Annotated in this window: 49 protein-coding genes (2 of these 49 only partly in view); 31 read left to right on the top strand and 18 right to left on the bottom strand. The window is 63.3% G+C overall.

Features of this window, described 5'->3' with window-relative positions; translation table 11 throughout:
- A protein-coding gene (locus tag CFE28_06555; protein ID OYU69690.1) for a TonB-dependent siderophore receptor crosses the window boundary here: on the bottom strand, window positions 1–554 show its start. 1,603 nt of this gene lie to the left of the window's left edge; only the first 554 of its 2,157 coding nucleotides appear in the window; its start codon is at window positions 552–554; its stop codon lies beyond the left edge, outside the window.
- Between the two features lie 101 nt (window positions 555–655).
- A complete protein-coding gene (locus CFE28_06560) occupies window positions 656–1,675 on the bottom strand; it encodes a hypothetical protein (protein OYU69691.1) in 1,020 nt (339 codons plus the stop codon).
- A 98-nt stretch (window positions 1,676–1,773) separates the two neighbouring features.
- Between CFE28_06560 and CFE28_06565 the strand changes: the two genes are divergently transcribed.
- From CFE28_06565 to CFE28_06585, 5 genes are all read left to right on the top strand, one after another.
- Window positions 1,774–3,684, top strand: coding sequence for a hypothetical protein (locus CFE28_06565; GenBank protein ID OYU69692.1), 1,911 nt, complete (start codon window positions 1,774–1,776; stop codon window positions 3,682–3,684).
- Complete coding sequence (locus CFE28_06570; protein ID OYU69693.1) at window positions 3,668–4,504, top strand: hypothetical protein; 837 nt, start codon at window positions 3,668–3,670, stop codon at window positions 4,502–4,504. The genes CFE28_06565 and CFE28_06570 overlap by 17 nt, the downstream gene beginning before the upstream one ends.
- An 85-nt stretch (window positions 4,505–4,589) precedes the next feature.
- Complete coding sequence (locus CFE28_06575) at window positions 4,590–6,344, top strand: hypothetical protein (protein ID OYU69694.1); 1,755 nt, start codon at window positions 4,590–4,592, stop codon at window positions 6,342–6,344.
- A gap of 85 nt (window positions 6,345–6,429) precedes the next feature.
- Complete coding sequence (locus CFE28_06580) at window positions 6,430–8,538, top strand: hypothetical protein (GenBank protein OYU69695.1); 2,109 nt, start codon at window positions 6,430–6,432, stop codon at window positions 8,536–8,538.
- 125 nt (window positions 8,539–8,663) lie between these two features.
- Window positions 8,664–10,046, top strand: a complete 1,383-nt coding sequence (locus CFE28_06585) for a cytochrome-c peroxidase (GenBank protein ID OYU69696.1) — start codon at window positions 8,664–8,666, stop codon at window positions 10,044–10,046.
- 21 nt (window positions 10,047–10,067) lie between these two features.
- Here CFE28_06585 and CFE28_06590 read toward each other — a convergent pair whose 3' ends face one another.
- The gene (locus tag CFE28_06590) at window positions 10,068–10,445 is read right to left on the bottom strand and encodes a lactoylglutathione lyase (GenBank protein OYU69697.1); all 378 of its coding nucleotides are present in this window, start codon (window positions 10,443–10,445) and stop codon (window positions 10,068–10,070) included.
- Between the two features lie 244 nt (window positions 10,446–10,689).
- On the opposite strand from CFE28_06590, the gene recA reads away from it, so the two are divergent.
- The 4 genes from recA to CFE28_06610 all read left to right on the top strand — a co-directional run bounded on the left by recA (window position 10,690) and on the right by CFE28_06610 (window position 16,238).
- Window positions 10,690–11,760: a recombinase RecA gene (gene recA, locus CFE28_06595; GenBank protein ID OYU69698.1), complete on the top strand. Its 1,071-nt coding sequence runs from the start codon at window positions 10,690–10,692 to the stop codon at window positions 11,758–11,760.
- Window positions 11,761–11,962: 202 nt separating this feature from the next.
- Complete coding sequence (locus CFE28_06600) at window positions 11,963–14,605, top strand: alanine--tRNA ligase (protein ID OYU69699.1); 2,643 nt, start codon at window positions 11,963–11,965, stop codon at window positions 14,603–14,605.
- A gap of 61 nt (window positions 14,606–14,666) precedes the next feature.
- Entirely contained in the window at window positions 14,667–15,326 is a 660-nt protein-coding gene (locus CFE28_06605; GenBank protein OYU69700.1) for a glutathione S-transferase, read from the top strand.
- Between the two features lie 93 nt (window positions 15,327–15,419).
- Window positions 15,420–16,238, top strand: coding sequence for a short-chain dehydrogenase (locus CFE28_06610; GenBank protein ID OYU69701.1), 819 nt, complete (start codon window positions 15,420–15,422; stop codon window positions 16,236–16,238).
- A 1-nt stretch (window position 16,239) separates the two neighbouring features.
- On the opposite strand, the gene CFE28_06615 is transcribed toward CFE28_06610, so the two are convergent.
- Window positions 16,240–17,256, bottom strand: coding sequence for a sterol desaturase (locus CFE28_06615; protein ID OYU69702.1), 1,017 nt, complete (start codon window positions 17,254–17,256; stop codon window positions 16,240–16,242).
- Window positions 17,257–17,358: 102 nt separating this feature from the next.
- Here CFE28_06615 and CFE28_06620 point away from each other — a divergent pair, with 102 nt between their 5' ends.
- Together CFE28_06620 and CFE28_06625 are read left to right on the top strand one after the other, a co-directional pair.
- Window positions 17,359–18,105, top strand: a complete 747-nt coding sequence (locus CFE28_06620; protein ID OYU69703.1) for a Rossman fold protein, TIGR00730 family — start codon at window positions 17,359–17,361, stop codon at window positions 18,103–18,105.
- A gap of 9 nt (window positions 18,106–18,114) precedes the next feature.
- Window positions 18,115–18,576 (top strand): hypothetical protein, encoded by a 462-nt coding sequence (locus CFE28_06625; protein ID OYU69704.1) that lies wholly within the window; start codon window positions 18,115–18,117, stop codon window positions 18,574–18,576.
- Here CFE28_06625 and CFE28_06630 read toward each other — a convergent pair.
- From CFE28_06630 to CFE28_06640, 3 genes are read right to left on the bottom strand one after another with little or no spacing between them, the layout of a single operon-like run.
- Window positions 18,573–20,015, bottom strand: coding sequence for a hypothetical protein (locus CFE28_06630; GenBank protein OYU69705.1), 1,443 nt, complete (start codon window positions 20,013–20,015; stop codon window positions 18,573–18,575). The genes CFE28_06625 and CFE28_06630 overlap by 4 nt on opposite strands.
- Window positions 20,008–21,399 (bottom strand): hypothetical protein, encoded by a 1,392-nt coding sequence (locus CFE28_06635; GenBank protein OYU69706.1) that lies wholly within the window; start codon window positions 21,397–21,399, stop codon window positions 20,008–20,010. Before CFE28_06635 ends, CFE28_06630 begins: the two co-directional genes overlap by 8 nt.
- Before the next feature lies 1 nt (window position 21,400).
- Window positions 21,401–22,996 carry a glycerol-3-phosphate dehydrogenase gene (locus tag CFE28_06640; GenBank protein ID OYU69707.1) on the bottom strand — a complete coding sequence of 532 codons (1,596 nt, stop codon included), beginning with the start codon at window positions 22,994–22,996 and terminating at the stop codon, window positions 21,401–21,403.
- Between the two features lie 219 nt (window positions 22,997–23,215).
- On the opposite strand from CFE28_06640, the gene CFE28_06645 reads away from it, so the two are divergent.
- From CFE28_06645 to CFE28_06665, 5 genes are all read left to right on the top strand, one after another.
- On the top strand, window positions 23,216–24,688 hold the full coding sequence (locus tag CFE28_06645; protein OYU69708.1) for an NAD(P)(+) transhydrogenase (Si-specific): 1,473 nt from the start codon (window positions 23,216–23,218) through the stop codon (window positions 24,686–24,688).
- A gap of 93 nt (window positions 24,689–24,781) precedes the next feature.
- Window positions 24,782–27,106 (top strand): TonB-dependent receptor, encoded by a 2,325-nt coding sequence (locus tag CFE28_06650; GenBank protein OYU69709.1) that lies wholly within the window; start codon window positions 24,782–24,784, stop codon window positions 27,104–27,106.
- Between the two features lie 25 nt (window positions 27,107–27,131).
- A complete protein-coding gene (locus CFE28_06655) occupies window positions 27,132–27,938 on the top strand; it encodes a molybdenum-dependent transcriptional regulator (protein OYU69710.1) in 807 nt (268 codons plus the stop codon).
- 59 nt (window positions 27,939–27,997) lie between these two features.
- Complete coding sequence (locus tag CFE28_06660; protein ID OYU71591.1) at window positions 27,998–30,220, top strand: peptidase S9; 2,223 nt, start codon at window positions 27,998–28,000, stop codon at window positions 30,218–30,220.
- A gap of 112 nt (window positions 30,221–30,332) precedes the next feature.
- On the top strand, window positions 30,333–32,510 hold the full coding sequence (locus tag CFE28_06665) for a folate hydrolase (protein ID OYU71592.1): 2,178 nt from the start codon (window positions 30,333–30,335) through the stop codon (window positions 32,508–32,510).
- Window positions 32,511–32,576: 66 nt separating this feature from the next.
- On the opposite strand, the gene CFE28_06670 is transcribed toward CFE28_06665, so the two are convergent.
- Window positions 32,577–33,794 carry an isocitrate dehydrogenase (NADP(+)) gene (locus CFE28_06670; protein OYU69711.1) on the bottom strand — a complete coding sequence of 406 codons (1,218 nt, stop codon included), beginning with the start codon at window positions 33,792–33,794 and terminating at the stop codon, window positions 32,577–32,579.
- A gap of 123 nt (window positions 33,795–33,917) precedes the next feature.
- Between CFE28_06670 and CFE28_06675 the strand changes: the two genes are divergently transcribed.
- From CFE28_06675 to CFE28_06690, 4 genes are all read left to right on the top strand, one after another.
- The gene (locus CFE28_06675; protein ID OYU69712.1) at window positions 33,918–34,694 is read left to right on the top strand and encodes an rRNA methyltransferase; all 777 of its coding nucleotides are present in this window, start codon (window positions 33,918–33,920) and stop codon (window positions 34,692–34,694) included.
- Window positions 34,691–35,944 (top strand): phosphatidylserine decarboxylase, encoded by a 1,254-nt coding sequence (locus CFE28_06680; protein OYU69713.1) that lies wholly within the window; start codon window positions 34,691–34,693, stop codon window positions 35,942–35,944. The genes CFE28_06675 and CFE28_06680 overlap by 4 nt, the downstream gene beginning before the upstream one ends.
- A gap of 168 nt (window positions 35,945–36,112) precedes the next feature.
- Complete coding sequence (locus tag CFE28_06685) at window positions 36,113–36,730, top strand: 30S ribosomal protein S4 (protein ID OYU69714.1); 618 nt, start codon at window positions 36,113–36,115, stop codon at window positions 36,728–36,730.
- 101 nt (window positions 36,731–36,831) lie between these two features.
- On the top strand, window positions 36,832–37,203 hold the full coding sequence (locus CFE28_06690) for a hypothetical protein (protein ID OYU69715.1): 372 nt from the start codon (window positions 36,832–36,834) through the stop codon (window positions 37,201–37,203).
- Here the strand turns inward: CFE28_06690 and CFE28_06695 are convergent.
- The 4 genes from CFE28_06695 to CFE28_06710 all read right to left on the bottom strand — a co-directional run bounded on the left by CFE28_06695 (window position 37,196) and on the right by CFE28_06710 (window position 39,180).
- Window positions 37,196–37,615 (bottom strand): thioesterase, encoded by a 420-nt coding sequence (locus tag CFE28_06695; GenBank protein ID OYU69716.1) that lies wholly within the window; start codon window positions 37,613–37,615, stop codon window positions 37,196–37,198. The genes CFE28_06690 and CFE28_06695 overlap by 8 nt on opposite strands.
- Before the next feature lie 22 nt (window positions 37,616–37,637).
- Window positions 37,638–37,973, bottom strand: coding sequence for a monothiol glutaredoxin, Grx4 family (grxD, locus tag CFE28_06700; protein ID OYU69717.1), 336 nt, complete (start codon window positions 37,971–37,973; stop codon window positions 37,638–37,640).
- Between the two features lie 71 nt (window positions 37,974–38,044).
- A complete protein-coding gene (locus tag CFE28_06705) occupies window positions 38,045–38,944 on the bottom strand; it encodes a hypothetical protein (protein OYU69718.1) in 900 nt (299 codons plus the stop codon).
- Window positions 38,945–38,946: 2 nt separating this feature from the next.
- Window positions 38,947–39,180: a BolA family transcriptional regulator gene (locus tag CFE28_06710; GenBank protein ID OYU69719.1), complete on the bottom strand. Its 234-nt coding sequence runs from the start codon at window positions 39,178–39,180 to the stop codon at window positions 38,947–38,949.
- Between the two features lie 125 nt (window positions 39,181–39,305).
- Between CFE28_06710 and CFE28_06715 the strand changes: the two genes are divergently transcribed.
- Together CFE28_06715 and CFE28_06720 are read left to right on the top strand one after the other, a co-directional pair.
- Window positions 39,306–39,842 carry a hypothetical protein gene (locus CFE28_06715; GenBank protein ID OYU69720.1) on the top strand — a complete coding sequence of 179 codons (537 nt, stop codon included), beginning with the start codon at window positions 39,306–39,308 and terminating at the stop codon, window positions 39,840–39,842.
- Window positions 39,826–40,506 carry a hypothetical protein gene (locus tag CFE28_06720; protein ID OYU69721.1) on the top strand — a complete coding sequence of 227 codons (681 nt, stop codon included), beginning with the start codon at window positions 39,826–39,828 and terminating at the stop codon, window positions 40,504–40,506. The genes CFE28_06715 and CFE28_06720 overlap by 17 nt, the downstream gene beginning before the upstream one ends.
- A gap of 1,640 nt (window positions 40,507–42,146) precedes the next feature.
- Here the strand turns inward: CFE28_06720 and CFE28_06725 are convergent.
- Window positions 42,147–43,379 (bottom strand): serine hydrolase, encoded by a 1,233-nt coding sequence (locus CFE28_06725; GenBank protein OYU69722.1) that lies wholly within the window; start codon window positions 43,377–43,379, stop codon window positions 42,147–42,149.
- A gap of 108 nt (window positions 43,380–43,487) precedes the next feature.
- Here CFE28_06725 and CFE28_06730 point away from each other — a divergent pair, with 108 nt between their 5' ends.
- Window positions 43,488–43,973, top strand: coding sequence for a damage-inducible protein (locus CFE28_06730; protein ID OYU69723.1), 486 nt, complete (start codon window positions 43,488–43,490; stop codon window positions 43,971–43,973).
- A 108-nt stretch (window positions 43,974–44,081) separates the two neighbouring features.
- Here CFE28_06730 and CFE28_06735 read toward each other — a convergent pair whose 3' ends face one another.
- Complete coding sequence (locus CFE28_06735; protein ID OYU69724.1) at window positions 44,082–46,277, bottom strand: phosphoribosylformylglycinamidine synthase II; 2,196 nt, start codon at window positions 46,275–46,277, stop codon at window positions 44,082–44,084.
- Window positions 46,278–46,424: 147 nt separating this feature from the next.
- On the opposite strand from CFE28_06735, the gene CFE28_06740 reads away from it, so the two are divergent.
- Entirely contained in the window at window positions 46,425–46,907 is a 483-nt protein-coding gene (locus tag CFE28_06740; protein OYU69725.1) for a transcriptional regulator, read from the top strand.
- Here CFE28_06740 and CFE28_06745 read toward each other — a convergent pair.
- Entirely contained in the window at window positions 46,904–47,113 is a 210-nt protein-coding gene (locus CFE28_06745) for a hypothetical protein (GenBank protein OYU69726.1), read from the bottom strand. The genes CFE28_06740 and CFE28_06745 overlap by 4 nt on opposite strands.
- Window positions 47,114–47,363: 250 nt before the next feature.
- Window positions 47,364–47,804 carry a hypothetical protein gene (locus tag CFE28_06750; GenBank protein ID OYU69727.1) on the bottom strand — a complete coding sequence of 147 codons (441 nt, stop codon included), beginning with the start codon at window positions 47,802–47,804 and terminating at the stop codon, window positions 47,364–47,366.
- A gap of 242 nt (window positions 47,805–48,046) precedes the next feature.
- Here CFE28_06750 and CFE28_06755 point away from each other — a divergent pair, with 242 nt between their 5' ends.
- The 5 genes from CFE28_06755 to CFE28_06775 all read left to right on the top strand — a co-directional run bounded on the left by CFE28_06755 (window position 48,047) and on the right by CFE28_06775 (window position 54,799).
- Complete coding sequence (locus CFE28_06755) at window positions 48,047–49,639, top strand: amino acid permease (protein ID OYU69728.1); 1,593 nt, start codon at window positions 48,047–48,049, stop codon at window positions 49,637–49,639.
- 49 nt (window positions 49,640–49,688) lie between these two features.
- On the top strand, window positions 49,689–50,198 hold the full coding sequence (locus CFE28_06760; protein OYU69729.1) for a diguanylate phosphodiesterase: 510 nt from the start codon (window positions 49,689–49,691) through the stop codon (window positions 50,196–50,198).
- 24 nt (window positions 50,199–50,222) lie between these two features.
- Window positions 50,223–51,164 carry a glycosyl transferase gene (locus CFE28_06765; GenBank protein ID OYU69730.1) on the top strand — a complete coding sequence of 314 codons (942 nt, stop codon included), beginning with the start codon at window positions 50,223–50,225 and terminating at the stop codon, window positions 51,162–51,164.
- A 129-nt stretch (window positions 51,165–51,293) separates the two neighbouring features.
- On the top strand, window positions 51,294–52,466 hold the full coding sequence (locus CFE28_06770; protein OYU69731.1) for an acetyl-CoA acetyltransferase: 1,173 nt from the start codon (window positions 51,294–51,296) through the stop codon (window positions 52,464–52,466).
- 308 nt (window positions 52,467–52,774) lie between these two features.
- A complete protein-coding gene (locus CFE28_06775; protein OYU69732.1) occupies window positions 52,775–54,799 on the top strand; it encodes a TonB-dependent receptor in 2,025 nt (674 codons plus the stop codon).
- Here the strand turns inward: CFE28_06775 and CFE28_06780 are convergent.
- Entirely contained in the window at window positions 54,783–56,108 is a 1,326-nt protein-coding gene (locus CFE28_06780) for a sorbosone dehydrogenase (GenBank protein ID OYU69733.1), read from the bottom strand. The genes CFE28_06775 and CFE28_06780 overlap by 17 nt on opposite strands.
- A 137-nt stretch (window positions 56,109–56,245) precedes the next feature.
- Here CFE28_06780 and CFE28_06785 point away from each other — a divergent pair, with 137 nt between their 5' ends.
- Window positions 56,246–56,644 carry a hypothetical protein gene (locus CFE28_06785; GenBank protein ID OYU69734.1) on the top strand — a complete coding sequence of 133 codons (399 nt, stop codon included), beginning with the start codon at window positions 56,246–56,248 and terminating at the stop codon, window positions 56,642–56,644.
- A gap of 55 nt (window positions 56,645–56,699) precedes the next feature.
- Here the strand turns inward: CFE28_06785 and CFE28_06790 are convergent, their stop codons facing one another.
- Entirely contained in the window at window positions 56,700–56,978 is a 279-nt protein-coding gene (locus CFE28_06790; GenBank protein OYU69735.1) for an integration host factor, read from the bottom strand.
- Window positions 56,979–57,593: 615 nt separating this feature from the next.
- Here CFE28_06790 and CFE28_06795 point away from each other — a divergent pair.
- Window positions 57,594–57,671, top strand: partial view of a TonB-dependent receptor gene (locus tag CFE28_06795; GenBank protein OYU69736.1) — the beginning only. 2,502 nt of this gene lie beyond the right edge of the window; the window shows 78 of its 2,580 coding nt (coding positions 1–78); its start codon is at window positions 57,594–57,596; its stop codon lies beyond the right edge, outside the window.

The following is a 57,671-nucleotide window of genomic DNA, read 5'->3' on the forward strand; positions in this document are numbered from 1 at the left end:
CGCTGCCCGGTGTCGCCGATCATCAGGTTGAAGCTGTGGGCTTCCTGCCATTCGGCCGTCTTGGTGACCCGGTTCGCTACGCCGCCAATGCCGCCCCGGCCAAAAATCATGGCGTTGGGCCCGCGGAATACCTCCAGCGACGCCATGTTGTAGAGGTCGCGATAGGTCTGGATATCGTCGCGGACGCCGTCCACGAAGAAGTCGCCGGTGGTCGGATTTCCGCGGAACACCAGGGTCTCGCGGTTACCCTCACCCTGGGCGACGAAGACGCCGGGGGTATAGCGGACCGCCTCGCCAATTCCGGAGACGCCCTGATCCGAGACCTGCTGGGCTGTTATGACCGAAACGGACTGGGGAACGTCGATCAGCGGTGTGTCGGTTTTGGTCGCGGAACGGGCGGCGCGGACCTGATAGGCGGCCGCTGCCGGATGTCGACCTGTCACGATTACGCCAGATACCTCGCCTGCCGCATCCTCAGCATGGGCTGTGGATAGGGCCGAGGGCAGCAAGGTCAGGGCTAAGGCGGCCCAACGAAGGCGACGACCTGGCTGCATTTGATATTCCGAAGCTAGTTGCGAACAAGTCGCAATTGGATAGCGCAAATGCGAATTAGTCGCAACAAGGGATCGTCAGAATGTGGCGCGAGGCAGTGTGCTCAGGTGGCGACGGTGAAAATCCGTTCGATCAGCCAGAAGGCTGCGCAACCGCCAATGACATAGGGCGGGGCCAATCGGGCCAGGGTATCGATATTGAAGCTAAGGCGCTTGCGCACGGCGCGGAGGGCGAAAATTACGCCGACGGCCACAAGTATGAAGGCCAGTTGTCCCAACTCGACCCCAAGATTGAACAGGAAAAGGGCCTGGGGTTCAGCCTTCGGCGGCAGGCCGATGTTTGAGAGGGCGCCGGCAAAGGCCAGACCATGCAGCAGGCCGAATATGAAGGCGATCAGCCAGGGGCGGCGGCGGGTCAGGGTATCTTTCTGGCTCAGCAGTTCGCTGGCGACGAACACAATGCTCAGGGCGACCAGGGCTTCGATGACAGCCGAAGGAAACTTCACGAAGCCCAGGGCGGCCAGGGCCAGGGTGATGGAGTGGGCGACCGTGAAGGCGGTCACCGCCTTGACGATCCGCCAATTGGTCCCGATCAGCAGCAGCAAGCCGAAGACAAACATCAGGTGGTCGAAGCCTGTCAGAATGTGCTCCACGCCGAGGCGCAGATAGGCCGGAACCGCCATTCCTGAGGGCCCGGACAAGGCGATCCGGTATGACGCCCCTGATGGGTGCAGGACTGTATTCAACTCTGCGCCATCCTGAGGGGTGATCCGCACCAGGACATCGGTAACGGTCTCCTTCAGGCCATCAATGGTCAGGGTCTGTCCATCCAGGGGGGCGCCCTTGACGACGTTCCAGACCCGGATCCGAAAGGCCGGGGTGATCTCTTCCCGGGAGACGGGCTTGTCGAGGACGCCGCTGGACAGGCGAGGGGTCATGCGCACGGCCATGTCGCCGACCACCGGCTGTTTCCATGTCACGACATAGTCGCCGGGCGCTGTCTGGTTGATCTGCACAAGGGCTGGGCGGACTTCGTGCGCAGCGGCCGGCGTCGCAAGCCAGAGTCCGGCGACAAATGCCAGGACTGCGGCGCAAAGCCCACCAAGACTATTGACCTTCCCCATGTCGCCAGTTTTGACAGGGGATCAATGCGCGGGCAATCATGTTCAGACGAACGATCCGTGTTTCAAACGGATTCGTCTGGTCGCCGGGGGGAAACAGGATGATCTCGAAAAACCTGCTGTGGGGCGCAAGCGCTCTTGTGGTCGCCATGGCTGTGGGAACAACAGCGCCCGGCGAAAAGGCGAAGGTCTATCGACAGCCAGCCGCAGCAAAGACTGTGGCCCATCTGCCGGGGTACAATCCCGACCGGAACGCCTATTTTGGTGATCTGCACGTCCACACCAAGCTGTCCTTTGACGCATACATCTTCAATGTCCGGAGTTCACCAGACGACGCCTATCGGTTCGCCAAGGGTGAAACCATCGGCCACGCCGCGGGCTTTGACATCAGGCTGGCTGGAGGGCCGCTGGACTTTGTCGCGGTGACGGACCACTCCGAGTATATCGGCGCCATGCGGGAAGCGGCGACGCCGGGCTCGCCCCTCGCCAAGCTGCCGATCGTTTCGGGACTGTTCAGCACCGATATCCAGGAAATCGGCAAGGCCTTCGCCCGCATTGTCCAGGCCAGTCAGGACATGACCATGCCGGCGGAGTTCAGCGACAAGGGCATTGCCGGGCGAGCCTGGAAGGAAATCCAGGACGCTGCGGACCGTCACAACGAGCCGGGCAAGTTCACCACCTTTGTCGGATACGAATTCACATCCGCACCCCAGGGGAGAAACCTCCACCGCAACGTCATCTTCAAGACGGCCGCCGTTCCGGGCCTGCCCTATTCGGCCCGGGATTCCGCCGATCCTGAGGACCTCTGGCGCACCATGGACGGCTGGCGCAGCAGGGGCATTGATTCCCTCGCCATTCCCCACAACTCGAATGGCAGTGATGGGCTGATGTTCGAGCCGACAAAGCGCAGCGGCGCGTCGATGGACAAGGTCTATGCGGACATGCGCCGCCGCAACGAGCCCCTGGTTGAAATCACCCAGATCAAGGGGACTTCAGAAGTCCATCCCTCACTAGCGCCCAATGACGAGTGGGCGAATTTCGAGATCATGGAGAGCTATATCGGGTCCAACAAGATGGTGACCAACTTCCACGGCAGCTATGTGCGGCAGGCCCTGAAGGACGGTATAGCCATGCAGGACAACAAGGGGTTCAACCCCTTCAAGTTCGGGTTCATCGGCTCCAGCGATACGCATAATTCTGCGCCGGGTTCGGTCGAAGAACGCAACTATTTCAGCAAGACGGGGCGGCCCGACAGCACCCCGGTCAATCGCAATTCCGTACCCCCCGGTGGCGCCAAATCCTGGGACGGCGTTCCATTCGATCCGACATCCCGGTCTGCCCGCTTCCAGTCCTGGGGCGCTTCAGGTCTTGCCGGCGTGTGGGCTGAGGAGAACAGCCGTGAGGCCATCTATTCGGCGCTCCGCCGGAAGGAGACCTTTGCAACTTCGGGTCCGCGCATGCGGGTGCGCTTCTTTGCCAGCTACAACTATCCCGAAGACCTGATCGGTCGAAAGGATGTCACCCGTCAGGCCTATGCCCTGGGCGTGCCCATGGGCGGAGATCTGCTGGCCGCCAAGGCCGGTCAGGCGCCGAAATTCCTGGTCTGGGGGGTCAGGGATCCCAATTCCGGATACCTGCAGCGGGCCCAGATCGTGAAGGGTTGGGTCGAGAACGGCGTGGCGAAGGAAAAGGTCTATGACGTGGCCTGCTCCGATAACCTGCCGCTGAACAAGGCCACATGGCGTTGCCCGGACAATGGGGCGAAGGTCGACATCTCGACCTGCGCGACCGAGCGGTACAAGGGAGACGTAGAGTTGCGCACCCTGTGGCGTGACCCGGAGTTCAACCCGAAACAACGGGCGTTCTACTATGTGCGGGTGCTGGAAAACCCGTCCTGCAGGTGGTCGACCTGGGACGCGATCCGCAATGGAACACCGCCAAATCCCCGCCTCGCCAACACCATAGTGGAGCGGGCCTGGTCCTCGCCGATCTGGTATGAACCCAGAGTCTAGGGCCGCCCTCTGGCGGCGCATACTGCGGGAGCCCTTGACCCACTTCCTGGTCATAGGCGCCGTGCTGTTTGTCGCGATGTCCCTTGTCCAGGGCGCACGTCGACCCGTGGTGCGCCTGGACAACAGCGAACTGGAGCAACTGGTCAGCTACTGGCAGCTCCAGATGCAGCGGCCGCCGACCCAGGCTGAGGTAAAGGCCATCATCAATGAACGGGTTGATGAGGAGCTGCTGGCCCGGGAGGCCCTTCGCCTGGGCATGGACAAGAACGACATGATCATCCGTCGTCGTCTTGCCGAGAAGATGGCGTTCGCCAGTGAAGACACGATGAGCCTGCCCGAGCCGTCAGAGGCGACCTTGAAGTCCCTCTACGACAAGACCAGGAACCAGTATGTCCTTCCTGCTCAGGTCGCGTTCCGGCAGGTGGTCTTCAGCGGAGATCGCCCGAATTCTGAAGCATCCGCAAAGGCCGCGCTGGAAGCCTCCCGTGACCGGGATCCCGGTCCTGGCGATCCATTTGTCCTGCCGCTGGCTTATGGCGGTGTGGGTCTTGACGATCTCCTTCGAGACTATGGCCCTGAGTTTGCCGCGGCGATGGAGTCCATGCCTGTTGGCGTCTGGGCCGGGCCTGTGCAGAGTCCCTATGGCTGGCACCTGATCAGGATCGAGAGCCGGAAGGCGCGATCGGTTCCGGGCTTTGACGCTGTGAAGGACCAGGTGAGGGAAGCCTATCTCACAGAGGCCAGAAAACGCTCAAACGCCGACTTCCTGTCGCAGCTGCGAAAACGGTACCGGGTTGAGGTGGCGGGCGGCCCAGGCTAGTCCTCCATCGGGTTCATAGTACCGCATGGCAAGAGCCTGTTAACCTTGGCGATCCTAGGGTCAGGCCGCAACCGCCGCGGATTTCATGATACTCCTCACCCAAAACGAGCACATTGGCCTGAATGCTGCGGTCGCATTGCGGCTCAGGTCTACCGTGCCAAGGGTCGCCCTCGTTGGCCTGAGCGCCTTGATGCTCGGCTTTGTTGCGCACTGGCCATGGGCCGCCGCCTGGTGGGCGACCTATGTCTTGCTGCAGGGACTGATCATTTCTGCAGAATCCACGGATCGCCTCCGCCGTCTCCGGGCTGTCTACGTCTTCTCGTTCCTGACCTACGCCGTTGCAGGGTTTCCCACCTGGTTCCTCTGGTCCAAAATGGGAGCCCTGGGCATTTCCACTGCGACCATGCTCCTGTGCGGCATGCTGATCCAGCAGGTGGTTTCGAGCATGGCTGCCCGCAAACTGTTCTGGGCATGCGCCACCCCCTTGATAGGTTATCTGATCTTCGTGCCCGTGTTCGCTTTTGGCGGCGACCACCTGGTGGAAGGACTGTCTGTATCTGCATGCGGCCTGATGCTGGTGGGCTATCTGACATTCCTCTGGTCAAGCCAGCAGAAGGCCCTCGAGGCCATTGAGTCCAGTCGCCTGAAGGCCGAAGCGGCCAGCAAGGCCAAGACGGACTTCCTTGCGGTGATGAGTCACGAACTCCGGACTCCGATGAACGCCGTTCTGGGCGCTGCTGATCTGCTGGGGCGTACGGATCTCAGCGGTGAGCAGCGCGAGCATGTGGACATGCTGGCCGATGGCGGCGCCGCCCTGATGAATATCCTGAATGATGTCCTGGACCTGGCGAAGATCGAAGCCGGGAAGCTGGACATCAACCAGACCAATGTCGATATATATGAGGTGACCCGGAGGATTGCCGCCATCTGGACGGCAAGCGCCCGGGACAAGGGCCTCGAGGTGAACTTCGAGATCGCACCACATACCCCCCAGTTCTTGGTGGTCGACGCGACCCGGATCGGCCAGATCGCCTTCAATCTGCTGGCCAATGCCGTGAAATTCACGCCAAGCGGCTCAATCAGTCTGAAACTGGATGGACGCGAAGTCCAACCAGGCCAGTTTGAGCTGACCTATACGGTCAGCGACAGCGGGATCGGCATGTCCGCCGAGACCCTGAAACGGCTCTTCAATGCCTTTGAACAGGCCGATAGCTCCATAAGCAGACGGTTTGGCGGCACGGGACTTGGTCTCTCGATCAGCCAGAAACTCGCCCATATGATGGGTGGTGAAATCGAGGCTGTTTCTGTCGAGGGCCAAGGGTCGACCTTTACGCTGAAACTGCCATGTGCACCCGGTGTGGCGGAAAGCGAGGCAGAAGACGTAAGGCTGGCCCAGGATGCTGGTGAAGGTCGAACCCCGGTTCAGATCCTCGTGGCGGAGGACAATCCGGCAAATCAACGCATCATTGATCTCTTCCTCCAGCCTATCGGCGCGGATGTAACAATCGTTGCAGACGGGCAGCAGGCCTTGGCCATGCTTGAAGTGCGGACCTTTGATCTGGTGCTCATGGACATGCAGATGCCGGTCATGGACGGGCTTGAGGCGACACGGATCCTCCGAGCCTCCAACGGCCCCAACTCCAACATTCCAGTCCTGGCGCTGACGGCCAACGTCATGGAAGGGCATCAGCAGGCCTGCAGGGAGGCTGGTATGAATGGCCACATCGCCAAGCCAATTGACGCCAGGGTGCTGATGACCAGCGTATTCGCGGCGCTTGACCGTGCTGTTGGTAGTGAAGATCGCAATGATCCCTTGCAGGATTGCGCGCAAGCGGCCTGATTGGCCTCGACTTCATTGTTTTTCAAATTCTGGCGTCCACTGTCGCCGCGCGATTTAGGCCTTTCCGCCTGAGCGAGTTCTGATCGTGGGCGGCAAGTCGGGGTTTTGCTTGAAACTAGGCTTTACTGGCGAAGGCAGTATCGGGTCCCGGCTGGCAAAGTCGGCGAGCCTGACAATTGCGGTCATTTCAGGCATCGCCATTCTCGCCCTCACTGGCGTTGTGGTCGGGGCTGCACGCCGCATTGACCAGGATGCCCGCCGCCATGGGGAAACGCTGGTGGCCAATGGACTTGCCATCAAGGTCGCCAGTGTCAGCGCCTGTATCTTCCCGAATTCCGTTTGGGACGAAGCCGTCCGAAACCTGGACAACAGGTTTGATCAGGCCTGGGCCGACTCCAATGTCGGACAGTTCATGGCCAATACCTGCGGTCTGAAAGAGTCCTATGTCGTCGACTGGCGGGATCAGACGCTTGGCGCCTGGCGGAATGCCGAGCCGGTTGATCCCACCATCGCCGCCCCTGTCCAGAAGACGGTTGCGTCCCTCCTGACTGAAGTAAGACGCGCTGAAATCGCCCTTGGGCCCTATGTGCGGCCGGCAGTCAAAGGGCAGATGAACTTCAAAACGGTCGAGCGCTCGGTCTTCGGAATGACCTCTGACGGCCCGGTTCTGGTCTCTGCGACCTTGATCCGTCCAGACCTCGGCACATCAGTTCCTACGCATGAGCGGTCGCCGGTCTTCATCGGGGTCATGCCCCTGGATCAGGTCTTCCTCGACTGGTTTTCCAAGCATTATCTGTTGCAGGATCTGAAGCTGGACCTGCCTCCCTTCGATCACGGCCTGACCCAGGAAGCGTCGGCCAATATCAAGGATCCAGCCGGGCGGAGCATCTCGCGGCTGGTCTGGACCTATGGCCGGCCGGTCCAGAACCTGGCCTGGAGTGTTGCGCCGCCTCTGATGCTGCTGATCCTGGTGCTGATTGCAGCCCCGGCTCTGGTCATTCTGCGTGATCGTCGCCAGGTGGCCCTGCTTCGGGAAGCCATGGTTCGAGCCGAGGCCGCCTCGGAGGCCAAGGGACAGTTCCTTGCGGTGGTCAGCCATGAGATCAGGACCCCGCTGAATGGCGTCCTGGGCATGGCGCAGGCCATGGAGCACGATCCCCTGCCCAAGGTTCAGCGCGAGCGGCTCAAGATCATTGTCGAGTCCGGGGACGCCCTGCTCACCATCCTCAATGACATTCTCGATCTTTCAAAAATCGAAGCCGACAAGCTTGAACTGGAAGACCTGGAATTCGACATGGGCGACCTTGTCACATCTTCTGCAGCCTCCATCCGCGGAGCCCTTGACCGCAAGGGCCTGGAATTCAAACTCGACTTCCCCCTTGATGCCAGAGGCATATTCCGCGGCGATCCGCTTCGGGTGGGACAGGTCCTGGCCAATCTCCTGTCCAATGCCGTCAAGTTTACGGACACTGGCAAGGTCGCCCTGACCGTCCGGTATGACGGCGCCCTCGTAAGCTTCCGGATTTCCGACACCGGACTGGGAATCGAGCCCGAAAACCTGAGCCGTCTGTTCGACAAGTTTGTCCAGGCGGACTCCACCATTACCCGCCGGTTTGGCGGAACAGGACTGGGCCTGGCGATTTGCCGGCAGCTGGCGACGGCCATGGGCGGCGACATCGCCGTGGACAGTCGCCCGGGAATTGGCAGCGACTTTACCGTCACCTTGCCCCTGCCGCGGGTTCGGGAGAGTGCGACAAGCTCCGGGCATAAGGCGAGCGATGCGCCTGCCGCCAGTTCCGATCTCCGAATTCTGGTCGCCGAGGACAACAGCGTAAACCAGCTGGTCCTCATGACCCTGTTGGGGCAGGCAGGCCTTCGTCCTGTCATGGTTGGCGACGGCGCCGCCGCTGTTGAGGCCTGGGAAGGCGGCCACTGGGACCTTGTCCTGATGGACGTCCAGATGCCCGTTATGGACGGCGTTACAGCCGTTCGGGAGATCCGGAAGAAGGAAGCGGAATCAGGTCGCGCGCCTACGCCGATCCTTGCCCTCACCGCCAACGCCATGACCTACCAGATCGATGAGTACCGGGCGGCGGGCATGGACGGCGTCGTGGCCAAGCCCATCGAAGTCGCCAGTCTTTTCGCTGCCATGGACACAGCCTTGACAGAGGCCGGCCGCAATCGCGCCGCCTGAGGTTGAGAGTTTCGAGACATCGATCCCGAATCGCGGCGATCTGACGCACCCAAGGGGTATCTGACATGGCTCGAGTTTCTGCGCCGCGTGCGGCGATTGTAGCGGCAATTCTGCTGCCAGCCCTGATGGTGGCGGCCTGCGGCGGCGGCGGCTCGAGCGGTGGTGGCGGCGCTACGACGGTTGTGGTCGCCAATCGGGCGCCGGTCGTGGCCAGAGCGAACGCCAATCAGTCCGCTACTGTCGGGACCGCCTTCACCTCTGACGCCAGCCAGGGCGGCGCCACCTTTACGGACGCCGACGGCGACAGCCTGACCTATGTCACGACCCTCACGCCCGCTGGTGGCGGACTGACTACAAGCGGCGCCACGATCAGTGGTACACCCAATACAGCCGGGACTGTGGTGGTGTCGGTGGTCGCTTCTGACGGCAAGGGCGGCTCGGCGACCAGTACTTTCAATCTTGTTGTGGCGCCGGTTTCCGCCGCCGCCCTCGGAAGGCCGACACTCCCGGCTGTATCCTTCGCCTATGCCGACGCCGACATAGCCTTGCCCACGCACTATACGCGGGCCGGAGGTGGAACCATCAGCGGCGCCGACAACACCCCCGCCACAAACCCGACCACCAATGCCGGAGCGACCCTTGGAAGGGTCCTCTTCTATGACAAGCGTCTGTCGTTCAATGACACGGTGGCGTGCGCCAGCTGTCATCAGCAATCCAAAGGCTTCTCTGACTCAGCGCGACTGAGCGTCGGCTTCAAGGGTGGAACCACCAGTCGGCACGCCATGGGCCTGACCAATGCCCGCTATTACAATCGCGGACGCTTCTTCTGGGACGAGCGCGCAGCCACCCTGGAAGATCAGGTGGTGACCCCCATTCAAGACGCCACTGAAATGGGGATGAACCTGACGGATCTGGAGGCCAAGCTGGCCGCCACTGACTTCTATCCCGCCCTGTTCCGCGACGCCTTCGGAACGACCCAGGTGACGCAGCAGCGCATAGCCCGGGCCTTGGCGCAGTTTGTGCGGTCCATGTCCTCCTATCGAAGCAAATATGACTCGGCCTTTGTGAACGGGACGCCGAACTTCCCCGCGACCTTCACGGCGCAGGAGGAGCGGGGGCGTCAGATCTTTACCGGCGTTGGCCGATGCGATGTCTGTCACCTTACCGACGCCCACATAAGTCCGAACGTATTCAACAACGGTCTCGACGCGACGGTCACGGACGTCGGCGCCGGCGGAGGGCGATTCAAGTCGCCGTCCCTGCGCAATGTCGCTGTGCGGGCGCCCTATATGCATGATGGCCGGTTTGCGACCCTGCGGGATGTGGTCGAGCACTATGACCATGGGGTTCAGGCCAGCGCCAATCTGGCCCCCGCCCTGATCGATGGGACCGGAGCCCCCCGGCGGCTGAACCTGTCCGAAGCGGACAAGCTGGCGCTTCTGGCCTTCATGGGAACCCTCACCGACACTGCCTTGATGCAGGACGCAAAGTTCTCCAGTCCGTTCTAGGCGCCAGCTTGTGCTCGTAGATCAGGTCCTGGCGAAGACGCAGAGCTTGTTGCCGGTGGGGTCGCGGAAATAAGCGCCATAGAAGCTGGTTGAATCTGCGGGACGGGGGCCAGGAGCGCCCTCATCGAGGCCGCCATTGGCAAGCGCCGCCTGGTGTGCGGCGTCGACGGCCTCACGCGAAGGCGCCAGGAAGGCGATCATGATCCCGTTGCCGGCCCTGGCAGGCTCTCCGTCAAAGGGCGGGCAGATATAGGTGTCGGCCTCGGCGCCCTTTGGCCCATATCCGGCCCACCCTCCCTGGAAAAAGCTGCGCTCGTGGTCGATGGCGCCGAAGACGGCGTCGAAGAAGGGAAGGGCGGCTTCGACATCCTGCGCGCCTATGGTCACGTATCCGGGCATGTTTGCATCTCCTTTGATCCTGCTTGCCATTGCGGGGAACAAAGGAAGAACAATTTCAGGCGCCCGTCAAGCAGCCAAGGCGAAGGCCGCCTTCCCGCAATGTGGAATACGACAAAACCGGACGTAGCTGAAAAATAGAACATGTTGCGAACCTGGAACAAACGAGGTACGAAGGATTCAGCGACGGGCTGGCGATGCTTTGCCGGTCGGACCCGCGGAATCATGGGATAGAGGAAGCCCAATCATGGCGAACCAATCGGCGTTGAAGCTCGTGGCAAAAGAAGATGGCGATAAGCAGCGGGCCCTAGAGGCGGCGCTGTCACAGATAGACCGGGCCTTCGGCAAGGGCTCAGTGATGAAACTGGGCGACAAGACCACCATGGAGGTCGAGGCTGTGTCCACGGGCTCCCTGGGTCTGGATCTGGCGCTTGGCATTGGCGGCCTGCCCAAGGGGCGGATCATCGAGATCTACGGGCCGGAAAGCTCCGGCAAGACCACCTTGGCCCTGCATGTGGTGGCGGAAGTCCAGAAATCGGGCGGCACGGCGGCCTTCATCGATGCCGAACACGCCCTTGACCCGGCCTATGCCCACAAGCTGGGGGTCAATCTGGATGAGCTTCTGGTCTCCCAGCCTGACACCGGCGAGCAGGCCCTGGAAATCACCGACACCCTGGTGCGCTCCAACGCCATCGACATCATCGTCATCGACTCCGTGGCGGCCCTGACGCCGCGGGCGGAAATCGAAGGCGAAATGGGCGACAGCCTGCCAGGTCTTCAGGCCCGCCTGATGAGCCAGGCCCTGCGCAAGCTGACGGCTTCGGTCAACAAGACCAAGACCATGATCATCTTCATCAACCAGATCCGCATGAAGATCGGCGTGATGTATGGCAGCCCCGAAACAACGACGGGCGGCAACGCGCTGAAGTTCTATGCCTCGGTCCGCCTGGACATCCGCCGCACCGGTTCGGTCAAGATGCGCGACGAGATCGTCGGCAACAATGTCCGGGTCAAGGTCGTGAAGAACAAGGTCGCCCCGCCCTTCCGTGAGGTCGAGTTCGACATCATGTACGGCGAAGGCATTTCCAAACTGGGTGAGATCATCGATCTGGGCGTCAAGGCCGGTGTGATCGAGAAGTCAGGTTCCTGGTTCTCGTGGAACAGCCAGCGGATCGGCCAGGGTCGCGACAATGTCCGTGAGTTCCTGAAGAACAATCGCGATATCGCTGAGCAGATCGAGGCCCAGGTGCGCGGCGCCAAGGAAGTGATCGAGGAAGAGCTTCTTGTCGGGCCAACGGCTGAAGACGACATCGACTAGGATCTGGCGTCAGCCACCCCGGTGAACCGACCGGGGTGGCGGCCTATGGCCGGGGAAATCTGCCTGCAGAGCGATCCGTGACCGTGAAGAATGGGCGTCAATCGCCGGTTTTGACGTTTTTTCCTTTTGAGCGGGCGGCAAGTTTCGTAAACGGTCGCCTCCCGCGCCCTGGCGCGACACCGTCTGCAAGTGTCCTTATCCCATGCCCAGCCTCAATGAGATCCGGTCGTCCTTCCTGGGTTATTTCGAAGCCCACGATCACCTGATTATTCCGTCTGCGCCTCTGGTGCCGCAGAACGATCCGACCCTGCTGTTCGTCAATGCAGGCATGGTGCCGTTCAAGAACTACTTCACCGGCGCGGAAACCGCCCCGGCGCCCCGGGCGGCCTCTTCGCAGAAGTCGGTTCGGGCCGGCGGGAAGCACAATGACCTGGACAATGTCGGCTATACGGCGCGGCACCACACCTTCTTCGAGATGCTGGGGAATTTCTCCTTCGGCGACTATTTCAAGGCCGGCGCGATCGAGCATGCCTGGCGGCTGCTGACCACGGAATTCAAGATTCCGAAGGAGAAGCTCTGCGTCACAGTCTATCACACCGACGACGAGGCTGCTGACCTCTGGAAGAAGATCGCCGGTCTGCCGGACGAGAAGATCATCCGTATTTCGACCAACGACAATTTCTGGTCCATGGGCGACACTGGCCCCTGCGGTCCCTGCTCGGAAATCTTCTATGACCATGGCGCCCACATCCCCGGCGGCCCCCCTGGCAGCCCGGACGAGGATGGCGACCGGTTCGTCGAGATCTGGAACCTGGTCTTCATGCAGTTCGAGCAGTTTGCGGATGGCACGCGCAAGCCTCTGCCCAAGCCACAGATCGACACCGGCATGGGCCTGGAGCGGATCGCCGCCGTCCTGCAAGGCGTGCACGACAATTATGACATCGACCTGTTCCGCACCCTGATCTCCGCCTCCCGTCAAATGGTTGGCGGCGGTGACAACGGCGCCTCGCACCGGGTGATCGCCGACCACCTGCGCTCCACCAGTTTCCTGATCGCCGACGGCGTTTCGCCCTCCAATGAAGGTCGCGGCTATGTGCTGCGCCGGATCATGCGCCGGGCCATGCGCCACGCCCACATTCTGGGCGCGGAAGAGCCGTTGATGCACCGTCTCGCGCCGGTCCTGGTGGCTGAAATGGGCGAGGCCTATCCCGAGCTTCGCCGGGCCGAACCGATGATCGTGGAGACCCTGCGCCAGGAGGAGGAGCGGTTCCGCCGCACCCTGGGCCGCGGCATGGTCCTGCTGGACGAAGCCACCGCCAGGATGGGCGATGGCGACCAGCTTCCCGGCGAGACGGCCTTCAAGCTCTATGACACTTACGGCTTCCCTCTGGACCTGACCCAGGACGCCCTGCGCAACAAGGGCATCACCGTTGATCTGGACGGGTTCGACGCCGCCATGAAGCGCCAGAAGGACCAGGCCCGGGAGGCCTGGACTGGCTCTGGGCAAGCAGCGTCAGCCGCCGAATGGTTCGCCATCCGCGAGCGCCTCGGGGCGAGCGAGTTCCTCGGCTATGATCTGGTGGAGGCTACTGGCGGCCTGCTGACCCTGGTGTCGGAAGGTGTTGAAGTTCCTGCAACCAAGGCCGGCGAGACTGTCTTTGCCGTCTTTGATCGCACGCCGTTCTATGCAGAAAGCGGCGGTCAGGCTGGCGACACCGGCGAGATCGAATGGTCCGGTGGCCGCGGTCGCGTTCTGGACACCCAGAAGCAGGCCGGCGACCTGATAGTCCACGAGGTTGAAATCCTTGAGGGCGAGCTGTCGGTGGGCCTTCAGGCCCGTCTGGCTGTCGACGCCGAGCGCCGTTTGACGACCCGCGCCAACCATTCCGGCGCCCACCTTTTGCATGCGGCCCTCAGCCATGTCCTGGGCCCGCACGTGGCCCAGAAGGGTCAGATGGTTGATGGCGAGCGCCTGCGCTTCGACTTCAGCCATGGTGGCCCGCTGACTGCTGCGGAGATCGACGCCATCGAGGCCGAGGTCAATGCCGTTGTCCGCCAGAACATAGCTGCCAGGACCGAGGAAATGGCTCCTCAAGACGCCATTGCCGCCGGCGCCATGGCCCTGTTTGGCGAGAAGTATGGGGACCTTGTCCGGGTCCTGACCCTTGGCGAGGCCCTGAACGGCGATGGCCCCTATTCGGTGGAACTGTGCGGCGGCACCCATGTGGCGCGCACGGGCGACATCGCCCTGTTCAAGATCGTTTCCGAAGGCGGTGTTGCAGCGGGTGTCCGACGCATCGAGGCCCTGACCGGCGAGGCGGCGCGTCGTTATCTCAATGACCAGGCCGCCGTTTCCAGGGCGCTGGCCGACCAGTTCAAGACACCAGTGTCAGAGGTGCTGGCCCGGGTTGAAGGCCTGGAAGCCCAGCGGCGCAAGCTGGAGAAGGAACTTGGCGAAGCCAAGCGACAGCTTGCCATGGGCGGCGGGGGCTCCGGCGGCGGCGCGTCCGAGGTCGAAGAGATTTCGGGAACCAAGGTCCTTGCAAGGATCATGGATGGCGTCGGTGGCAAGGATCTGCGGCCCATCGCTGAAGAGTTCAAGAAGCAGCTGCCTGACGGAGTCATCGTCCTGGTCGGGACGGCTGACGGCAAGGCGGCCGTGACCGTCGCTGTCACCGGTTCGGCTCAGGGCGCCAATAATGCCGTTGACCTGTGCAAGGCTGCGGTCCTGGCCCTTGGCGGACAGGGCGCCGGCGGCCGTCCCGATTTTGCCCAGGGCGGCGCACCGAACGGCGCAGCTGCGGCGGAAGGCATGGCGGCGGCCAAGGCCCTGATCAAGGGCTAGCCAACTGCAGGATTTCCGCTGACCCTTGGGTCGGAAGGAAGAACAATCCTGGAGGCGGGTCATGGCGATGGTCATTACGGCTTTTGAGCGGTCCCCGGACCGGGGGCGCGGCCTTGCCCGTGACATGCGCGTCCGATGGGCCCTGGAGGAAGTGGGCCAGGCCTATGAGGTTCGCCTGGTGTCCTTCGAGGCCATGAAGGAAGCCCCACATCTGGCTCTCCACCCCTTCGGCCAGATTCCAACCCTGGAGGATGGCGATCTCGCCCTGTTCGAGAGCGGTGCGATCGTGCTGCACCTTGCTGAACGGTACGAAGGTCTCCTGCCGCGGGAGGCCTCGGCTCGGGGAAGGGCGGTTTCCTGGCTTTTTGCCGCCCTGAATTCGGTGGAGCCATCGATCCTGGAACTTGAGACCTCACGCTTCTTCGAGACGTCCCAGCCCTGGCATCCTGCGCGATTGCCAATGGTGGAAGGGCGCGTCTCCGTTCGACTGGGGCAGGTCTCCCAGGCCCTTGCGGGTCAGGAATGGCTGGATGGCGACTTCAGCGCCGGCGATCTGATGATGGCTTCGGTGCTGATCAGGCTGAAGTCTTCGGGCCTGCTGAACGCATTTCCGAACCTTGAGGAGTATCTGGCCCGTTGCGAGGCCCGCCCGGCCTATGGGCGGGCCTTTGCGGCGCAGTTGGCCGTGTTCCAGGCCTCTGAAGCCGGGCGCCCCGGATAGGGATCAAGTCAGGCTTGCCTCCGGGCCATATCGGCGCGAGGTTTGGGGCATTGTCTCCAAACCAAATAAATTGCCTGGGAGGGCGCGCATTTCATGTCAAAGCCGGTCATCAATCCAAACGGAACCCTGAAGGGCAAGGTCGCCCTGGTCACTGGCGCCAGCCGCGGCATCGGCGAGGCCATCGCCGCCCGCCTGGCCATGGAAGGCGCCAAGGTCGTGGTTTCCGCCCGTACGGCGGCGGACGGCGAAAGCCGACTGCCCGGCACCCTGGCTGACACAGTCGAGCGCATCAAGGCCGCTGGCGGCGAGGCTGTACTGATCAAGGCTGACCTCGCCCAGGCCATTGAACGCGAGCGTCTGGTGGAAGAGGCCGAGGCCGCCTTCGGCCCTATCGACATCCTGATCAACAATGCCGCCATTACTTATTTTATGCCGGTGGTCGACTTCACCGAGAAGCGGTTCAAGCTGATGATGGAGGTGCAGGTCTATGCGCCCTTCCATCTTGCGCAGCTTGTCCTGCCGGGCATGATCGCCCGGAAATCCGGCTCCATCGTGAATATTTCTTCGCCGGCCGGCCTGCATCCCAAGCAACCCTACAGCCCCTTCCGCGGCGGGACGGTCTATGGCCTCTGCAAGGCGGCGCTCGAGCGCTTCACGACCGGCCTGGCTTCGGAAGTCCAGTCCGATGGCGTGGCGGTGAATGTGGTGTCTCCCGGGCTGGTGGATACCCCCGGGGTGGCGGTGCACGGCCTGATCAACGAGGCCTCCAAGGACCGCGTTCAGCCAATCGAGTACATTGCCGAGGCGGTCTATCAACTGGCCAAGGCCGATCCCATGACCATGACAGGGCGGATCGACTATGCCGAACCCCTGCTCAAGGAACTGGGTCTGAAACCCTCGGAACTTATCTAGTCTAGGAGGCTGTAGTCGGCGCGCCCGCTTGTGGCGCGTCGATCCGCTGCGGCCGCGCCAGATCCATGACCTGGCGGAACGGAAACAGCAGGCCGCCGGTCAGGCTATGGGGATCCTCTCCCTCGCTCTCGGCGCCATAGGCCAGGGGTCGCGTGACCCTGTCGGGCATGTAGAGCGTGCCGAACATGGCGTCCCAGATGGCCAGGCAGGACCCCATATTGTGCCCATAGTGGGCGGGATCGGAGCTGTGGTGGATATGATGGTGGGCGGGTGAGAAGAAGATCCGGCCCCAGACGCCGGTGAACCTGATGGGCACATGCGAGTGCTGCAGGTGGATCACCGTGTAGAGGAATACGACGACAATCACATTGGTCGCGCCAATGGTGAAGGAACTGACCGCATCGCCCAGGGCGGCATGCAGGGCGCCGTTTACCGCGCCCATGACCAGAACCTGGATGTTGGCGAAGATCAGGGTGTCCACCGGATGCACACGGGTCGCCGTGAGGGGAGTCAGGAGTTCGGCCGTGTGGTGAACCCTGTGAAAGGGCCAGAGGGCCGGGATCACATGCTTCAGATAGTGGTCCAGCCAGTATGAGAAGTCATAGGCCAGAAAGAGCACCAGGGTCATCACCGCCTGGGCGAGCCAGGGGTTGGCGATGAGCGGCGGATGGGGCCCCGTTGCGCCATTTACGAATGTGGTTACAGCCTGGCTGGTCTGGGGCAGGGACAGGATGGCCCAACCGATGAGGCCGCCCGCCACGAAGGTGTTGATCAGGTAATAGACCAGATCGACCCGGGTTGATCGGCTTTGCACGAACTTCTTCGGAAACAGCAGCCGCCGCCAGGCTTCCATCTGCGGAAAACGTCGGCGGGGCTTCCTGAGGGCGTAGAAGGCAATGGTGATGATCAACGCGCTCAGCAGGGCCTGGACCGAGAAGATCGAACCGGGCTGCAGCCATGTCGACAGGGTCTGCATGAGCGTCTGCGCCAGATTGTGCAGGATCATCTGAACGGTCATGGGATGGGGCGAAGTTCCGGGCGGGGCGAGACAGGCCAAACGTGACGGGGAGGCCTAAAATTGTCATTAAGGCCCCGCACTCCGCCATTCGGGATCCCGACCATGAGCTCCACGCCCCCGATCTCCGGCCCGGCGGCTTCGCCGACCTACAGGCTGGCCGCCCTGGATCAGGATTTCCTCCTGAGCGACAGCCTTCGCGGCGTCCGGTTTCATCTGGAGTATGAAAAGCCCGAACAGATCCTGCGGGCTGCAGGGATTGAGTCCACCATTGTCGTCTTCGGCAGCGCCAGATCCCATGAGGACAGTCCCGGAGATGGGGCGAGATGGTATGCCGCCGCCAGGGCTTTCGGGCGCCTGGCTTCAGAGCGGGGTGGCGCTTGTCACGGTCAGTCGCCCCTGCGCAATGTCATTGCTACCGGCGGCGGGCCGGGGATCATGGAGGCCGCCAACCGCGGCGCAAGAGACGCCGGTGCGCCGACCATCGGCTTCAACATCGCCCTACCCCATGAACAGGCGCCCAACGCCTACATCACCCCGGCCCTGACCTTCCAGTTCCACTATTTCGCCATGCGCAAGATGCACTTCGCCATGCGGGCCTCGGCGCTGGTGGTGTTTCCCGGCGGCTTTGGGACATTTGATGAGCTGTTCGAAATCCTCACCTTGCGCCAGACGCGGAAGATGCCGCGCATACCTGTGGTGCTTTTTGACGAAGCCTTCTGGCGGGAAGCTGTCGGATTTGACGCCCTGGCGCGTCGCGGGCTTATTGCCAACGAGGATCTCGACCTGTTCAGGTTTGCGGAAACGCCGGAACAGATCTGGACCTGCCTTGTTGAGCAGGGGCTGACTTAGGAGGATGACATGCGAACGGGTCTGACCTGGATGATCTGCTTGATCGTACTTGCCGGGCCAACCGCTCAGGCAGCGGAAACGGGCAGCGTTGGCCGCGCCGTCGGGCAGCCCTTCCGTGACCTCAGCCTCATTCAGGACAAGGCGCCAGAAGTGCTCAAGCGGGCCGCCGAAGGCCCCTATGACCTCACCCGGGTCGCCGACTGTGCACAGCTACGCCAGGAGATCGCCGACCTGGACGCCGCCCTCGGCCCTGATCTGGACGACCTGGGCGCCAAGAAGGGCACGACAGTGGATTCCCTGGCCGCCGACCTGATTGGCGGGGTGGTGAAGCTGCCTTTCCGCGGCATCCTGCGTCGCGTGAGCGGCGCCCAGGCTCGCGAAGAAGCCATGCGCGCTGCTGTCCTGGCCGGCATGGTGCGTCGGGGATTTCTGAAGGGCAGGCTCAGTCAACTGGCCTGTCAGCCTGACTAGACCGGGTGCACTTGCCGCCGCCAGCCATCCAGGCGGGCCTGCGCCGCATCCTGACTGATCCGGGGTTCAAACACCCGATCGTGCCGGACAAAACCTGAGGTCTCGTCGGGACCGAGCAGGCCAGCGCCCCGACCGGCGCAGATCGCTGCGCCGCAGGCTGTCGCCTCGCGCAGGGCGTGCCTTGCGACCGGCCGGCCAAGAAAGTCGGCCTGCATCTGCATCAGCAGGTCATTGCCGGTCAGACCGCCGTCGACCCGAACCACATCCGGGCGGGCGCCGAGGCCCTCAAGGTCATAGATGCGGTCGACCACTTCGCAGACCCGAAGGGCTATGGCCTCCAGACCTGCCCGGGCGATCTGTCCCGGTGTGGTGGCCAGGCTGAGGCCCGAAATCAGTCCCCGGCGTGCAAGATCGCCATGGGGGGCGCCAAGACCCTGGAAGGCCGGCAGAATGGCGAGACCGGGATCCGAGACGGCCGAGGTCGCCAGGGCCTCAAAGGCGGCATGGTTGCCCAGATTGAAGCTGCGCCTCAGCCAGTCCAGGGCTGCGCCGGCCGTGAAGATCATGCCCTCAACACAGAACCGCGTTTCGCCTGCTACGCCCGAAAGCACCATGGGCGGGAGGGTCGGTCCGCCGAACATGAACTTGCCGCCAGTCCCGACATTGACCGTGGCCGAGGTGCCATAGGTGACCTTGCAGGCGCCCGCGCCCTCTGTGCCCTGACCGACCATGGCCGCCTGCTGGTCCGCCATGTCGCCCGTGATGGGAATGGCGGCGCCGAGGACGCTTGGGTGGCAGACCGCCAGCTCGCCCCAGGAGTCGCACAGGGTCGGAAACGCCCGGATATCCAGAGCCTGCAGATCGATCAGTCGGTGGTTCCATTCCTGGGTCTGCAGGTCGAGATAGCCCGTGGGCCATGCCTGGCTGCGGTCGGTGATATGGGCGCCACGGCTAAGGCGGAAGATCAGATAGGAGTCGATATTGCCCCAGGCCAGCCGCCCCTGGGCAAGCAGGGACTCATGGTCGGGAATGGATCGCCAGACAGCTTCCAGCTTTGAAATGGCCTGCTGGGGCGAGACGCCGACGCCCATGGCCTGAAGCTCGGCAGCACGGCCGGCGCCACGCAGGTCACTCCAGACCACCAGGGGGGAGAGCGGCGCCCCGGTCTTGCGGTCCCACATGACCAGGCTGGTGCGCTGGGTGGTGACGCCGAGACCTGCGATCTCCTGGGCCGTGCGGCCGGCCCGGGTCAGGGCCTGGCCAATGACCCGCCTGGCCTGGGTCCAGACTTTCGCGGCGTCCTGTTCCACCAGGCCCGGCGCAGGGTTCTGCGTGGCGATGGCGCCGGAAGCCTGGCTCAGCAGGTCTCCACCCGGCGTGAAGAGACACGCCGTGAGGGTGGTGGTGCCCGCATCAAGACCGAGCAGGAGTTCAGGCATCGGGGATCAGCACGCCAGGATTCATGACGCCCTTGGGATCCAGGGCGCCCTTGAGGGTGCGCAGCAGGGCGGCGCCTTCAGGACCGAGTTCCCGGGTCATGTAGTCGCGCCGGACCCGGCCGATGCCGTGGTGGTGCGCCATGCTGCCGCCGCCGTCAGCCGTGGCGGTCATGATCCGCTTCCAGGCTTCGAAATAGGCGGCTTCCAGCTCTTCGGGGCCGTCCTTCTTGATGGCGAAGGTGAAGTAGAGGTTCAGACCGCTGCGATAGACGTGGGACGAGTGCGCCGAGGCGGCGCGGCATCCCGGCATCTCGGCGACCGAAGCCGTGGCGGCGTCGTAGATCCCGGCGATCCTGTCCCAGCTGGCCGAGATTTCCACGGTGTCGGCGACGATGTTGCGGCTGAGGATCTCGTCCCAACCGGCCACATGGTTCCGGTGGCCGAGCCAGTGGGCGACGATGGCGTCCGGCAGGGGCGTAAGTCCCATGGAGGCGGCCAGTTCAAAGGCTGCTGCGCGCTCCACATCCACCAGGGCGGCCGGGCCTTCGTGCACCATGATGACCGTGCAGTCGCTGGCGGCTTCGTGGAGGCGCTTGCTTTCGCGGACATCGTACTGACGCATGACCGGTGGCCGCCAGCCACGCTGGACCAGCTCCCGCTGGAAGGTGAAGCCGGTGCGCATGTCCGGGGCGGCGAAGGCCGAAACCGCCTGCTTCTCGGCGGCGCGACGCAGGGACAGGGTGACCCCGGTGATGACACCCAGAGTGCCTTCAGACCCCATCAGCATGTGACGCAGGTCAGGGCCTGCCGATGCCCGGGGCGCCTTGCCCAGGGTGACCAGACTGCCATCGGGCAGGACGGCCTCGATGGAATAGATCAGGTCCTCGATATTTCCATAGGCCGTGGAGAACTGGCCCGAGGCGCGGGTGGCGACCCAGCCGCCGACGCTGGACACGGCGATCGATTGTGGCCAGTGGCCGGTGGTCAGCCCCTGAGCGGCGACCTCCTGCTCGGCTTCCAGACCGTTCTTGCCGGCATCGAAGGTGGCCAGCAGGTTCTCCGCATCAATGCTCCGTGTGGCGTTCATGGCGCCCATGTCGAGGAGGATGGCCTCGGGGCTGGTGATGACGCCGCCGACCACGCCGCTGCCCAGGCCGAAGGGGATGAGGGGCGTTCCGGTCGCCGTGGCGATCCGCACCACGGTCTGGACATCTGCGACTGACCCGGGCCGGACGACGCAGGCGGGAGCCGGCCCTTCGGCGCCCAGGCGATCGCGGATATGGCTGACAACCCAGTAGTCGTGGCGACGGTCCTGGATCTTGTCCGTGGCGGTCAGCACCTTGGCATCGCCGAGGGCGGTCTTCAGCTGGGAAATGGCGGACATGTCAGGTACTCGCAGTCGTGGTGTTGAGGGCCGACAGGCTGTCGGCGCGGATGTCGAGGCAGGCCTTGATTTCTGAAGCCGTGCGGTCAGGGGACCAGTTCAGCAGGGTCGCCATTTCAGCGCCCATGACCGGAAGCGCAGCTTTACTGCCTTTGTCGTCGAACCAGGCGCGGTTGGAGCGGCGCACCCAGACGTCTTCGAGCTTCAGGGCGCCTTCCACTGTCACGGCATGCCGGGTTTCGGCCTCAGGCCCGCCGGCCGCGAGCGGGGCTTCGGAGCCATAAAGGGCGACAAGGCGTTCGGCTTCGAGTTTTGGCATGGTCGCGGAAAGGGTCGAGGTCACCGCCTCGACATCCAGGTCGCCGCCGGGCAGGGGCGTCGTCGCCGTCAGGGAGGCGGTCGGTTTGCGACCGATCAGTTCTTCTACCGTATCGACCACCCGCTCGGCCATGCGGCGATAGGCGGTCAGCTTGCCGCCGGCTATGGCCAGAATGCCAGCCGGTCCAGTCCAGACCTCGTCCTTGCGGGAGATTTCCGAGGCGGACTTTCCTTCCTGACCGACCAGGGGGCGGACGCCCGACCAGGCGGCGACAATGTCGGCGTCCCCCAGGGGCGCAATGCTAAAGCGCTTGTTGGTGGCCTCCAACAGATAGTCGATGTCGTCCCGGTCAATGACGGGCCAGGTATGATCCTCGGGATAGAAGGTGTCGGTGGTGCCGATATAGGTGAACCGCCCCTTGGGCACGGCGAAGACGCTGCGTTTGTCCCGGGCGCCCATGATGATGGTGCGGGAGACGGGCAGGCGGGCCTGGTCGACCACCAGGTGGACTCCCTTGGACAGCATCAGGCGGGGCTTGGCGGCGCCATCCTCAAGGCCTCGCAGGCGATCCACCCAGGGACCTGCAGCGTTGACGATGACCCTCGCGGTGATCCTGGCCCTGGCTGTCTCGCCGTTCAGGGTGTCATCCAGGACGACGCCGACGGCCTTGCCATTCTCGACGAGAATCTCGCTGACCGGTGCATAGCTCACAACCGTGGCGCCGTAGGCCACGGCGGCGCGGACATTGGCCAGGGTGAGCTTGGCGTCTTCGGTCAGGTATTCGGGGTAGGCGACCGCGCCAGTCAGGTCAGAGGCGTCAATGGCCGGTTCCCGGGTCTCGACGTCCTTGCGGGACCAGACCTCGTGCTGGCGACCCTTGGGCACCCCGCCCAGCTTTTCGAAGGCCCACAGGCCGGTGCGAAGCTTGGCTATGGCCGCCGCATTCTTGGCGGGAATGACAAAGGGGGTCATGCGGGTCAGGTGAGGGGCGATGGCTTCCACCGCCTTGCGCTCGGAAGCAGCCTCCTGGACCAGCCCCAGATCGCCCTGGGCCATGTAACGCAGGCCGCCATGGATCATTTTCGAAGATCGGCTGCTGGTGCCTGCGGCAAAATCGCGCGCTTCCACCAGGGCGACGGACAGGCCGCGCATGGCGGCGTCCCGGGCAATTCCCGCGCCGGTGACCCCGCCGCCAATGACAAGAAGGTCGAAGCTGGCGCCATCCAGGGCATCCAGAACCCCGCTGCGGTTGCGAAAATCCAGAGCTCCGGCTTGCATCTTCTTGATCCCCAGGCCCTTCGGCCATCTCGCCGCCGCCGTAGGTCCAGCGGTCGATCAGCAGTTGTTGCTATGTCTATTGGACAGGCATGAGGGTCAATCGAATAGGCGGCCGGCGACCAATTTCATTGACTGACCCTGGAGGCATTCCAAGCAAAAACATTACCTTAAGGTGTGACAGCTAGGCTGCACTTTCCTGCACCTTAGGGGGGCGCACGCATGCCGATACCTGAAACCCAATCGCCGACCTATGATCTCCTGGTCATCGGCAGTGGTCCGGCGGGCCGACGGGCCGCCATCCAGGCGGCAAAGCTGAACAAGCGGGTCATGGTGGTCGAGCGGGGGCGGCGGGTCGGCGGCGTTTCGGTTCATACCGGAACCATTCCCAGCAAGACCCTGCGCGAGACCGTGCTGAACCTTTCCGGCTGGCGGGAGAGGGAGTTCTACGGCCGCGCCTATCGCGCCAAGCAGGACATTACGGCCGAGGATCTGGGCAAGCGCCTGCAGATCACCCTCAACCACGAAGTCGAAGTGCTGGAACACCAGTTCGCCCGGAACAATGTGGACACGGTCATGGGCTCGGCCCGGTTCCTGTCCCCCAACAGCGTCGCTGTTGAAACCGACGAAGGCTCACGGATCATTGCGGCGGACAAGATCCTGCTGGCAGTCGGTACGACGCCCTATCGCCCCAGCCATATCGGCTTTGATGGGGTCAATGTCCTCGACAGCGACGAGATCCTCGACATCACCCGCATTCCCCGCCAGCTGGTGGTGGTCGGCGCCAGCGTCATCGGCGTGGAATACGCCAGTATCTTCAGCGCTCTGGATGTGAAGGTCACCCTGGTCGAACCCAATTCAGGCCTGCTGCCCTTCCTGGATCGGGAACTGTCGGAAGAATTCACCCACGACCTGCGCGACCGGGGCGTCGCCCTGCGTTTCGGCGCCAAGGTGCTGTCGGCGGACTCTGTTGGGCCCCAGGACTGTCGCGTGGTCCTGGCCGACGGCCGCGAGCTCCGGGCCGACATGGTCCTGTTCTCCGCCGGTCGGGAGGGCGCCATCAAAGGGCTGGGCCTGGAGGCCGCGGGCCTGTCCGCCGACGAGCGTGGCCGCCTGAGCGTGGACAAGACCACCTTCCAGACCGAGGTTCCGCACATCTATGCGGCCGGCGACATCATCGGCTTTCCGAGCCTCGCCTCCACCTCCATGGAGCAGGGCCGCATCGCCGCCTGTCACGCCTTCAACGAGCCGGCCCATTCGCCGCCGGAATTCTTCCCCTATGGCATCTATTCCGTGCCCGAAATCTCGACCATCGGCATGTCCGAGGAACAGGTCCGCGAGCGGGGCATACCCTACGAGGCCGGTGTGGCGAGGTTCCGCGAGACCTCCCGCGGCCACATCATGGGGATCGAGTCCGGCTTCCTGAAAATGCTGTTCGCCCTGGAGACCCGCCGTCTGCTGGGCATCCACATCATGGGCGAGGGCGCCACCGAGCTGATCCACATTGGCCAGGCGGTTCTGAACCTGGAGGGCACCCTCGACTATTTCGTCGAGAACACCTTCAACTATCCGACCCTGGCCGAGGCCTACAAGGTCGCCGCCCTCGACGCCTGGAACCGCATGCCCAGGGCCCAGTCCAGCGTCCGGACCACGGCGGCGGCCCTTGAGCGGGCGGTCAAGGCCGTCGGCGGCTAAGTCCGGACTTCCGCCGATTTGATCGGAAGTGCCCCGTTGGACTTCGTTTGGTAGTTTGACTACATATCGACTCGGAAACGGGGAGATTGCGTCATGGCAGGTTGGCGGCAGGCGCTCTTGCTGGGCCTTGGCGCTGCGAGTCTGACAGGCGTCGCCCTCGCAGATGAAGCCCCGACGATCGAGCCGGTCATTGTCACGGCCCGCCTGCGGCCGGAAAACGCCCAGTCGGTTCCAACATCCCTGTCCATCGTGGATGAGCACCAGCTGACTGCTGCCCAGACAGTCTCTCTCGCCCAGATAGCCCAGCTTGTTCCCAGCCTGAACTATGTGTCGCCCAATCCGCGCAACACTGCCTTCACCATCCGGGGCCTTGGCAGCAGCGTCATCGCCGTCTCCCAGGCCAATGACGGACTGGATCCCGGGGTCGGCTTCTATGTGGATCAGGTCTATCACGCCCGCCCGGCGACGGCTGCCTTCGACCTGCTTGACCTTGAAAGAGTGGAAGTTCTGCGCGGACCCCAGGGCACGGTCTTCGGCCGCAACACCACCGCCGGCGCCATCAACATCACCAGCAAGGCGCCCACCTTCACGCCTCAAGCCGTTGCTGAGGTCTCCTTCGGCGACCTCAGCTATCAGCAGGGCAAGCTCACAGTGTCAGGCCCCTTGCTGGCCGAAAAGGTCGCCGGCAGGCTTTCGGTCATGTCGACCCGCCGTGATGGGACCCTGCGCAACCTCACGACGGGCGGGCGGAACAATGACACCGACAGCTTCGCCATCCGCGGGCAAGTGCTGTTCCAGCTTCGCCCGGACCTCGATCTGAAGTTTTATGGCGACTACAGCCGCCTCGACTCCAACTGCTGCACCCAGGTCTATGTGGGTGTCGGAACCACCCTCAAGGCGGCGGCTCGCCAGTATCCGGCCCTGGCGGCGGGGGTCGGCTATGCGCCGGCGAGCCTCAATCCCTATGACCGGCTGACCGATATCGATGCGGCCCTGAAAGTGGACACTCACGAGGAAGGCCTGTCCGCCATTGCCGAGTGGCGCTTGCACGAAGCAGTGGTCACCTCGGTTTCCGCCTGGCGTCAGTGGAACTGGGACGCCGCCAATGACCGGGACTATACGCGGCTGTCCATCCAGACCTTGCAGCACATTCCGTCCCGTCAGATCCAGTACAGCCACGAACTGAGGATCGCCTCGTCCGGACGCCAGACCCTGGAATATGTGGCGGGGCTCTATGCCTTCACCCAGACCCAGATCGGCCGCCCCATAACGCAGTACGGGCCGCTGGCGACCTACTGGTTGCTGGGCCCGGCCCCGGCCTTTCCCGCCAATCTGCTGGATGGCTATGTCACGGATGGCCGAACCAGGCTGGATAGCCATTCCTGGGCGGTCTTCGGAGAGATGACCTGGCGCCTGGCGGAAACGGTCAGCCTGACCGGCGGCCTGCGCCATACCCGCGAGGACAAGTCGGGGATCTTTGTGTCCACCGTCTCAGGCGGCGCGACACCAGCCACCACGGCCCTCCTGAACAGCAAGCTCTCCATCCTGCGCCCGCAGTCCTACCAGGCCGCGGTCGCCGACGATGACCTCTCCGGCCGGATCGTCGCCTCCTGGGAGGTGACACCCAGGGTTATGCTCTACGCCAGCCATGCCCGGGCAGGAAAGTCGGGCGGGGTGAACATGTCAGGCCTGCCCCTGGACGGCGCCAACCAGCCGGCCCTCCATACGGCGGTGGTCCGGCCAGAGAAGAACGCCGCCTTCGAGGTAGGGGTGAAGTCCCGTCTGCTGGGAGATCGGCTGATCTTTAATGTCGATGTATTCCAGACCACCATCCGCGACTTCCAGACCAATGTGGTGGACAGCGGACCGGGCGCCCTGCGCGGCTATCTCGCCAATATCGAGCGGGTCAGGGTCAAGGGTGTGGAAGTAGAAAGTCTGGCCCAGGTGACCTCGAACCTGTCCCTGCAGGCCTCGGCCAGCTGGACAGATGGAAAGTATCTCTCCTATCGCAATGGTCCTTGCCCCCTGGAGAGGATCGGCGCCGCGACCACAGTCTGCGACCTCAGTGGAAAATCCCTGTCGGCCCTGCCGAAGACGGCCTGGTCCCTTGGTGTGGACTATGTGAAGCCGGTGCAATCAGACCTTTCCCTATTCGCCCATATGGACGCCCATGGCCGCACCAAGGTGTTCGGCGACCCGACGGGGTCCCGATACACAACACAGCCGGGCTATACGGTGGTGAACGCACGGGTCGGCCTGCGGGACCGGTCCGGCGTGGAAGTCTCGATCTGGGCGCGTAACCTGTTCCAAGCTGAGTACCTTCAGAATGTCACGGTTCAGGCGGGCAATTCCGGGCTGATCGTCGGGACGCCCGGGGATCGGAGATCCCTAGGCATGACCCTGCGGGCGTCGTACTGAGAGGGCCTCCATCGGAGGTTTCGCCATGACCCAGCCGTCGTCCCTTTCCGCCGGGCTCGTCCTGCGCAGGGTGGGGCAGAGTGCTGTGGGCGCCGAGCGCATCGCCTTGCTGGAGGCCCTGGGCGTCCATGGCTCCATTACCGGCGCCGCTGCCGCTGTGGGCCTCAGCTACAAGGGCGCCTGGGACGCGGTTCAGGCCCTGAACAACCTTTTTGACCGGCCGCTGGTCGCCAGCCAGGCTGGCGGCAGCCGTGGCGGTTCCGCCGTTCTGACGGAGGAGGGGCGAGCGGTGATCTCCGCCTTTCGCGCCATTGAAGGCGAGCTGGCCCAGGCCCTGGCCGCCGTCGAGAAGCGTCTGTCCTTTGAAGGAGACAGGGCCCCCCATGACTGGCTCTGGAGTCTCGCCATGAAGAGTTCAGCCCGCAATGTCCTGCGCGGCGTTGTCGAGGCCATTGCGGATGGCGCCGTCAATTCAGAGGTCACCCTGTCCATTGGCGGAGAGGCGCGGATCGTGGCGGTGGTGACGCGTCAAAGTGTTGCCGACCTGGGTCTGGCGCCGGGGGTTCCGGCCATGGCCCTGATCAACGCCAGCTTCATCATCCTGGCCCCCGCCTCGGACGGGTTGCGCACCTCGGCCCGCAACAGCCTGGCGGGGATTGTCACGGATATCGCCCGCGGGGCCGTCAATGACGAGGTCACCCTGCAGATCGCCGACGGCAAGTCCCTGTCCGCCACTGTCACCCACGAAAGTGTCGAGGCCATGGATCTGGCCGTGGGGTCACGGGTCCTCGCCCTGATCAAGGCCTCACATGTGATCCTGGCCACCGGCTAGGCCTTGCCTTGGGCGGCAAACCCGGCCTTGATCGTCCCTTCCAGTTGCGGGACGAGATGATGCGGATATTGGCTTTGGCGGGGATGCTGATGGGCTTGAGCGTGGGCGCGGCGCAGGCTGAGAAACTGACCCCCGAGCGGGTGTTTTCCGGTCCCGACCTTTCGGGCCCGCGGGCCCGTGGCGTCAGCCTGTCTCCCGACGGATCCATGGTCACCTATCTGAAGGCCAAGACCGACGATCCCCGTATGACCGACCTGTGGGCCGCCGACGTCAAGGGCGGCGCCCCGCGCATGCTGATCGACGCCCGGGCCCTGATCCCCAAGGACCGCGAACTCTCCGAAGCCGAGAAGAGCCGCCGGGAGCGGCAGGGCGTCCAGACCCGGGGCGTGGTCGCCTATGACTGGGACGATGAGGGCCGTTTCATCCTGGTTCCGGTGGAGGGCGATCTCTGGCTCTGGTCCAGGGCCGGAGGCCAGGTGGCGCGGCTGACCAACAGCGCCGATGACGAGATCGACGCCAGGGTCTCGCCCAAGGGCCGGTTCGTGTCCTTTGTCCGCAATGACAACCTCGTCCTGATCCCGGCGTCTGGCGGTCCGGAGCGGGCCCTGACCACGGGCGGCGATGAGTTGCACAGCTGGGCCACGCCGGAATTCATCGCCCAGGAGGAGATGGACCGTCAGACCGGTTACTGGTGGAGCCCGGACGAAAGCCGGATCGCCCTGACCCGCGTCGACCAGACCGGCGTAGATGTGGTCGAACGGGCCGATGTCGGCGCCAGCGGTGCTGTCATTGTCAGCCAGCGCTATCCCCGGGTCGGCAGGCCCAATGTCGCCATTGAGCTCTTCGTGGCTGATGTGGCCACCGGGCGGATGGTGCAGATCGACCTGGGTTCCGACAAGGACATCTATCTGGCGCGGGTCGACTGGTCGAAGGACGGCAGGACCCTCTATGTCCAGCGCCAGACCCGGGATCAGCGCAGGCTGGACCTGCTGGCCGCCGATGTCGCCACAGGCGCGACGAAGGTGGTCCTTACCGAGACCAGCCCGCACTGGGTCGACCTCTCTGATGATTTTCGGCCCCTTAAGGATGGCGGCTTCCTGTGGTCGTCGGAAAAGAGCGGCTGGAAACACCTCTACCGGTATGACGCGGCGGGCCATGAGGTTGCGCAGGTCACCCGTGGCGACTGGCCGGTGGACGCCATCCAGGGGGTGGATGAGGCCAGGGGTCAGGTCGTTTTCACCGCCAACAAGGACACTCCCATCGAGCGGCGTCTCTGGACGACCTCGTTTCTCAAGCCAGGCGAACCGGCGGCCCTGACACCGGCTGGCGGCTGGTGGACGGTCAAGGTGGCCAGGGCTGGCGGCGCCTTCGCCGGAACCTATGAGGACCCAGCCACGCCGCCGCGAACGGGCTTTTACGACCACAGCGGAAAGCTGGTGCGCTGGATCGAGGAAAACCGGGTCGGGGAGGGGCATCCCTTCGCCCCCTATGTGGATCGCCTGCGCACCCCGACCTTCGGAACCGTCAAGGCGGCGGATGGCCAGGATCTGTGGTGGTCCATGCGCACGCCGCCAGGCTTTGATCCGAAGAAGTCCTATCCAGCCGTCCTCAAACTGTATGGCGGACCTGGCAGCGCCCTGGTGCGCAAGGTCTGGAACGATCCGGGCGACCAGCTCTATCTCGAGGCCGGGTTCATCCTCTTCACCCTGGACAACCGCGGCACGCCCAACCGGTCTGTGGCCTTCAAGACCGCCATTGACCGGCGCCTGGGCCAGCTGGAAGTCGAGGATCAGCTGGCTGGTGTCACCCACCTGAAGGGCCTGCCCTTTGTGGACCCCGCCCGGATCGGCGTCACCGGTTGGTCCTATGGCGGCTATATGACCCTGATGCTGCTGACGGCGCCGAATTCACCCTTCGCAGCGGGTGTTTCGGGGGCGCCACCCACCGACTGGACCCTCTACGACACCCACTATACCGAGCGCTATATGGGCACGCCGAAGGACAATCCTGCGGGCTATGCCGCCTCGGAGGTCACTGCCAGGATCGGCCAGCTGAAGCCCGATCACCTGATGCTCATGCACGGCATGGCCGATGACAATGTCACCTTCGACAACTCCACCCGGCTGATGGCTGCCCTTCAGTCAAAGTCCGTCGGCTTCGAGACCATGCTCTATCCCGGCCTTCGCCACCGGGCGGGCTGGACCCAGGCCCACCTGCTGCATCGCGCCAGGGCGACCCTGGATTATTTCACCCGCAAACTTCATCCGACCCCTGCGCACTAGGCGGATCAGGATTAGGCTCATTTCAATCTCAGATTTTTCGGGGGTTCCCATGCGATTTTCGACCACATCCTTCATCGCCCTGATTGCGGCGGCGGCCCTGTCGGGGCCGGTCATGGCCCAATCAGCCCGCGAGAAGGCCTTCGACGCCCAGATCTCGAACACCGAAATGGTCGACTGGATGAAACGTCTGGCGGCCGAGCCCAGCCATGTGAGCGCGCCAGCCGCCAAGGGGAATGCCGAGTGGGTCCGCGACCAGTTCAAGTCCTGGGGCTGGGACACCCGGATCGAGACCTTCCAGGTGCTCTATCCGACCCCATTGTCGGTCAATCTGGAAATGGTCGGCCCCACACCTTTCAAGGCGACCCTGACCGAGGCGCCAGTCCCCGGCGACGCGTCGTCCAGCCGGACCAAGGACCAGCTGCCGGCCTATGTGGCCTTCCAGGGTGACGGCGATGTCACCGGTGATCTGGTCTATGTGAATTTCGGCATGCCCGATGACTACAAGGCCCTGGAGCGCATGGGCGTGTCGGTGAAGGGCAAGATCGTCATCGCCCGCTATGGCGTCGGCTGGCGGGGGCTGAAGCCCAAACTGGCCCAGGATCACGGCGCCATTGGCTGCATCATCTATTCCGATCCCCAGCAGGACGGTTATGGCACTGACGACGTCTATCCCAAGGGCGGCGGACGTCCGGCCCAAAGCTTCCAGCGTGGATCGGTGGCGGACATGCCACTCTATCCCGGTGATCCCCTGACCCCTGGCGTCGGCGCCACGGAAAAGGCCAAGCGGCTGAAGCGCGAAGACGCCCAGACCATCCTGAAAATCCCGGTCCTGCCCATCTCCTATGGCGACGCCCAGCACTTCCTGAGCGCCCTTGAGGGCAATGTCGTCCCGGCCTCCTTCGTGGGCGGCCTGCCCATCACCTATCATGTGGGCGGCAATGACGCGGTGAAGGTCCATCTGGCGGTGAAGTCGGAATGGAGCCTCAAAACGATTTACGACGTGGTCGCGGTGATGAAGGGTTCGGAACAGCCCGACCAGTGGGTCATGCGCGGCAATCACCGGGACGGCTGGGTGTTCGGCGCCGCCGACCCAATCAGCGGCCATGTGTCCCTGATGGCCGAGGCCAAGGCCATCGGCAAGCTGGCTGCCGAGGGCTACAGGCCCAAGCGCACCTTGGTCTATCTGAGCTGGGACGCCGAAGAGCCCATGCTGCTGGGCTCCACCGAGTGGGCCGAGACCCATGCCGAGGAGTTGAAGGCCAAGGGCGTCGTCTATCTGAACACCGACGGCAATGAGCGGGGTCAGTTCGGCGCCGAGGGCAGCCACGCCTATGAGCACTTCGTCAATCAGGTGATCGGCGACGTCCAGGATCCACAGACCGGCGTCTCGGTCGCCAAACGCCTGCGGGCCTCACTGCAGGTGGAAGGCGCCCAGACGGGCGCCAGTGGCCGCGCCGTGGCGGCGGCGAAGGTCGCCGCGGATCCTGACCGCGACCTGCCGATCGGCGCCCTGGGATCGGGCTCGGACTATTCCAGCTTCATCGGCCATCTGGGCCTGGCCGCCATCAATTTCGGCTTTGGCGGGGAGGGGAATTCCGGCGGGGTCTATCACTCGGCCTATGACACCTGGGAGCATCACCTGGCCTTTGACGATCCGGGCCTCGCCTATTCGGGCGCCCTGGCCAAGGTCGGGGGGCGGCTGGTCATGCGGATCGCGGACTCCAACCTGCCGGTTCAGCGTTATGGCAATTTCGCCGAGACGGTCGCCACCTACAGCGACGAGATCAAGCGGCTGGCGGACGCCAAGCGCGAGGCCCAGCAGGTGCAGGCCCGGCTGATCGCCGGCGACATGTACAGGCTGGCCGACGATCCCAAGCGGACCAATGGTCAACCGACACCCCTGGCGCCGGTTCCCTATTTCAACTTCGCGCCCCTGGACAACGCCATCGCCCACCTGAAGCGCAGCGCCAAGGCCTATGACCAGGCCCTGGCGGCCAGGGGCGGGTCCCTGTCGCCAGCGACCCAGGGCAAGCTGTTCGAAATGCAGCGTAGTCTTGAAATGGTCCTGACCAATGACATCGGCCTGCCGGGGCGTCCCTGGTACAAGAACCTCGTCTACGCTCCTGGCCGCTTCACCGGCTATGGCGCCAAGACCCTGCCGGGCGTTCGCGAAGCCATCGAAGAAGAACGCTGGGCTGACGCCGACAGGTATTCGGTCCTGACGGCCCAGGCCCTCGACGCCTATGCCTCCCGGCTCGACGACGCGGCCAAGCTGATCAACGGCGGCTGACCATCAACGAAAAAGGCCCTCTCCGGGAGGAGAGGGCCTGATTTCAGCTGAAGCCAGTTGGTCGGATTATTTCGCGGCCAGGGCCTTGTCGAGATTGGCGGCCACCTTGTCGATGAAGCCCTCGGTGGTCAGCCAGCCCTGGGTGTCGCCCACCAGCAGGGCGAGGTCCTTGGTCATGGAGCCGCTTTCGACGGTCGAGACGCAGACCTCTTCCAGCACCTTGGCGAAGTGCGCGAGCTCGGCGTTTCCGTCGAGCTTGGCGCGGTGCTGAAGACCACGGGTCCAGGCGAAGATCGAGGCGATGGAGTTGGTCGAGGTGCTCTCGCCGCGCTGATGCTGGCGGAAGTGACGGGTGACGGTGCCGTGGGCGGCCTCGGCCTCCATGGTCTTGCCGTCCGGCGTGATCAGCACCGAGGTCATCAGGCCCAGCGAGCCGAAGCCCTGGGCGACCTGGTCAGACTGGACGTCGCCGTCATAGTTCTTGCAGGCCCAGATGAAGCCGCCGGACCACTTGAGGGCCGAAGCCACCATGTCGTCGATCAGGCGGTGCTCATAGGTGATGCCGGCTTCCTTGTAGCGGGCTGCGTATTCGGTCTCGTAGACTTCCTGGAAGATGTCCTTGAACCGGCCGTCATAGGCCTTGAGGATGGTGTTCTTGGTGGACAGGTAGACCGGGTACTTGCGGTCCAGACCATAGGTCAGCGAGGCGTGGGCGAACTCGCGGATGGAGTCCTCGAGGTTGTACATGGCCATGGCCACGCCAGCGCCCGGATAATCGAACACTTCATGCTCGATGACCTGGCCGTCCTCGCCGGTCCACTTGATGCTCATCTTGCCCTTGCCGGGCACGACGAAGTCAGTGGCGCGATACTGGTCGCCGAAGGCATGGCGGCCGATGATGATCGGCTGGGTCCAGCCCGGGATCAGGCGCGGGACGTTCTTGCAGATGATGGGTTCGCGGAACACGACCCCGCCCAGGATGTTGCGGATGGTGCCGTTGGGCGACTTCCACATCTTCTTGAGTTTGAATTCTTCCACCCGGGCTTCGTCCGGGGTGATGGTGGCGCACTTCACGCCCACGCCGTACTTCTGGATGGCTGCGGCGGAGTCGAGGGTGACCTTGTCGTCGGTCGCGTCGCGATGCTCCATCCCCAGGTCGTAGTAATCCAGATCAATGTCCAGATAGGGGAAGATCAGCTTGTCCTTGATCCACTTCCAGATAATGCGGGTCATCTCGTCCCCGTCGAGGTCGACGACAGGGTTGGCGACTTTGATCTTGGCCATGAGGGATTGGCGCTCCGGAAGCGTAGCTGACAGTTACAATCGCATATAACGGGCGTCGGGCGATGCGCAAAGCTTGAGTGCGTCTGACCTTGCCTAAACTGCGCACAGGTCGGAAAAGCGGGAATGACCTCGCAGCCCCCCTGTATCATCCTCGACAAGCCGCAGATGGGCGAAAACATCGGCGCAGTAGCGCGCGCCATGGCCAATTTCGGGCTTTCTGACCTCAGATTGGTCAATCCAAGGGATGGATGGCCCCAGGAAAGGGCCTGGGCGACGGCGTCCGGCGCCGAATGGCCCCTGAATGCGGCGCGGGTCTATGACAGCGTCGAGGCGGCGATTTCCGACCTGCATCTGGTCTATGCGACCACAGCGCGGCCCCGGGAGCTGCAGACACCGATTCTCACCCCGCGGGAGGCCTGCGCCGAACTGGTGCGGGAGGTCAGCGCAGGCCGGCAGGTCGGTCTGCTGTTCGGCGGCGAGCGGGCGGGGCTGGAAACCGCCGATATCGCCCTCTGCCAGTCTGTGGTCACCCTGCCGATTGATCCGAGGTTCCGGTCGCTGAACCTGGCCCAGGCGGTGATCATCCTGGCCTATGAGTGGCGGATGAGCCTGACGGCCGGGGTCCCGCCGGCCTTCCGGGATGCGCCTGCGCCAGCCGAGGCCGCCGCCATGCTGGGCCTCTATGAGCATTTCGAGAACGAGCTGGACGCCGCCGGCTTCTTCCACCCGCCGGAAAAGAAGCCCTCCATGGTGCAGAACCTGCGTTCGGCCCTGGCCCGGGCCCGGTTCTCTGATCAGGAAGTCCGCACCTTCCGGGGTGTGGTCACCGCACTCTCGAAGGGGCGTGGCCGCATGCTGGAAAAACTCGTCAAGAAGACCGTTCAGGGGAGCCCGAAATGAGCACTGACAAACTGCATGACCTGAAGGTCGCCGCCGCTACAGCCTGGCGGTTCACCCTGCCGCTGATCGAGATCTCGACCACCCGCAGCCGCGGTCAGATGAATGGCTCGCAGATGAATGTCTTTGGCCACATGCGCCGCTTGGCCGATCACCGGGCCCGGGCCGTCACCACGCCCAACAATGACACCTTCTATTCCACCGCCCAGGTCGACCTGTCCCAGGGGCCGGTCACCGTCACCCTGCCACCGACGGGGGATCGCTACCTGTCCCTGCAGCTGATGGACGCCTACACCAACTCCTTCGCAATCCTGGGAACCCGGACGACGGGCAATGAGGGCGGGACCTTTACCCTGGTCGGCCCACGGGATGCTGCGGAAGGCGCTCAGGTCGTGCGCTGCCCGACCAATCATGTCTGGGCCCTGGCGCGGATTCTGGTGGACGGACCCCATGACGTCGATGCGGCCAAGGCGGTCCAGCAGGGCATTTCCATGCAGGGCCCCGCCACAGAAACGCCAGGACCCTTCGCCCATCGCGGCGCCGGATGGCAGGACTATTTCGCCTCCGCCGCCCAGCTGATGAAGCTCAATCCGCCCATTGTGACCGATCGCACCGAGCTGGCGCTAATGGCCCCGCTCGGCCTGGACGACTTCAGGCCGGAGCGGTTCTCGCCCGAAGAGGTCGCCGCCATCGAGGCCGGCGTCGCCGAGGCCAAGTCAGCTTCCAAGCGGGGCGGACTCTCCGGCGCAGGCTTTGTCGAGGGCTGGTCCTATCCCGCTGCGCGGCTTGGAGACTTCGGACAGGACTATGCCCTGCGGGCTTCCGTCGCCGTTTCAGGACTGGCCGCCCTGCCGCCCATCGAGGCCATGTACATGCGGGCCAAGGGAGATCTGCCGGGCGGACTGTTTGAAGGCCTGCGCAACTGGCGCCTGCATTTCCCGGCCGACGCCCTGCCGCCGGTCCATTCCTTCTGGTCCCTCAGCCTCTATGAGGCCACCGAGGACGGGCAGTTCTACTTCACGGACAATCCGATCAACCGCTACGCCATTGGCGACCGCACCGAAGGCCTGACCTGGAATGCCGACGGCTCCCTCGACATCTGGATCGGCCACGCCCAGCCGGAAGGTGACCGGGCGGCGAACTGGCTGCCGGCGCCGGAGGGGCCCTTCGCCCTGTTCATGCGGGCCTATCTGCCAAAGCCTGAACTGCTGGATGGCGGCTACCGTTTCCCGGCGGTCCAGCTGGCCGATTGACCTGAAAGGTTGACTCAGGGCCCGGGGCGAAGCATACACCGCGCCTTCGCGCCTGGGGGCTTGCCCTTCGGGACCGCGAACCTATGACGGGATGATGCGCCGCCGCCGTTGAAATTGCGTCTCCAAATATGGAGGGGCCGGCTCGCGTCAAATGAAGAGAGACGACACATGTCGAAGCGCCACTCGGCGAAGTACAAGATCGACCGGCGGATGGGCGAGAACATCTGGGGTCGCCCGAAGTCCCCGATCAACACCCGCGCCTACGGCCCTGGCCAGCATGGTCAGCGACGCAAGCAGAAGGTCTCCGATTTCGGCCTGCAGCTCCGCGCCAAGCAGAAGCTGAAGGGCTATTACGGCAACCTGACTGAAAAGCAGTTCAGCCGCACCTATACCGAGGCCGCCCGTCGCAAGGGCAACACCTCCGAGAACCTGATCGCCCTGCTGGAAAGCCGCCTGGACGCCATCGTCTATCGCGCCAAGTTCGTGCCGACCGTGTTCGCGGCCCGTCAGTTCGTGAACCACGGCCACGTCCTGGTGAACGGCAAGCGCGTCAACATCGCGTCCTACCGCGTGAAGGTCGGCGACGTCGTCTCCGTCCGCGAGCGCTCTAAGAACATGGCTCTGGTCCTCGAAGCCCTGCAGTCCAGCGAACGTGAATTCGCCGACTATGTGGAAGTGGACGTCAAGGCCATGTCCGCCACCTTCCTCCGCGCGCCGGAACTTTCCGAAGTTCCCTATCCGGTGAAGATGGAACCCAATCTGGTCGTCGAATTCTACGCGTCCTAATCGGCGCCGGACTTCGAAGACGTCTCAAGGGCCCCGGTGCAAACCGGGGCCTTTTTGCTGGCGGGCTTGTCCTCGCGTCCTGATGGGCGTGGAATGGCGGAATGATCCCCAGACGGTCCCTGTTGTTCAGCGCCCTGGCCCTGGCCGGTTGCGCCAGTCTTCCGACGGAAGGCGCCTTTCCGGCAGCGGGCCCCTATCCCGAGCTGGAACCTGTTCGCTTGTTGCGCCGTGACGGCGACGGGGTGGTCATCGAAATCGCCAGTCGGGGCTGCCAGACCCGTCCTGACCTGGTCTTTCACGTGGAGCGCAAGGGCGGCGTCGCCACCCTGGCCTTCGCCCGGCGTCGCCTGCAATCCTGTGCCGGACCAGTGCCGGATTGGGTGGAGGTCGCCTTCACCCGTGCTGAACTGGGGCTGGCTGCAGGTGAGCCGGTCTTCCTGCTCAATCCGCTTGCGGCGGCAGGGGTCAGATAAGGCGGTCAACCAGTTCGCCCGGAACACGCCTCGGGCGTCCGCTCGGCCTTTCGATCAGGCACCAGGTGGTGACCACCTGGGCGCACATGGCGCCGTCCGGGCCGTCGATCCGTACATAACGGTCAAAGCGCGGGCCATCGGCCCTGTCGGCGACCCAGGTGCGGCCTCTCGCGGTTTCGTCCGGCATGAGGGAGCGGCGATAGTCCACCTCGTGCCGCAGGCAGATCCAGGCCCAGCGACCCTTGGCCTCTTCCGTCTGGCGGGAGTCCCAGTGGGCAATGGCCAGATCCTGGGCCCAGGACAGGTAGACCACATTGTTCACATGGCCGTTGTCGTCGATGTCAGCCGGGGTCGGTCTGAAATCGAGACTGAAGACCTGCCGGCCTTCCGGGGGTTCAAGGAGTCGGCTCACCCGTCGGACCCTGGGGCGGCCTTCAGGGCAGCAGGCCCTGCTCAGCCATCAGGCCTTTCAGCTCGCCGGTCTGGAACATTTCCTTGACGATGTCGGCGCCGCCGACGAACTCGCCCTTCACATAGAGCTGGGGAATGGTCGGCCAGTCAGAGAAGGTCTTGATGCCGTTGCGCAGCTCGTCGTCCTGCAGGACATCGACCCCGACAAAGTCCACGGCCATGTGGTCCAGCACCTGGACGACCATGGCGGAGAATCCGCAGCGGGGCTGCTCGGGCACGCCCTTCATGAACAGGACAACGTCATTGGCGGCGATGGTCTGGCCGATGAAATCGTGAGCGGGGTTTGCGGCGTCGGTCATGGCGGGGGACTCTTGAGGTTTCGACCCTAGAGCTAGGGAGGCCCAGCCTCCGGGTCAAGGCGTCTGGAGGCTCAGGCCCGGCGGCGGGGCTGATCTTCTTCGGCGAAACGGGCCATTTCCACCTGGGCCGGAACCCCTGTTGGCAGTTCACGGTCAGCGACCGAGGCCCAGTCCGCAATGATGTCGGGCTTGTGCGCCTCGATCATCACCGTCGCCATGGTGGGTTCGGTGAGCAGATAGGCCAGGCAGATGTCTTCCGGCGTCCAGTCAGGTGTGGTGTGCAGGAACTGGAAGGTCCCGACGCCGGCCAGGGTGTCCCGCGGCTTCAGACCGAAGAAGCTGCCCGCCTTGCGGCCCAGGGAAAGCTGACTGCCCCTGATCAGGTCAGTAGGGATCGGATTGCGGGCGACGACGATGATGTCCTGATGGGCCGCTTCACGGAGCCGCCGGCGCACCTGGCCGTCAGAGGTGACGTCGCACGAGGTGGACAGGACATCGAAGGCGCCTGCTACAAGACAGCGGTCGACCACATCGCCTTCGCCGACAATGCCGATGCGCTTGCACAGGCCCGCCGCCTTCAGGTCCTCCAGGCACTGGTGACCATCGCGGTTCAGGCAATTGAACGCATTGTCGTCCAGCATGAGGGTGTCGAAATAGCCGGCGCCGGTCCGGGCCAGGCCGCCCTGGATATTGTCCATCAGGCTGCGACCGGTCAGGGGAACCCGCCCCTGATGCTGGATCCGCCAGCCCAGCAGGACCAGACGGCGCTCCAGGGTGCTGATGGCGGCGCCGACGCCAATCGGCAGGGCCTCGCCCGAGGCGCTCAGTTCAAAATAGTTGATGCCGTTTTCAAGGCCGGCGATCGCGGTCGCACGCCAGGCCGCAGGGCTGGACACGGCTCCGGACTCCCTCAGCAGCAGGCTGATGGCGGAAACCACCTTCCCGGATCTTCCAAACGGACGGTAGCGCATGATCAGGCCGGCGCCCGGGTTTCCAGCGCCAGGGCGTGCAGTTCCCCGCCCACCTTGCCCTTGAGGGCGGCATAGACCAGCTGGTGCTGGCGCACGCGACTGAGACCCGCGAATACGCCTGAGACGATAATCGCCTTGTAGTGGTCGCCGTCACCGGCCAAGTCTTGAATTTCTATCTCTGCGTCAGGAAAAGCGGACTGCAATTCCGCCTTCAGGACCGAGAGGGGCATAGGCATCTGGTAAGCTCCAACGGAGGGTCTGTTTGTCGGCGCTATTGGTTAATAACAGCCATACGAAGGCCTGGAACGCCGTCGGCGCCGCGCTCCTTTTCGCGGCCTGCGTCGGGCTCTCCGGATGTGGCATGGTGGTGTCCACCCAGCCGCTCTTTGACCCGCAAGCGGCGGGCAATCTGCAACCGCGCCCGGGCCTCTGGGCCCTGGCCGAACCTGACTGCCATTTCAACACCTCCGCCCCGCCCGCCGACTGGCCCGGCTGTGTCCAGGCCCTGAGCATCAGGGACGGTGTGGCCGTCAACGCCAGACCTCAGGGGCAGGGTGAACTGCTGGACCAGCCCGTCGCCTTCACCATGGCCGGCGGCAGCCCGGGGGTCATCCAGATCGCCCGGCCGATCAGCAAGGACTTCTCCCGCTGGGGCCACGGCTATTACGGTTACCGGCCCCTGGCTTCCGACGCCGAGGGCAGGGTGGTCTCCGCCCGGGTCTGGCCCGCCTTCTGCGCCCGCCCGGCGCCCGGAAATCCCCCCGGCAAGGACTGCTGGACCCCGTCCGCGGAAGAGGTCCGGCTGGCCCTCAAGGACAGCGAGATCTGGGCCTATGAAGACCGCCTCAGCGACCTGGGTCTGAAGGCGGTCTGGGTGCGGTATGAGGCAGGGAAGTAAGGGCGGGGACATGACCGACGCCGCCAAGGCCAAGGTCTGGGACGCCTATGTTGAGCCCTATGGCCAGGCCAAGGTGTTCGGGACCCCCAGCGCGGGGCTGGACATCCGCCTGCCAGGCCAGTTCCTCGAGGCCGAGAGCGGTGGCCTGCACCAGAACTGGTTCCGGAACTATGACCCGACCCTGGGGCGGTATATCGAGGCCGACCCCCTGGGCATTGATGCGGGGCAGAATCCGTATGCTTATGTGGATGGGAGACCTACGGAGTATTCTGACCCTGAGGGCTTGATAATTCCGCTAATAATTGAAGGAGCGCTCGTCGGTGGAGGTATCGACCTCGGCTTACAACTGCTGAACAACGGCGGTCATTTTGAGTGTGTAAATTGGAAGCAAGTGGGCAAGGAAGCTCTTATCGGCGCTGCGTTTGGAGGTATAGCCGAGGTGGGCAGCCTAGCTCTGGTTGGAAAGGAATTCACAATAGCTAAGAATCTTCGAATTGCGCCGTTTGGCAATAGAACTGGTCACCCGACAGGAGAGCTTCCCCATTATCATCGGAGTGTTCCAAATCCCAAGCGGGCGGGCCATTCGATGCCAGGTCAAAGCATGAAAAGGCATAGGCCCTGGGATTCAAAGCCAAGTGATCGACGGTTTCTGGATCGGTTCTAGGGCAATGAGAAAGAGAGCCCAGCGCATTCCACAGGTAGTATTGTTGGCTTCTGATGGGGCGGATTTCTTTGAATCCCGGGAGGCTGCTGAAAGGTCAATGGAGGCAATTGATGTCTTGGATGGCGAATACAAAGCAGCCTGGATGCGGGACGGGACTGTTCTGGACATTAAAACAAACCTGAAAAGGCCAGCATCTAAATCGAATTATTTCTCATCTGTGGAAAGTGCCCCCGTCTATCTCAACGCTAGGGAAGGGAGTCCGAAAGATTTGGTGGGACTGGAGGTCGCGGTTCGAGAATATTTTCAGAGTTTGGAGATAGATTGCGATAATCTGAATCTGCAACAACTTCTTGAAATGGCTTCCGATTATTTGAGTCGATAAACCTTAACAGGGGTGGTGCGTGATATTGGCCGCATGTTTGCAACGCATGGTGTGGTTGAGGGGCATTCCCATCGGGCTGGCCGATTCAAGACAGATCCATTCTCACTAATGTGGAAATTGCGTCGCGGGAAAATTGGTGCGGCTATTGAGTGGGTAGGGTTGGAGTTGTATTTGGAATTACGCTTTCAGCAATCTAAGGTGCATGGACTGGCAATTTTGTCACAAAGACAATGACCGGAAAGCACTGATGTTCCTATATGTAGCCTATTTGGCGAGAAGAACTATTGTTGGCTTGATGGCATCTGTTATATTTATGACAATATTGTTTTTATTTATGTTTCTTGTAAGTTATGCAATGCAGGAAGGGCCTTCTGTTTCCAAATATTTGCATAATTTTCCAAGTCTTGTGCTAAAAGGCGCGCCGTACTGGATCGCCATTGCTGTCCTGATACCCCTGTGCCGTGATTGGCTTGGTCCCAAGCCCCGCAGGATCAATCCGCGGTTATTGGCGGAGAACGCCAGGGGTATTACCCTTGCGGACTGTTTCAAGATCCGGAAGTTCAACGAGGCTCTGGATCGTTCGCGATACGGTGAGGAGGCATAGGGGTATGGGAGGCAAGCCTGTGGGTATTCCCGTCGGTCTGCCTTACGCTGTGCAGGTCCATTCGCGCCCATGAGAAAATCCCGCCGCGCCGGATTTGTCGTTTCTGTGAGCCTGCATGCGGCCCTGCTGGCCGCCATTGTGGTTCAGCGTGAACAGGGCGCCTTCGGCGTCGCGGGACCGACCCCCTAGGCATCGATGCGGGGCGGAATCCGTATGGGTATGTGGAGGTTATTATGGACCGTAATGTTGCCAAGCAATTCGCCACTCATGCATCCATCAGCATCGCGGAATTGACGAAGGCCTTGCAGTGTATAAAAAATTCGATAGAACCAGAAGAATATGATCGAATATTAAGTATAATTGGGTCAATATCTGGAGATATATTATTGAATATTATTAATCCAATAATCGACGTGTACCCGGAAATTGAAGAAGAAATAGACAGGAATATTGAAAGTTACATGTCGCCTGACCGCTAACCGGCTGGTGCAGGCACTGCCCTGCAGTGCGGCCCCTATGACATTGAGGGTCTCAAGGGGCAGGTCGTGCCCCTGGCGGCCGATTTCACGGCCCTGAACCCTGCTCAGGTCGCAGAGTCGACACCCAGCCTCCCCAGGTCGCATTCTTTCTGGGGAGGCCTGTTCGGCCGCACGCCTAGTCGGTGATGGCCGAATAGATCAGGCTCTTCAGCTGGCCGCGGAAGTTGAAGGTTCCGGACGGCATGAGCTGGGTCATGAAGACCATGGTCAGGTCTTCCTTGGGGTCTACCAGGAAGATGGTCGAGGCCGCCCCGCCCCAGTAATAGTCGCCAACCCCCAGGGAGCCGGTCTCGACAACGCCCATGGTCGAGGCGAAGCCCAGGCCGAAGCCCACGCCTTCATTGGCGGTTTCCGAGAAGGCGCCCAGGGCCAGCTGGGTCAGGTCCTTGCCGTCCTTCAGGTGGTTCATGTGCATCATTTCCAGGGTGCGGGGTCCCACTATGCGCACGCCGTCCAGCTCGCCGCCGCGACGGAGCATTTCGCAGAACCGCATGTAGTCGGCCGTGGTTCCGGTCAGGCCGCCGCCGCCGGACTTGAAGCCCGGATCGGAGATGAAGCTGCTGGTGGCCGGATCGTCGATCAGCTTGAGGGTCTTGTTCGGGCCGCGCTGATAATTGGCGGCGAACCGGCCGACCTTTTCCGGGGCCACGAAGAACGAGGTGTCCACCATGCCCAGGGGGCCGAAGATCTCGTCCTGCAGGTACTGGGCGAAGGGCTTGCCGGAGATGATCTCCACCAGGGCGCCGCAGACATCGGTGGCCAGGGAATACATCCACTGTTCGCCGGGGTGATAGCGCAGGGGCACCTGACCCAGCTTGTCCATGAACTCCATCATGGTGTCCTGGCTGCCGGCGCTGCGGATCTTCAGGCCGCGATAGATGTGGTCGATGGGGTGCTGGACGCCGATGCCCGGCAGGCCGCCCCCATAGGTCAGGCCCGCCGTGTGGCAGAGGACGTCCCGGAAGGTCACCGGGCGGTTGGGCTTTTCGGTGACCATGTCGTCGCCTTCGCCTGACACCCAGACCCGGTGGTTCTTCCACGACGGGACATAGCGGCTGACCGGATCGTTCAGCTGGAAATAGCCCTTCTCGAACAGGGTCATCAGGGCGATCGAGGTGATCGGCTTGGTCATGGAATAGATGCGGAAGATGGTGTCGTCGGCCATGGGCTTGCCGCGCTCGACATCCATGCTGCCAAAGGTGCGGGAATAGGCCGTGTGGCCATGACGGGCGACGGCGATCTGGCAACCGGCGATCTTCTGCGGCTCGATATAGTTGCGGTTGATGTGGTCGGTAATGCGTTCAAGGCGCGAGGCGTCGAGGCCGGTCCACTGAGAATGCGCGTCCATGTGAAAAATTCCTCCCGGGAAATGGCGATTGGTCTAATTGGAAGCCATCATGCGCGCGAGTTTTGCGCCAAGCCAAGAAAATCATGCCCCGGTCGGGGAGGAGATCACATGAATCCGACACTGCTGGCCCTGGGCGAGACCCTGGGCGAACGCCTGAAGGCCCGCAAGGAAACGGTCGCCGTGGCTGAAAGCTCGTCCGGGGGGCTGATCTCGGCGGCCCTGCTGAGCGTGGCGGGGGCCTCGGCCTATTATCTGGGGGGCGGGGTCGTCTATACCGGCAAGGCGCGGATGAGCCTGCTGGACCTGCCCCGGGAGGCGGTGGCGGGCATGCGCTCGGCCAGCGAACCCTATGCCCTGCTGCTGGCGCGCACGGTGCGCGAGCGGTTCGGGACCACCTGGGGGATTTCAGAGACCGGCGCTGCAGGTCCGACCGGCAATGGCTATGGCGACGCCGCCGGCCATACCGTGGTGGCGGTTTCCGGCCCGGTTGAATTCGCCATTGTCATCGAGACGGCTTCAAGCGACCGCATCGCCAACATGGACGCCTTCGCCGCCGCCGCCCTCGACCTGCTGGTCAGGGCGACCGAGGCCTAGAGCGCGTTCCCTTTAGACGGAATCGTCTAAAGGGTAAAACTGCGCTCTAATTCAAAGGTTTAGAGCACGCTTGTCGCGATAACCGGTTCCCACTTATCGCGGCGGGCTCTAGCCCATGTAAGCCGGCATCCAGCCCTCATGGGCGGAACGCAGGTCGGCCAGGGCGATGCTGAAGATGCCAGAGGTCGCCAGGGCCGGGCCGTCGGCATGCCCGACCTCTTCAGCAACCACGCCTGCGGCCTGGGCGGCCTTCAGAACTGGCGCGGGGTTTGGTGTGGCGATCAGATAGCGGGCCTGGTCCTCGCCAAACAGCAGGGCGTGATCGGGCAGCTTTGACGGCAGCTCCAGGGTGATCCCCACATTGGAGGCCAGGGCCATTTCTGCAGCTGCGGCGACAAGGCCGCCGTCGGAAAGGTCGTGAACCACCGTGATTTGCCTGGAATTTATGAGGCTCCGCACGAAGTCGCCGTTCCGGCGCTCGAGGGCCAGGTCCACCGACGGCGGAGCGCCATCCTCGCGGCCAAGGATTTCCCGCAGATACATGGAGGCGCCCAGTTCGCCCCGGGTCTCGCCGATCAGGATCAAGGTGTCGCCGGCCTTCATGCCAGAGAAGTCTGCCCGCCGTGTGGAGTCGGCTAGCAGGCCCACGGCGCCGACGGTGGGTGTCGGCGGAATGGCGGCGCCATTGGTCTCGTTATAGAGGCTGACATTGCCGCTCACGACCGGGAAGTCGAGAACGCGACAGGCTTCGGCCATGCCCTCAATCGCCTTGACGATCTGGCCCATGATCTCGGGACGCTCGGGATTGCCGAAGTTCAGATTGTCGGTGATGGCGATGGGGTCGGCGCCGACCGAGGTCAGGTTGCGCCAGGCCTCGGCCACGGCCTGCTTGCCGCCCTCATAGGGATCGTTCAACACATAGCGTGGGGTGCAGTCCGATGTGACGGCCAGGGCCTTGGTCGTGCCGTGAACCCGGACGATCCCGGCGTCGGCGCCCGTGGCGCTGTCCTCCAGGGTGTCGGCCATGACGTGACGATCATACTGCTCCCAGAGCCAGCGCTTGGAAGCCATGTCCGGGCAGCTCATCAGCTTCAGGACAGCGACCGCATAGTCGTCGGGCTCGGGAATGGCTTTGGCGTCGAGACGCGGCTGGGCCGCCGTCTCCACCCAGGGGCGATCATAGAGCGGCGCGTCATCAAACAGCGGCGCCAGGGGGACATCGCAGACCGTCTCGCCCTTGTGCTTGAGGACCAGGTGGCCGGTGTCGGTGGTCTGGCCGATGACGGCGGCGTCCAGGCCCCACTTTTCGAAAATGCGGTGGCCTTCGTGCTCGCGGCCGGGCTTGAGGACCGCCAGCATGCGCTCCTGGCTTTCCGACAGCATCATTTCATAGGCGGTCATGCCCTCTTCGCGCTGGGGCACCATGTCGAGATTCAGTTCGACGCCGACCCCGCCCTTGCCGGCCATTTCCACGGACGAAGAGGTCAGGCCCGCAGCGCCCATGTCCTGGATGGCGGCGACAGCGCCGGAGGCCATGAGTTCAAGGGTGGCTTCGATCAGCAGCTTTTCCGCGAAGGGGTCGCCGACCTGGACCGTGGGCCGCTTCTCGTCCGACGCATCGTCGAACTCGGCCGAGGCCATGGTGGCGCCGTGAATGCCGTCGCGGCCGGTCTTGGATCCGAAATAGACGACAGAGAGGCCGGGGGAGGGGGCGGCCGAGTAGAAGATCTTGTCGGAGTCCGCCAGGCCGACGCACATGGCGTTGACCAGGATGTTGCCGTCATAGCCCCGATGGAAATTGGTCTCGCCGGCCACGGTAGGGACGCCCACGCAATTGCCATAGCCGCCAATCCCGCTGACCACGCCGCCCAGCAGGCGCCGGGTCTTGGGATGGCTGGGATCGCCGAACCGCAGGGCGTTCAGCAGGGCGATGGGGCGCGCGCCCATGGTGAAGACGTCACGCATGATGCCGCCAACGCCGGTCGCTGCGCCCTGGTAGGGCTCGATGTAGGACGGGTGGTTGTGGCTCTCCATCTTGAAGATGCAGGCCTGGCCATCGCCGATATCCACCACCCCGGCGTTCTCACCCGGGCCGCAGATCACCCGAGGACCGGTGGTCGGGAACTTGCCCAGATGGATCTTCGAAGACTTGTACGAGCAGTGCTCGGACCACATGACCGAGAAGACGCCGAGTTCGACGGGGCTGGGATCGCGGCCCAGTCGCGTGACAATGAGGTCGAATTCCTCGGCCTTGAGGCCATATTCGGCGGCGGTCTGGGCGAGGGTCTTGGCAGGTGCGCTCATGGGCCTGCTTCTAGCGGGACTCGGCCGCCAGAGCGATAGCCGCAATTGCCCCGACCTGTGCATTTCCGCACCGCAGCCGAAAGGAAATGCAAGTTGCCGCCATAAATTTCCAGTGTAAATTTATCTTCAGTGAAACGGAGTTCGCCCATGTCGGAAATCATCGCCAAGCGCGTCTGCGCGGAGATCGAGGGCGATTTCGTGGTCTTCCTGATCGGCATGCGGATCAACCGGCCCTGGAAGTTCTGGAAATGGGCGCCTGTGGCGGCGGCCATGCCCCGCATGCTGATCGAACTTGGCAAGCAGCCTGACCTGGGCCTGCTGCACGCCAGATCCATGTTCGGCTTTCCCGATATTGTGGTCACCCAGTACTGGCGGAGTTTCGACCACCTGGAAGCCTATGCGAAGTCGCGGGAGGCGGCCCACCTGCCAGCCTGGCAGGCCTTCAACAAGGCCATCGGTTCAAATGGCGATGTGGGCATCTGGCATGAGACCTACCTGATCGAGAATGGCAGGTATGAGAACGTCTACAACAACATGCCGGCCTTCGGCCTGGGCCTTGCGGGAACCCTCAGGGACGCCTCGGGGGGCCGCAAGGAGGCCCGTGGTCGCGTGGCGACCGCGAAGCTCTAGGGTAGTTCCTGCCGGAGCATGTCGAGCTCGGCCTGGACAAGGGTGAGCAGCTTGCGTGCGACGGTATGGTTGGCCTGGGCAGCCGGATCTTCAGGCGCAACATCCAGCAGGCCTCCGGCCTCCAGCGCCTGGAACATGGTCGTCATGTTGTCGACCCGGGTGCGGGCGCGGCGGAGACCAAACTCCGCTCGGCTCGCCAGATGCACCACTTCACTCACGGAATCCCCCAATGCAGTCCCATCGTCACCGACAGTGCTCGGAAGCGACCCGCCTGTGGGCTGCAAGCTTCCGAGCACCCGGACGCTAGCCGTGCTTCAGAGGGGTGAAAACCTCAAAATGAGCATAGGCCATACAAGATTTCTAGGGGGTGCTCCTGGCGGGGGCAACATAACCCATTGAAAAATATAACCAGATTCCTGTCGGGACCATTGGTCGCGGTCCATGCACCCGTGGCCGTCAGCTCCTGGAGGGGGCCACCTGATCCAGGATCGACACCATGAACACCAGGAGGGCGAAGGCGAATATCAGCACCACAACGGATACGCCCATGAAGATCAGCTTCTGCACAATGGTCCAATGGCTGGTGTCGATCATGCGCTCGAAGGCGCTGCGGGTGTCGACCGGCTCGGGGGTCGGCGGGCTTTCGGGATGCTCTGCAATGAAGAGCATGTTCGCCGCCTGGGTCCGGTTCTTGGCGCCCAGGGTCCGCATGGCCTTGGCTATGTGGGAATCGATGGTCGCTCCGGTTATGCCAAGAGCCGCCGAAATGTGCTTGGTGCGGCCGTAGGACAGGACGCCCCGCAGGCAATCCTTTTCCCGCTCTGACAGCAAGGCAATGCGCGTCGCCAGCGCCTGGCGGTGCTCATTGTCCATCAAGTGGGTCGGTCCGAAATCCATCTCGCCCTGTAGTTATCCGGATTCGCCTATGGAACCCTGGAGCGACCCAGCGTTTACGGAAATTCGTTCAGGACAACAAGTTGCGCCTGATGGGGGAAGTTGCAGCCCCTGTTTCGCCTGTTTTTGCGGCGGCGGCTTCGGTGAATACCGCGATCGACGCCTCGGTGATTGCCCGTTCCCGCAATGCCGTCTAGCGTCTGGTCAAGCTGGCCGCTCAGATCGGCCACCAATTGGAGAGACAGATGGCGAATGCAGGCGGGGTCGGAGGAATTTTCCGACGGAAGAGTATCGGACAGATTCAGGCCGAGCATGAACAAGGGGAACTGACGAGGTCCCTTGGGGCGCTGAACCTGATCCTGCTGGGGATCGGCTGCATCATCGGCACGGGCATTTTTGTTCTGACCGGTCGCGCCGCCGCCCAGTTCGCTGGTCCCGGCATCATGATCTCCTTCATCATTACCGGCACGCTCTGCGCTTTCGTGGCCCTTTGCTACGCTGAACTGGCCTCGGCCATTCCCGTGTCGGGATCGGCCTATTCCTATTCCTATGCCTCCATGGGCGAGATTGTCGCCTGGGTCATGGGCCTGCTCCTGATCCTGGAATATGGCCTGGCGGCCTCCACCGTGGCGGTTGGCTGGTCGGGCTATCTGGCGAGTCTGTTGAAGGACATGCACATCGTCATCCCACCGGAGTTAACCGCAGCGCCGGGTGTTCTTGTAAAGAATGACGCCGGTGAAGTGATCGCCCATGGTGTGATGAACCTTCCGGCCATTGTCGCCATCGCCATGGTCACCGGCCTTCTGGTCATGGGCGTTTCAGAGTCCGCCCGGGTGAACAATATCGTGGTCGCCATCAAGCTGACCGTGGTCATCGCCTTCATCGTGATCGGCTCGCGCTATGTGAACACCGACAACTGGCATCCGCTCATTCCGGCGCAAATTCCGCCGCCCCCCGCCGGAACCCCGACGGATATCTGGAGTCAGATCGGCCACGCCCTCATGGGCGTCATGACCGGCGACAATTCCACCAAGTACGGGGTCGGCGGCGTGATCCACGCTGCAGCCGTGATCTTCTTCGCCTATCTGGGCTTTGAGGCGGTCTCCACCGCTGGCGCAGAAAGCCGCAATCCGGCCAAGGACATGCCCATCGGCATTCTGGGCGCCCTGGCCATCTGCACCCTTCTCTATATCGCGACCTCGGCGGTCCTGGTCGGCATCGTGCCCTACGCGTCCCTGGACAATCCTGCCCCGATCGCCACGGCGGTTAACGCCATCGGCCTGCCCTGGTTCGCGGTGCTGGTGAAGATCGGCGCCATCGCCGGTCTGTCCTCGGTCATGCTGGTCCTGCTCTATGGCCAGACCCGCATCTTCTACACCATGAGCCGCGACGGCCTGCTGCCCAAGGCCCTGTCCGTGGTGCATTCGCGCTTCAAGACCCCCTGGATCAACACCATCATCGTCGGTGTTGCGGCCAGCTGCGCCGCAGGCTTCATGTCCCTGGACCGCCTGGCGGACCTGTCCAATGTCGGCTCCCTGGCGGCCTTCGCCATTGTCTGCCTGACGGTGGTCTATCTGCGGTTCTCGGCGCCTGATCTTGCGCGTCCGTTCCGCACGCCGCTCTTCCCGCTGGTGCCGATCCTGGGCGCGCTCATGTGCCTGGTTCTGCTGATGAGCCTGATGGCGGCCGACCACACCCGGAATTTCTTCCTGATCTATCTGGTTGGCGGCATCGCGCTCTACTTCATCTTCGGTCGCAACAGCTCGAACCTGGGCAAGGGCATACTGGTCGAGGGCCATGAAGCCGCGCCCATGGAAATTCCCCACAAGGAAGACTGAGTTCAGTCTCGTCCGGCGGGCCTTGCGGCGCGCCGGACGAAGATCTCCCATGGCCGAAGCTTTCAATGATCTGACCCTGCCTGAAGACCGTGCAGAGCGGTATGCGGTCCTGGCTGAGGAAATCGCCTCGGTGCTGGAGGGCGAAACAAACCTTGTGGCGCAGATGGCCACGGTCGCCTCCATGCTGGCGGCCAGCTTCCAGCACTTCTTCTGGACCGGCTTCTATGTGGTCGATCCAGCTAAATCAGACGAACTGGTGGTTGGTCCCTATCAGGGAACCCTTGGCTGTCTGCGCATTGCCTTCGGCAGGGGGGTCTGCGGAGCGGCTGCGGCGTCCGGCAAGACACAGATTGTCCCGGATGTTCATGCCTTTCCCGGCCATATTGCCTGCGACGGGCGGTCCGCCAGCGAGATCGTGGTCCCGGTTTTCGGCGCAGAGGGAAGGCTGATCGCTGTCCTCGACGTCGATTCAGAAACGCCTGCCGCCTTTGACGAGGTTGATGGTCACTGGCTGGAGGCGATTTTGTCCGCGACGTTCAGTCGATCCACACTTCGATAACCGCCACCCGGTAGCCTGTGGTCAATGAATACCGCGGCCCCTCAGATCAGCATCATCATCCCGACCCAGCGGCGTCCGGTCGGCCTGGAAGTCGCTGCGAGATCGGTTTTTGCCCAGACCGATGTTGATCTCTCCCGGATCGAACTGGTCATCGTCGACAATGATCAGGCGCCATCAGCGCGGGATCTCGTGACCCGGCTCTCAGGGGATGCTCCATTCCCCGTCACATATGTACATGAGGCTGCCCCGGGCGTGGCCAATGCCCGGAATGCAGCCATGGCCGCCGCGCAGGGAGACTGGATCGCTTTCCTTGATGATGACGAGGAGGCAGGTCCTGGCTGGCTCAACGCCCTCCTGCAGGCCCAGGCCAGGTTTGACGCTGATGCGGTTTTCGGCCCGGTGCGCGGTCGTGCGCCCGCCTCCGTAGTGGCGCATTGGGCCTATCTCGAGTGGTTCTTTTCCAGGCTCGGGCCCGAAACCGCGCAGGTGCTGGACGGTTACTATGGCTGCGGCGACAGCCTGGTCCGCCGGTCGTCCATGCCCCACCCGACAGCGCCGTTCTCGCCGGCGCGCAATCACTCCGGGGGTGAAGACGACCTTCTGTTTGGACAGATGAAGCAGGCCGGAGCCCGGTTTGCCTGGTCTCCGGAAGCCTGGGTCTGGGAAGACCCCCAGCCGGAACGCCTGACCCTCAGCTATACCCTCTCCCGAGCCTTCGCCTACGGCCAGGGGCCGACAGAGGCCGCAGTGGCCGAGTCTGACTGGACTGCTGTTGCACGGTGGATGGTCATTGGCCTGGGGCAGGGGATCGTAGAGGGCCTGGCAGCAGGGCTGCTGGCCCTGACCGGATCGGACCGGGCTGTCTTCCGGCTGGACAAGGCAATGCGCGGACTGGGCAAGACCTTCTGGTGGGGGCCATTCCGCAAGACCTTCTACGGACACACGCCTGCAGCCAGGGCTGAATAGCCGCCTTCGCACCGTCACTGCGAAAAACCCGCTGACCTTCAGCCTCGGGCAGTTGGCTTCCGCCACGTCGTAGGATTATGTACCTCCCAATCCCGCCGGAAGTCCGGCGCCAAACCAAGGGAGCAGACCATGGGTGAAGCTTACATCGTGGCCGCAGGCCGCACCGCCGGCGGCAAGAAGGGCGGCAAGCTGAAGGATTGGCACCCCGCCGACCTCGCCGCCGTTGTCCTCAACGAACTGGTCGATCGCACCGGCGCTGATCCGGCCCTCATCGAAGACGTCATCATGGGCTGCGTTGGTCAGGTGGGCGAGCAGGGCATCAATATCGGCCGCAACGCCGTCCTGGCTTCCAGGCTGCCGGAAAGCGTTCCCGGCACCAGCGTCGACCGCCAGTGCGGCTCCTCGCAGCAGGCCCTGCAGTTCGCGGCCCAGGCCGTGATGAGCGGCACCATGGACATTGTCATCGCCGCCGGCGTTGAGAGCATGACCCGGGTGCCGATGGGCCTTTCGGCAGCCCTGCCGGCCCAGAACGGCTTTGGCACCTATATGAGCCCGCGCATCCAGGCCGCCTATCCGAACATCCAGTTCTCCCAGTTCATGGGCGCTGAAATGGTCGCTGAGAAGTACGGCCTGACCAAGGATGAGATCGACGAGTACTCTTACCAAAGCCACCAGCGGGCCATCTCCGCTACCCAGGCCGGCGCCTTCAAGAACGAAATCATCGGTCTTGAGATCACCGACGCCGACGGCAATGTCTCGATCCACACGGTCGATGAAGGCATCCGCTTCGACGCCAGCCTTGAAGGCATCAAGGGCGTGAAGCTGCTGCGGGAAAACGGCCGCCTGACCGCCGCCTCGTCCAGCCAGATCTGCGACGGCGCCTCGGGCGTGATGGTTGTTTCCGAAAAGGGCCTCAAGGACCTGGGCGTCGAGCCCCTGGCCCGCATCCACCACCTGTCCCTGCTGGGCCACGACCCGGTGATCATGCTGGAAGCTCCGATCCCGGCGACCGAGCGCGCCCTGAAGAAGGCCGGCATGAAGATCGACGACATCGACCTGTTCGAAGTCAACGAAGCCTTCGGCTCGGTCCCGGTGGCCTTCATCAAGCACCTGGGTGTCGATCCCGCGAAGATCAACGCCAATGGCGGCGCCATCGCCCTTGGGCACCCCCTCGGCGCATCCGGCACCAAGCTGATGGCAACCCTGATCAACGGCCTGCAGGCCCGGGGCGGCAAGTATGGTCTCCAGACCATGTGTGAAGGCGGCGGCATGGCCAATGTGACCATCGTCGAGCGTCTCTAGAACGGACCTGGCCGGGCGCGCTCGAGGGCGCGTCCGGCTTACCCGCCTGACAATTCCATGTCGGCGGCGTACCTCTCTACTTGTGTCATTATGGGCACAGGGAGGTAATGGCGTGCGACTTCCGCCGCCTGCCGGGGGAAAGCGTGGCCCCTGCGACCCCTTCGACTCTTGCGCGATCCGGCAACCGGTGCGAGGGGAACCCACGGTTTTGCTGCCGTGATTTTGGCGGCGGGACTTCTGATTTTTTCGACTTCAGCCATTTCCAACTACCGGGCCATTTTTGACGGCCGGGGCGGGGGCCTCAAGACATGCGTATGACGGGTTGGGCGGCGCTGGCCGCAGCCTTGGCGGTTTCGGGCACGGCTTTCGCAGAGAATGACGCACAACCGGGCGTCATTTCATATTCAGCGGCCTTCTTTGCAGAGTCAGGACCCAACACGGCCCTGGACATGGTCCAGCGTCTGCCGGGCTTCACCTTTGAGCGGGGCGTTGCGGTGCGCGGCCTTGAGGGCGGTGGCGGCAATGTGCTGATTGATGGCGAACCGGTCGTCTCCAAGAATGACGGCCTGGATGACATTCTGCGGCGGATCCCAGTCGGATCGGTCCTCAGGGTCGAGGTGATCCGTGGCGGCGCCCCTGGCATCGACATGCGCGGCCGCACGGTGGTGGCGAATGTGGTCCGCAAATCCCAGTCAGGGTTCAACGGCGCCATCAGCGCCACGAACTGGAACATCTATGACGGAAGGACCATGAACGGCGTACGCGCCGAGGGCCAATGGCGGTGGAACGGCAAGCTGCTTGAACTCTCCATGGTCTTGGGCTCTGGCCCTGACGACCTGCTGGGCGACGGGCGTCGCACGCGGACAACACCGACCGGCGCCGTCCTGATCCGCAGCCAGGTGGACGCTGACGCTGGGGGCAAGAAGAAGTTCCTGATCGGGGCCTATGAGACACCCCTCTATGGTGGCCGCCTCAAGCTCAATGCGGCCTTCATGCCCAATCCCTACAGCGCCGAGATCACCGACCGCCTGTCGGTTCCTGGCGGTCGGGAATACGAATACAACACCATGGACAAGCTGCAGGGTGAGTTCGGCGCGCGCTATTCCAGGGGTCTCGGCGCCAAGGGCGGCCTGGAGGCGGTGTTCTTCCAGCAGTGGAACAATAACGACACCAAGGCCCATTTTGAGTCGGCCGCAGTGAACCGTGACTTCACGTCCGACAAGAAGCTGACCGAAACAGTCGGGCGGCTCCTGGTGCGGCGGAAGCAGTCTGACAAGCTGGCCCTGGAAGGCTATGTCGAGGGCGCCTTCAATGGTCTCGACAGCACTACCGGCTTCACCCTGAACGGCAAAAAGGTTGTGCTTCCCGCCGCCAATGTCCGGGTCGAGGAGAAGCGCGGGGAGGCCTCCCTCCAGGCGTCGCTGACCCTGTCCCCGGCCCTGAAGGTGGAGGGGCAGGTCCGCGAGGAAACCTCAACGATTTCCTCGACCGGAGATCTGGTGCTGGAAAAGACTCTCAGCTTTTTCAAGCCCCGCCTTGGCCTGACATGGTCGCCGGACGCATCTGATCAGGTGCGCCTGCGGATCGAGCGGGAAGTCAGCCAGCTGAACTTCGATGACTATATCGCCTCGTCTTCGACAGCGAGCACGGGCGCTGTGCTGGCCGGCAATCCGGACCTCTCGCCCCAACAGGCCTGGGTTGCCGAGGCGGCCTTTGAGCGCCGGTTCTGGGGCGCGGGTGCGGCCGTTCTGACCGTGCGCCACTCCGAACTTACCGACGTCATCGACCGGGCGCCGATCTATGTGAAGGGTGTGCCTGTCGCCGACGCGCCGGGCAATATCGGCAATGGAACCAGTGACGAGATCACCGCCAGCCTCGCCATTCCCTTGCAGAGGTTCGGTCTCAAGGCCACCCAGTTGAAGGGGCAGGTTACGCGCCGGTTCACCTCCGTGATCGACCCGGCCACGGGCCGCCGGCGCGAGATCTCCAACCTGCATCCGGTCGATTGGGAACTGCACTTCAATCAGGACCTGCCCCAATGGCGCACCAATTGGGGCATAGATGTCTACACGGGCGGAATTCGCGAAAGGGCCTTCAGGCTCTCCGAAATCGAAACCAAGAAGGTGGGCATTCCCATCTGGATCTTCGCAGAAACCCGGCTGCGCCCCGACCTGCTGCTCCGTATGGAAGTGCAGAATATCGGCGAGCGCAACGCCAAGCGCATCCGCGAGGTCTATGCCGGTCCCCGCGGATCCTCGGCCCTGCTCTACACCGACGCCCGCGATCTCGAATTCGGCCGTAACATCCTGATCCGTATCAAGAAGACGCTTTGACTTCAGGCGGCCGGGCGCTGACGCGCCAGATGATGTCGCCGACATCGTCCGCAACCAGCAGGCCGCCGGACTTGTCCACTGCGACCCCAACGGGACGGCCGCGCGCCTCGCCCTTTTCGGTCAGGAAGCCGCTCAGGAAGACCTCCGGGCGATTGACCGGCTTGCCGTTCTCAAAGGGCACGAAGACGACCCGATAGCCGTTCAGCGGCTTGCGGTTCCACGACCCATGCTGGCCGATGAAGACCCCGCCGCGATAGCGATCCGGAAAGTTCTCCGCCTTGTAGAAGGCAAGCCCCAGGGACGCCGTGTGCGGGCCAAGGGCGAAGTCAGGGGCTATGGCCTTCGCCACCATGTCCGGCTTCTGGGGCTGGACGCGTACGTCCACATGCTGGCCGTAATAGCTGTAGGGCCATCCGTAGAAGGCGCCGTCCTTCACGCTGGTCATATAGTCCGGGACCAGGTCCGGGCCGATCTCGTCCCGCTCGTTGACAGCCGTCCACAGGGCGCCGGTGACCGGTTCGAAATCAAGACCATTGGGATTGCGGATACCCGTCGCAAAAGGACGGCTTGGCCCCTTGGGCAGGGTGAATTCGGTGATCTGGGCCCGGCCTTCCTCTGCCGCCATGCCGTTCTCGCCCACGTTGGAATTCGAACCCACCGTGGCGTAGAGCTTGGTCCCGTCCTGGCTGGCGATGATGTTCTTGGTCCAGTGGTGATTGATCGGGTCGCCCGGCAGGTCGAACACCTTCTCGCCGGGACCCTCCACCCGGGTGTCGCCATCCTTGTAGGGATAGCTGACTATGGCGTTGTCGGCGGCGACATAGAGGGTCTGTCCCACAAGGGCCATGCCGAATGGGCGTTTGGTCCCTTCTGCAAAGACGGTCTTCAACTCCGCCACGCCATCCCCATTGGCGTCGCGAAGCAGGATGATCCTGTTGGGGCTTTTCCTGTTTGCGCCGGCGCTCTTCATGATGAAGGCGGCCGCGTGGTCGCGGAAGGTCTTGGGCGGCTTGGCTTCCGAGGATGACTCCGCCACCAGCACATCGCCATTGGGCAGGACATAGACCCACCTGGGGTGGTCCAGGCCTTCGGCGAACCGTGTGACCGTGAAGCCTTCGGGCGCCTTGGGCTGTTCACCTGCGCTCCACGGGGCGACCTTGGCGATGGCGACCTGGGGCAGGAGACCCTTGTGGGGTTCCGGCAAGGCGGGGTTTGGCCCGAAGCCGACGAAAGGATCCAGGGCGCCTGGCTGGCCGCAGCCGGCAAGGGTGAGGCCCATCAGGCCCAGAATGATTGGCGTCCGGCGCATGCAAAGCTCCTGAAATCAGCGCCCTGGCGACAGAGTCGACAGGTCGCGCAAGGTTGACGCCTTCCGGCGAAGGACGGAAGGTCAAAACACAGATCGGGCCAAAAAGGATCCGGTCAGATCTTCAAAGGGGTGGAACCATGACAACTGAACTGACCATGCTGACCTATTCGGTTGGCCTTCTCTTCGTTCTGATCATCATTCAGGCGACCGCAGGCATCAGGGCCCAAGGCCTCAAGCCGCTGGCCAATTCCCGGGACAACCTGCCGCCTCCAGGCGTCTTCCAGGCGCGGGCGAAGCGCTGTGTCGACAATCACCGTGAGGGCCTCACGCTGTTTGCGCCACTGATCCTGGTCGCCGCCCTGGCGCAGGTTTCCAATCACGCCACGGTCCTTGGCGCCCAGCTGTTCTTCATTGGTCGGGTGGCCCATGCCGGCATCTATCTGGCCGGTCTTCCGATGATCCGTCCCCTGGCCTGGGCCGTGAGTATTGTCGGAACGGTCATGGTCTTCGCAGCCCTGATGGGGTGGGCTGGTTAAGGTCTTGAGCGGCGGCGTCCAGATCAGAACCTGAACGCCGCCGGCTCGAAACGGCTTAGCCGTTGACGGCGTCCTTCAGGGCCTTGGCGGCCTGGAACACGATCTTCTTGGAGGCCGCGATTTCGATCGCTGCGCCCGTGGAAGGGTTGCGACCCGTGCGGGCCGGCTTGGACTGGACCTTGAACTTGCCAAAGCCGGGGACGGAAACTTCGTCGCCCTTCACGGCGGCGCCACGGATGGCGCCGAAGACCGCGTCAACAATGGCCTTGGCCTGAGCCTTGGTCAGCTTGTCGTCAGAGGCGGCAACCTGATCGATGAGGTCGGAAATGGTCATATGTCGTCTTTCGTAAGAGAATCGAAGGCCCGACCCTGCCAAGCTCTCATGCGGATGTCACGTGCATGTGGCGCCCCGAATGGCTATGAAACGGGCAAAATCGCCCCTGAGACCTCAAAATCGTGCCTTCGCTCCCCGATCAGCGACTTTCCGTCGCGCCCATGATGGACTGGACAAATTCAATATATTTTTCAACTAATTACCGGGGGACGTGTGCACTCTTCGTACCCTAGATGTTCTCTTTCGCCAGGGTTTTCGGTCCTTCGCCAGGGTGCGAAATGTCGCGACACAATTTCTCGTGCCTGAAAACCACCATCCAGCGAATTGGATAGGCACAACAGGCTGTACCCAAGCAAGTTTCCGGCCAAACGGCCGTACGCGGCCGGTTTTGTCGTCAGTGACTCACCATTGAATGTACCCAAAACGGACGCCCCTACCGCCCAAGGGGCGGCCTGCAAGGATGGATCCGATCCGGGTTGAAACTGACACAACGTAACCATTGCCGGTTGGTCCCGGACCGACAAATTTTGTGGCGATCACGAAGAGTTCGCGCATTCGAATCCGAAGCGTCTTTGAGGGTCAGCACACTCCCAACTCTCAGATGGGGGTAGACACATGCGTCTTCAGATCAGCTTACGCCAGTCCGTCATGGGTGGAGTTGCGCTTGCAGCGCTCGCGACTTCGCTGATTTCT

The organism is Alphaproteobacteria bacterium PA2 (genome assembly GCA_002256425.1).
In the GTDB taxonomy this organism is placed as follows: Bacteria; Pseudomonadota; Alphaproteobacteria; order Caulobacterales; family Caulobacteraceae; genus Phenylobacterium.

Coding starts and splice junctions, on each gene's coding strand:
- CFE28_06560 (OYU69691.1), bottom strand. CDS start 1,675: ATGGGGAAGGTCAATAGTCTTGGTGGGCTTTGCGCCGCAGTCCTGGCA.
- CFE28_06565 (OYU69692.1), top strand. CDS start 1,774: ATGATCTCGAAAAACCTGCTGTGGGGCGCAAGCGCTCTTGTGGTCGCC.
- CFE28_06570 (OYU69693.1), top strand. CDS start 3,668: ATGAACCCAGAGTCTAGGGCCGCCCTCTGGCGGCGCATACTGCGGGAG.
- CFE28_06575 (OYU69694.1), top strand. CDS start 4,590: ATGATACTCCTCACCCAAAACGAGCACATTGGCCTGAATGCTGCGGTC.
- CFE28_06585 (OYU69696.1), top strand. CDS start 8,664: ATGGTGGCGGCCTGCGGCGGCGGCGGCTCGAGCGGTGGTGGCGGCGCT.
- CFE28_06590 (OYU69697.1), bottom strand. CDS start 10,445: ATGCCCGGATACGTGACCATAGGCGCGCAGGATGTCGAAGCCGCCCTT.
- recA (OYU69698.1), top strand. CDS start 10,690: ATGGCGAACCAATCGGCGTTGAAGCTCGTGGCAAAAGAAGATGGCGAT.
- CFE28_06600 (OYU69699.1), top strand. CDS start 11,963: ATGCCCAGCCTCAATGAGATCCGGTCGTCCTTCCTGGGTTATTTCGAA.
- CFE28_06605 (OYU69700.1), top strand. CDS start 14,667: ATGGCGATGGTCATTACGGCTTTTGAGCGGTCCCCGGACCGGGGGCGC.
- CFE28_06610 (OYU69701.1), top strand. CDS start 15,420: ATGTCAAAGCCGGTCATCAATCCAAACGGAACCCTGAAGGGCAAGGTC.
- CFE28_06615 (OYU69702.1), bottom strand. CDS start 17,256: ATGACCGTTCAGATGATCCTGCACAATCTGGCGCAGACGCTCATGCAG.
- CFE28_06620 (OYU69703.1), top strand. CDS start 17,359: ATGAGCTCCACGCCCCCGATCTCCGGCCCGGCGGCTTCGCCGACCTAC.
- CFE28_06625 (OYU69704.1), top strand. CDS start 18,115: ATGCGAACGGGTCTGACCTGGATGATCTGCTTGATCGTACTTGCCGGG.
- CFE28_06630 (OYU69705.1), bottom strand. CDS start 20,015: ATGCCTGAACTCCTGCTCGGTCTTGATGCGGGCACCACCACCCTCACG.
- CFE28_06635 (OYU69706.1), bottom strand. CDS start 21,399: ATGTCCGCCATTTCCCAGCTGAAGACCGCCCTCGGCGATGCCAAGGTG.
- CFE28_06640 (OYU69707.1), bottom strand. CDS start 22,996: ATGCAAGCCGGAGCTCTGGATTTTCGCAACCGCAGCGGGGTTCTGGAT.
- CFE28_06645 (OYU69708.1), top strand. CDS start 23,216: ATGCCGATACCTGAAACCCAATCGCCGACCTATGATCTCCTGGTCATC.
- CFE28_06650 (OYU69709.1), top strand. CDS start 24,782: ATGGCAGGTTGGCGGCAGGCGCTCTTGCTGGGCCTTGGCGCTGCGAGT.
- CFE28_06655 (OYU69710.1), top strand. CDS start 27,132: ATGACCCAGCCGTCGTCCCTTTCCGCCGGGCTCGTCCTGCGCAGGGTG.
- CFE28_06660 (OYU71591.1), top strand. CDS start 27,998: ATGCGGATATTGGCTTTGGCGGGGATGCTGATGGGCTTGAGCGTGGGC.
- CFE28_06665 (OYU71592.1), top strand. CDS start 30,333: ATGGCCCAATCAGCCCGCGAGAAGGCCTTCGACGCCCAGATCTCGAAC.
- CFE28_06670 (OYU69711.1), bottom strand. CDS start 33,794: ATGGCCAAGATCAAAGTCGCCAACCCTGTCGTCGACCTCGACGGGGAC.
- CFE28_06675 (OYU69712.1), top strand. CDS start 33,918: ATGACCTCGCAGCCCCCCTGTATCATCCTCGACAAGCCGCAGATGGGC.
- CFE28_06680 (OYU69713.1), top strand. CDS start 34,691: ATGAGCACTGACAAACTGCATGACCTGAAGGTCGCCGCCGCTACAGCC.
- CFE28_06685 (OYU69714.1), top strand. CDS start 36,113: ATGTCGAAGCGCCACTCGGCGAAGTACAAGATCGACCGGCGGATGGGC.
- CFE28_06690 (OYU69715.1), top strand. CDS start 36,832: ATGATCCCCAGACGGTCCCTGTTGTTCAGCGCCCTGGCCCTGGCCGGT.
- grxD (OYU69717.1), bottom strand. CDS start 37,973: ATGACCGACGCCGCAAACCCCGCTCACGATTTCATCGGCCAGACCATC.
- CFE28_06705 (OYU69718.1), bottom strand. CDS start 38,944: ATGCGCTACCGTCCGTTTGGAAGATCCGGGAAGGTGGTTTCCGCCATC.
- CFE28_06710 (OYU69719.1), bottom strand. CDS start 39,180: ATGCCTATGCCCCTCTCGGTCCTGAAGGCGGAATTGCAGTCCGCTTTT.
- CFE28_06715 (OYU69720.1), top strand. CDS start 39,306: ATGGTGGTGTCCACCCAGCCGCTCTTTGACCCGCAAGCGGCGGGCAAT.
- CFE28_06720 (OYU69721.1), top strand. CDS start 39,826: ATGAGGCAGGGAAGTAAGGGCGGGGACATGACCGACGCCGCCAAGGCC.
- CFE28_06725 (OYU69722.1), bottom strand. CDS start 43,379: ATGGACGCGCATTCTCAGTGGACCGGCCTCGACGCCTCGCGCCTTGAA.
- CFE28_06730 (OYU69723.1), top strand. CDS start 43,488: ATGAATCCGACACTGCTGGCCCTGGGCGAGACCCTGGGCGAACGCCTG.
- CFE28_06735 (OYU69724.1), bottom strand. CDS start 46,277: ATGAGCGCACCTGCCAAGACCCTCGCCCAGACCGCCGCCGAATATGGC.
- CFE28_06740 (OYU69725.1), top strand. CDS start 46,425: ATGTCGGAAATCATCGCCAAGCGCGTCTGCGCGGAGATCGAGGGCGAT.
- CFE28_06750 (OYU69727.1), bottom strand. CDS start 47,804: ATGGATTTCGGACCGACCCACTTGATGGACAATGAGCACCGCCAGGCG.
- CFE28_06755 (OYU69728.1), top strand. CDS start 48,047: ATGGCGAATGCAGGCGGGGTCGGAGGAATTTTCCGACGGAAGAGTATC.
- CFE28_06760 (OYU69729.1), top strand. CDS start 49,689: ATGGCCGAAGCTTTCAATGATCTGACCCTGCCTGAAGACCGTGCAGAG.
- CFE28_06765 (OYU69730.1), top strand. CDS start 50,223: ATGAATACCGCGGCCCCTCAGATCAGCATCATCATCCCGACCCAGCGG.
- CFE28_06770 (OYU69731.1), top strand. CDS start 51,294: ATGGGTGAAGCTTACATCGTGGCCGCAGGCCGCACCGCCGGCGGCAAG.
- CFE28_06775 (OYU69732.1), top strand. CDS start 52,775: ATGCGTATGACGGGTTGGGCGGCGCTGGCCGCAGCCTTGGCGGTTTCG.
- CFE28_06780 (OYU69733.1), bottom strand. CDS start 56,108: ATGCGCCGGACGCCAATCATTCTGGGCCTGATGGGCCTCACCCTTGCC.
- CFE28_06785 (OYU69734.1), top strand. CDS start 56,246: ATGACAACTGAACTGACCATGCTGACCTATTCGGTTGGCCTTCTCTTC.
- CFE28_06790 (OYU69735.1), bottom strand. CDS start 56,978: ATGACCATTTCCGACCTCATCGATCAGGTTGCCGCCTCTGACGACAAG.